Source organism: Variovorax sp. DAIF25 (genome assembly GCF_050711835.1).
Lineage (GTDB): Bacteria > Pseudomonadota > Gammaproteobacteria > Burkholderiales > Burkholderiaceae_C > Variovorax.
Genome location: NZ_CP136637.1, coordinates 566,288 through 622,019 on the forward strand (window position 1 = coordinate 566,288; position 55,732 = coordinate 622,019).

General features: G+C 69.9%; 54 protein-coding genes (2 of these 54 cut by a window edge). 22 read left to right on the forward strand and 32 right to left on the reverse strand.

Features of this window, described 5'->3' with window-relative positions; all coding sequences use genetic code 11:
* The 8 genes in view from R0232_RS36675 to R0232_RS36710 are tightly spaced (at most 31 nt apart) and all read left to right on the forward strand, a layout consistent with a single transcriptional unit that may run on beyond the window.
* Window positions 1-31 carry the end of a PDR/VanB family oxidoreductase gene (locus R0232_RS36675; protein ID WP_431514141.1) on the forward strand. 941 nt of this gene lie to the left of the window's left edge, so only the last 31 of its 972 coding nucleotides appear in the window; its start codon lies beyond the left edge, outside the window; the stop codon is at window positions 29-31.
* Between the two features lie 16 nt (window positions 32-47).
* Complete coding sequence (locus R0232_RS36680; protein WP_431514142.1) at window positions 48-803, forward strand: FadR/GntR family transcriptional regulator; 756 nt, start codon at window positions 48-50, stop codon at window positions 801-803.
* Window positions 804-834: 31 nt separating this feature from the next.
* The gene (locus tag R0232_RS36685; RefSeq protein WP_093349360.1) at window positions 835-1,815 is read left to right on the forward strand and encodes a Bug family tripartite tricarboxylate transporter substrate binding protein; all 981 of its coding nucleotides are present in this window, start codon (window positions 835-837) and stop codon (window positions 1,813-1,815) included.
* Between the two features lie 11 nt (window positions 1,816-1,826).
* On the forward strand, window positions 1,827-3,119 hold the full coding sequence (locus tag R0232_RS36690) for a CaiB/BaiF CoA transferase family protein (protein ID WP_431514143.1): 1,293 nt from the start codon (window positions 1,827-1,829) through the stop codon (window positions 3,117-3,119).
* On the forward strand, window positions 3,116-4,297 hold the full coding sequence (locus tag R0232_RS36695) for a thiolase C-terminal domain-containing protein (protein WP_431514144.1): 1,182 nt from the start codon (window positions 3,116-3,118) through the stop codon (window positions 4,295-4,297). Before R0232_RS36690 ends, R0232_RS36695 begins: the two co-directional genes overlap by 4 nt.
* A complete protein-coding gene (locus R0232_RS36700) occupies window positions 4,294-4,749 on the forward strand; it encodes a Zn-ribbon domain-containing OB-fold protein (protein ID WP_431514145.1) in 456 nt (151 codons plus the stop codon). Before R0232_RS36695 ends, R0232_RS36700 begins: the two co-directional genes overlap by 4 nt.
* Window positions 4,742-6,490, forward strand: coding sequence for an FAD-dependent oxidoreductase (locus R0232_RS36705; protein ID WP_431514146.1), 1,749 nt, complete (start codon window positions 4,742-4,744; stop codon window positions 6,488-6,490). Before R0232_RS36700 ends, R0232_RS36705 begins: the two co-directional genes overlap by 8 nt.
* On the forward strand, window positions 6,487-7,596 hold the full coding sequence (locus R0232_RS36710) for a CaiB/BaiF CoA transferase family protein (protein WP_431514147.1): 1,110 nt from the start codon (window positions 6,487-6,489) through the stop codon (window positions 7,594-7,596). The genes R0232_RS36705 and R0232_RS36710 overlap by 4 nt, the downstream gene beginning before the upstream one ends.
* Before the next feature lie 16 nt (window positions 7,597-7,612).
* On the opposite strand, the gene R0232_RS36715 is transcribed toward R0232_RS36710, so the two are convergent.
* The 3 genes from R0232_RS36715 to R0232_RS36725 are packed head-to-tail and all read right to left on the reverse strand — an operon-like array spanning window position 7,613 to window position 10,457.
* The gene (locus tag R0232_RS36715) at window positions 7,613-8,248 is read right to left on the reverse strand and encodes an aspartate/glutamate racemase family protein (protein ID WP_431514148.1); all 636 of its coding nucleotides are present in this window, start codon (window positions 8,246-8,248) and stop codon (window positions 7,613-7,615) included.
* A complete protein-coding gene (locus tag R0232_RS36720) occupies window positions 8,245-9,150 on the reverse strand; it encodes a polysaccharide deacetylase family protein (RefSeq protein ID WP_431514149.1) in 906 nt (301 codons plus the stop codon). Before R0232_RS36720 ends, R0232_RS36715 begins: the two co-directional genes overlap by 4 nt.
* Window positions 9,147-10,457, reverse strand: a complete 1,311-nt coding sequence (locus tag R0232_RS36725; RefSeq protein ID WP_431514150.1) for an MFS transporter — start codon at window positions 10,455-10,457, stop codon at window positions 9,147-9,149. The genes R0232_RS36720 and R0232_RS36725 overlap by 4 nt, the downstream gene beginning before the upstream one ends.
* A gap of 89 nt (window positions 10,458-10,546) precedes the next feature.
* Here R0232_RS36725 and R0232_RS36730 point away from each other — a divergent pair, with 89 nt between their 5' ends.
* From R0232_RS36730 to R0232_RS36740, 3 genes are all read left to right on the forward strand, one after another.
* Complete coding sequence (locus tag R0232_RS36730; protein ID WP_431514151.1) at window positions 10,547-11,479, forward strand: LysR family transcriptional regulator; 933 nt, start codon at window positions 10,547-10,549, stop codon at window positions 11,477-11,479.
* Window positions 11,480-11,590: 111 nt separating this feature from the next.
* Window positions 11,591-11,863 carry a hypothetical protein gene (locus R0232_RS36735; RefSeq protein WP_431514152.1) on the forward strand — a complete coding sequence of 91 codons (273 nt, stop codon included), beginning with the start codon at window positions 11,591-11,593 and terminating at the stop codon, window positions 11,861-11,863.
* Window positions 11,864-11,903: 40 nt separating this feature from the next.
* Entirely contained in the window at window positions 11,904-12,308 is a 405-nt protein-coding gene (locus R0232_RS36740; RefSeq protein WP_431514153.1) for a hypothetical protein, read from the forward strand.
* A gap of 24 nt (window positions 12,309-12,332) precedes the next feature.
* On the opposite strand, the gene R0232_RS36745 is transcribed toward R0232_RS36740, so the two are convergent.
* The 11 genes from R0232_RS36745 to R0232_RS36795 all read right to left on the reverse strand — a co-directional run bounded on the left by R0232_RS36745 (window position 12,333) and on the right by R0232_RS36795 (window position 23,711).
* Complete coding sequence (locus R0232_RS36745) at window positions 12,333-13,304, reverse strand: tripartite tricarboxylate transporter substrate binding protein (RefSeq protein ID WP_093349327.1); 972 nt, start codon at window positions 13,302-13,304, stop codon at window positions 12,333-12,335.
* A gap of 109 nt (window positions 13,305-13,413) precedes the next feature.
* On the reverse strand, window positions 13,414-14,349 hold the full coding sequence (locus R0232_RS36750) for a LysR substrate-binding domain-containing protein (RefSeq protein ID WP_431514154.1): 936 nt from the start codon (window positions 14,347-14,349) through the stop codon (window positions 13,414-13,416).
* 66 nt (window positions 14,350-14,415) lie between these two features.
* Complete coding sequence (locus R0232_RS36755; RefSeq protein WP_431514155.1) at window positions 14,416-15,627, reverse strand: CaiB/BaiF CoA transferase family protein; 1,212 nt, start codon at window positions 15,625-15,627, stop codon at window positions 14,416-14,418.
* Between the two features lie 46 nt (window positions 15,628-15,673).
* On the reverse strand, window positions 15,674-16,480 hold the full coding sequence (locus tag R0232_RS36760; protein WP_431514156.1) for an enoyl-CoA hydratase-related protein: 807 nt from the start codon (window positions 16,478-16,480) through the stop codon (window positions 15,674-15,676).
* Window positions 16,481-16,585: 105 nt separating this feature from the next.
* Complete coding sequence (locus R0232_RS36765; RefSeq protein ID WP_431514157.1) at window positions 16,586-17,563, reverse strand: branched-chain amino acid ABC transporter permease; 978 nt, start codon at window positions 17,561-17,563, stop codon at window positions 16,586-16,588.
* 10 nt (window positions 17,564-17,573) lie between these two features.
* Window positions 17,574-18,461, reverse strand: coding sequence for a branched-chain amino acid ABC transporter permease (locus R0232_RS36770; protein WP_057595750.1), 888 nt, complete (start codon window positions 18,459-18,461; stop codon window positions 17,574-17,576).
* A 4-nt stretch (window positions 18,462-18,465) separates the two neighbouring features.
* The gene (locus R0232_RS36775) at window positions 18,466-19,173 is read right to left on the reverse strand and encodes an ABC transporter ATP-binding protein (protein WP_431514158.1); all 708 of its coding nucleotides are present in this window, start codon (window positions 19,171-19,173) and stop codon (window positions 18,466-18,468) included.
* Window positions 19,173-19,952: an ABC transporter ATP-binding protein gene (locus tag R0232_RS36780; RefSeq protein WP_431514159.1), complete on the reverse strand. Its 780-nt coding sequence runs from the start codon at window positions 19,950-19,952 to the stop codon at window positions 19,173-19,175. Before R0232_RS36780 ends, R0232_RS36775 begins: the two co-directional genes overlap by 1 nt.
* 81 nt (window positions 19,953-20,033) lie before the next feature.
* A complete protein-coding gene (locus R0232_RS36785) occupies window positions 20,034-21,239 on the reverse strand; it encodes an ABC transporter substrate-binding protein (RefSeq protein ID WP_431514160.1) in 1,206 nt (401 codons plus the stop codon).
* Window positions 21,240-21,346: 107 nt separating this feature from the next.
* Window positions 21,347-22,261 (reverse strand): NAD(P)-dependent oxidoreductase, encoded by a 915-nt coding sequence (locus tag R0232_RS36790; RefSeq protein WP_203207146.1) that lies wholly within the window; start codon window positions 22,259-22,261, stop codon window positions 21,347-21,349.
* Window positions 22,262-22,286: 25 nt separating this feature from the next.
* Entirely contained in the window at window positions 22,287-23,711 is a 1,425-nt protein-coding gene (locus R0232_RS36795) for an aldehyde dehydrogenase family protein (protein WP_431514643.1), read from the reverse strand.
* A 146-nt stretch (window positions 23,712-23,857) separates the two neighbouring features.
* Here R0232_RS36795 and R0232_RS36800 point away from each other — a divergent pair, with 146 nt between their 5' ends.
* Window positions 23,858-24,811, forward strand: coding sequence for a LysR family transcriptional regulator (locus tag R0232_RS36800; protein WP_431514161.1), 954 nt, complete (start codon window positions 23,858-23,860; stop codon window positions 24,809-24,811).
* Between the two features lie 27 nt (window positions 24,812-24,838).
* Here R0232_RS36800 and R0232_RS36805 read toward each other — a convergent pair whose 3' ends face one another.
* From R0232_RS36805 to R0232_RS36825, 5 genes are all read right to left on the reverse strand, one after another.
* A complete protein-coding gene (locus R0232_RS36805; RefSeq protein WP_208513098.1) occupies window positions 24,839-25,237 on the reverse strand; it encodes a cupin domain-containing protein in 399 nt (132 codons plus the stop codon).
* Window positions 25,238-25,277: 40 nt separating this feature from the next.
* Window positions 25,278-26,180, reverse strand: a complete 903-nt coding sequence (locus tag R0232_RS36810) for an ABC transporter permease (protein WP_431514162.1) — start codon at window positions 26,178-26,180, stop codon at window positions 25,278-25,280.
* Window positions 26,170-26,979 (reverse strand): ABC transporter ATP-binding protein, encoded by an 810-nt coding sequence (locus R0232_RS36815; RefSeq protein WP_431514163.1) that lies wholly within the window; start codon window positions 26,977-26,979, stop codon window positions 26,170-26,172. The genes R0232_RS36810 and R0232_RS36815 overlap by 11 nt, the downstream gene beginning before the upstream one ends.
* A complete protein-coding gene (locus R0232_RS36820; RefSeq protein WP_431514164.1) occupies window positions 26,976-28,058 on the reverse strand; it encodes an ABC transporter substrate-binding protein in 1,083 nt (360 codons plus the stop codon). The genes R0232_RS36815 and R0232_RS36820 overlap by 4 nt, the downstream gene beginning before the upstream one ends.
* 137 nt (window positions 28,059-28,195) lie before the next feature.
* Complete coding sequence (locus R0232_RS36825) at window positions 28,196-29,098, reverse strand: LysR substrate-binding domain-containing protein (protein ID WP_431514165.1); 903 nt, start codon at window positions 29,096-29,098, stop codon at window positions 28,196-28,198.
* A gap of 108 nt (window positions 29,099-29,206) precedes the next feature.
* Here R0232_RS36825 and R0232_RS36830 point away from each other — a divergent pair, with 108 nt between their 5' ends.
* On the forward strand, window positions 29,207-29,830 hold the full coding sequence (locus R0232_RS36830) for a helix-turn-helix domain-containing protein (RefSeq protein WP_431514166.1): 624 nt from the start codon (window positions 29,207-29,209) through the stop codon (window positions 29,828-29,830).
* Window positions 29,831-29,859: 29 nt separating this feature from the next.
* On the opposite strand, the gene R0232_RS36835 is transcribed toward R0232_RS36830, so the two are convergent.
* Window positions 29,860-30,648, reverse strand: coding sequence for an SDR family oxidoreductase (locus tag R0232_RS36835; protein ID WP_281078770.1), 789 nt, complete (start codon window positions 30,646-30,648; stop codon window positions 29,860-29,862).
* 196 nt (window positions 30,649-30,844) lie between these two features.
* Here R0232_RS36835 and R0232_RS36840 point away from each other — a divergent pair, with 196 nt between their 5' ends.
* The 7 genes from R0232_RS36840 (at window position 30,845) to R0232_RS36870 (ending at window position 37,547) form a co-directional block, all read left to right on the forward strand.
* Window positions 30,845-31,816, forward strand: coding sequence for a Bug family tripartite tricarboxylate transporter substrate binding protein (locus R0232_RS36840; RefSeq protein ID WP_431514167.1), 972 nt, complete (start codon window positions 30,845-30,847; stop codon window positions 31,814-31,816).
* 32 nt (window positions 31,817-31,848) lie between these two features.
* On the forward strand, window positions 31,849-32,652 hold the full coding sequence (locus tag R0232_RS36845; RefSeq protein WP_431514168.1) for an aldolase: 804 nt from the start codon (window positions 31,849-31,851) through the stop codon (window positions 32,650-32,652).
* The gene (locus R0232_RS36850; RefSeq protein ID WP_431514169.1) at window positions 32,649-33,440 is read left to right on the forward strand and encodes a hydroxypyruvate isomerase family protein; all 792 of its coding nucleotides are present in this window, start codon (window positions 32,649-32,651) and stop codon (window positions 33,438-33,440) included. Before R0232_RS36845 ends, R0232_RS36850 begins: the two co-directional genes overlap by 4 nt.
* A gap of 85 nt (window positions 33,441-33,525) precedes the next feature.
* Window positions 33,526-34,365 (forward strand): isocitrate lyase/PEP mutase family protein, encoded by an 840-nt coding sequence (locus tag R0232_RS36855; protein ID WP_431514170.1) that lies wholly within the window; start codon window positions 33,526-33,528, stop codon window positions 34,363-34,365.
* Between the two features lie 271 nt (window positions 34,366-34,636).
* Entirely contained in the window at window positions 34,637-34,789 is a 153-nt protein-coding gene (gene hemP / locus R0232_RS36860; RefSeq protein WP_431514644.1) for a hemin uptake protein HemP, read from the forward strand.
* 129 nt (window positions 34,790-34,918) lie between these two features.
* Window positions 34,919-35,332, forward strand: a complete 414-nt coding sequence (locus R0232_RS36865; RefSeq protein WP_093352239.1) for a transcriptional repressor — start codon at window positions 34,919-34,921, stop codon at window positions 35,330-35,332.
* A 91-nt stretch (window positions 35,333-35,423) separates the two neighbouring features.
* Window positions 35,424-37,547: a putative bifunctional diguanylate cyclase/phosphodiesterase gene (locus R0232_RS36870; RefSeq protein ID WP_431514171.1), complete on the forward strand. Its 2,124-nt coding sequence runs from the start codon at window positions 35,424-35,426 to the stop codon at window positions 37,545-37,547.
* Window positions 37,548-37,566: 19 nt separating this feature from the next.
* On the opposite strand, the gene R0232_RS36875 is transcribed toward R0232_RS36870, so the two are convergent.
* Window positions 37,567-38,937, reverse strand: a complete 1,371-nt coding sequence (locus R0232_RS36875; protein WP_431514172.1) for an MFS transporter — start codon at window positions 38,935-38,937, stop codon at window positions 37,567-37,569.
* Between the two features lie 112 nt (window positions 38,938-39,049).
* Here R0232_RS36875 and R0232_RS36880 point away from each other — a divergent pair, with 112 nt between their 5' ends.
* A complete protein-coding gene (locus R0232_RS36880; protein ID WP_431514173.1) occupies window positions 39,050-39,919 on the forward strand; it encodes a LysR family transcriptional regulator in 870 nt (289 codons plus the stop codon).
* A 10-nt stretch (window positions 39,920-39,929) separates the two neighbouring features.
* Here the strand turns inward: R0232_RS36880 and R0232_RS36885 are convergent, their stop codons facing one another.
* The 8 genes from R0232_RS36885 to hutU all read right to left on the reverse strand — a co-directional run bounded on the left by R0232_RS36885 (window position 39,930) and on the right by hutU (window position 51,008).
* A complete protein-coding gene (locus R0232_RS36885; protein WP_431514174.1) occupies window positions 39,930-42,476 on the reverse strand; it encodes a PAS domain-containing protein in 2,547 nt (848 codons plus the stop codon).
* Window positions 42,477-42,595: 119 nt separating this feature from the next.
* Window positions 42,596-44,188: a hypothetical protein gene (locus R0232_RS36890; RefSeq protein ID WP_431514175.1), complete on the reverse strand. Its 1,593-nt coding sequence runs from the start codon at window positions 44,186-44,188 to the stop codon at window positions 42,596-42,598.
* A gap of 239 nt (window positions 44,189-44,427) precedes the next feature.
* Window positions 44,428-45,399 (reverse strand): NADPH:quinone oxidoreductase family protein, encoded by a 972-nt coding sequence (locus R0232_RS36895; protein ID WP_431514176.1) that lies wholly within the window; start codon window positions 45,397-45,399, stop codon window positions 44,428-44,430.
* On the reverse strand, window positions 45,396-46,583 hold the full coding sequence (locus R0232_RS36900; RefSeq protein WP_431514177.1) for a CaiB/BaiF CoA transferase family protein: 1,188 nt from the start codon (window positions 46,581-46,583) through the stop codon (window positions 45,396-45,398). Before R0232_RS36900 ends, R0232_RS36895 begins: the two co-directional genes overlap by 4 nt.
* A 19-nt stretch (window positions 46,584-46,602) precedes the next feature.
* On the reverse strand, window positions 46,603-47,397 hold the full coding sequence (locus R0232_RS36905) for an ABC transporter ATP-binding protein (RefSeq protein WP_431514178.1): 795 nt from the start codon (window positions 47,395-47,397) through the stop codon (window positions 46,603-46,605).
* A complete protein-coding gene (locus R0232_RS36910) occupies window positions 47,394-48,287 on the reverse strand; it encodes an ABC transporter permease (protein ID WP_093352263.1) in 894 nt (297 codons plus the stop codon). Before R0232_RS36910 ends, R0232_RS36905 begins: the two co-directional genes overlap by 4 nt.
* A gap of 10 nt (window positions 48,288-48,297) precedes the next feature.
* Complete coding sequence (locus tag R0232_RS36915) at window positions 48,298-49,254, reverse strand: ABC transporter substrate-binding protein (RefSeq protein WP_431514179.1); 957 nt, start codon at window positions 49,252-49,254, stop codon at window positions 48,298-48,300.
* Window positions 49,255-49,271: 17 nt separating this feature from the next.
* A complete protein-coding gene (gene hutU, locus R0232_RS36920) occupies window positions 49,272-51,008 on the reverse strand; it encodes a urocanate hydratase (RefSeq protein WP_431514180.1) in 1,737 nt (578 codons plus the stop codon).
* Between the two features lie 150 nt (window positions 51,009-51,158).
* On the opposite strand from hutU, the gene R0232_RS36925 reads away from it, so the two are divergent.
* Window positions 51,159-52,121: a LysR substrate-binding domain-containing protein gene (locus tag R0232_RS36925; protein WP_431514181.1), complete on the forward strand. Its 963-nt coding sequence runs from the start codon at window positions 51,159-51,161 to the stop codon at window positions 52,119-52,121.
* On the opposite strand, the gene R0232_RS36930 is transcribed toward R0232_RS36925, so the two are convergent.
* The 3 genes from R0232_RS36930 to R0232_RS36940 all read right to left on the reverse strand — a co-directional run.
* Window positions 52,099-54,123 carry a putative bifunctional diguanylate cyclase/phosphodiesterase gene (locus R0232_RS36930; protein WP_431514182.1) on the reverse strand — a complete coding sequence of 675 codons (2,025 nt, stop codon included), beginning with the start codon at window positions 54,121-54,123 and terminating at the stop codon, window positions 52,099-52,101. The two genes, R0232_RS36925 and R0232_RS36930, sit on opposite strands and share 23 nt — an antisense overlap.
* A gap of 160 nt (window positions 54,124-54,283) precedes the next feature.
* Complete coding sequence (locus R0232_RS36935) at window positions 54,284-54,907, reverse strand: nitroreductase family protein (protein ID WP_431514183.1); 624 nt, start codon at window positions 54,905-54,907, stop codon at window positions 54,284-54,286.
* A 105-nt stretch (window positions 54,908-55,012) separates the two neighbouring features.
* On the reverse strand, window positions 55,013-55,732 hold the 3' portion of the coding sequence (locus R0232_RS36940) for an SDR family NAD(P)-dependent oxidoreductase (RefSeq protein WP_431514184.1). It continues 69 nt past the right edge of the window; the window shows 720 of its 789 coding nt (coding positions 70-789); its start codon lies off the right edge, out of view; the stop codon is at window positions 55,013-55,015.

Below are 55,732 nucleotides of genomic sequence, written 5' to 3' on the forward strand. Positions count from 1 at the left end.
GCGCTCCAAGACGCTGGTCCTGGACCTCTGAGGCAAGGGAGCAGTCCATGACGACCCGGCTCGACACCACGGCGGAACCACAGGAGGCCGGCACCGCCAGCGCGGCGGGCGCGGGCGCGGGCAACGGCGCCATCGCCGGCATCCTCGCCTACCTGCGCGACCGGCGGCTGCAACCGGGCGACCGGCTGCCCTCCGAGCGCGACCTCGCCGAGCGCCTCGGCGTCGGCCGCAACGCGGTGCGCGAGGCGCTGGCCACGCTGGTCACGCTGCGCATCGTCGAATCGCGGCCCAACTCGGGCATCTACCTGCGGCACGTCGAGCGCGAAGGCAGCTTCGAGGCGCTGGTGATGCTCACCGACATGGGCGCCGTGCCCACGCCGGTGGAAGTGGCCGAGACGATGGAGGTGCGCGGCCACCTCGAGGTGCTGGCCGTGGGCCTGGCCTGCCAGCGCCGCACCGAGGCCGACCTCGAGCGCATGGAAGCCGTGCTGCAGCGCACCGAGCAGGTGCTGGCCGAGGGCGGCAACATCGCCGCGGCCGACACCGAGTTCCACGTCGCGCTGGTCGATGCCACCCACAACTCGGTGCTGGTGCGCGTGCTGCATGCCTTCTACCGCTTCACCGGCCGGCGCCGCGAGGCGATGTTCGCCGACACGGTGCAGGGCCGCGCCTCGCTGCTCGACCACCGCCGCCTGCTCGGCCACATCCGCGCGCGCGACGCGGCCAAGGCGCAGCTGCTGATCCTGCGCCACATGGACCGCGCGCGCAGCTACTGGTCGAGCGTGCTCGGCGCCACGGATTGACACGACACCCACGAACCCAAGGAGACCCCCGATGACGACCACTTCCCTCCACCGCCGCGCGCTGCTGGGCGCCGCCTGCGCCGCGCTCGCGCTCGGCGCCCTGCCCGCCTGGGCACAGGGCGGCTATCCGAACAAGCCGATCCGCATGATCGTGCCCTACGCGGCCGGCGGCAGCACCGACCAGCTCGCGCGCGCCATCCAGCAGTCGATGAGCGAGACGCTGGGCCAGACCGTGATCGTCGAGAACAAGCCCGGCGCGGGCGGCACCATCGGCACCGACTACGTGGCCAAGGCCGCGCCCGACGGCTACACGCTGGTGTTCGGCAACACCGGCCCGAACGCGGTGGTCTCGCTGATGCGCAAGGTGCCCTACGACGAACTCAAGGACCTGCGCCCGATCTCCACCGTGGCGATCACGCCGATGATCCTGGCCGTGCCCGCCGACAGCCCGGCGAAGACGCTGAAGGACTTCCTCGCCTATGCGAAGAAGAACGGCAACGCGCTCAACGTCGGCTCGGTCGGCAACGGCTCGCTGTCGCACCTGACGGCCGAGTACTTCAACGAGGCCGCGGGCCTGCGCCTGCAGCACATCCCCTACAACGGCGGCGCGCCGATGATGACCGCCTTCGCCGGCGGCCAGCTGCAGGCCGCCTTCGTGACCGGCCTGGACGGCGCCACGCTGGTGAGCTCGGGCCGGGTGCGCTACCTGGCCGTGGGCACGCCCAAGGCCACCGAGACCGTGCCGGGCCTGCAGGCCATCGCCGACGAGGTGCCGGGCTTCCGCAGTTCGGCCTGGTTCGGCGTGCTCGCGCCGAAGGACACGCCCGACGAGATCGTCACGAAGCTGCACGACGCGATCGTGACCGCGGTCGCGCGGCCCGAGGTGCGCAAGATGTTCTCGGCGCGCAACGTCGAGGCGCGCAGCAGCACGCCGCAGGAGCTCGAGAAGCTGATCCGCGACGAGATGGGCCAGTGGGGCCCGGTCGTGCGCAAGGCCAACATCCAGATGTGAGAACCGCCTCCATGCTTGAAAAACTGGAATCCGATTTCCCCGAGCACCAGCCGCGCCCCGCGGGCGCGCCGCAGGCGCTGGCCGGCATCAAGGTGGTGGACTTCACCCACTTCATCGCCGGCCCCTTCGCCACCATGATCCTGGCCGACATGGGCGCCGACGTGATCAAGATCGAGGCGCCCGGGCGCGGCGACGACTTCCGCCAGTACCCGCCGGTGCATCCCGAGCTCGCGCAGGGCGCGCCCTTCCTCTGGTCGAACCGCAACAAGCGCAGCGTGGCGCTGGACCTGAAGACGCCCGAGGGCCTCGAGGTGGCGCGCGCCCTGGTCGCGAGCGCCGACGTCGTGGTCGAGAACTTCTCCACCGGCGTGATGGAACGCTTCGGGCTCGACTACGAGAGCTGCCGCAAGGCCAACCCCGAGCTCGTCTACTGCTCGGTGTCGGCCTACGGTCGCGAGGGCGCCTTCGCCGACCGCCTGGGCTTCGACCCGATCGCGCAGGCCGAGAGCGGCTTCGTCTCGATGAACGGCTATGCCGACCGACAGGGCGTGCGCGCGCTGTCGCCGGTGATGGACATCAGCACCGCGATGATGGCGGCCAACGCGATCCTCGGCGCGCTGGTGGCGCGCGAGCGCACGGGCCGCGGGCAGGCGGTGGAGGTGGCGCTGTTCGACAACGCGGTGCTGATGACCGGCTATGCGACGCTGCAGCACGTGTTCAGCGGCGCCGAGCCGCAGCGCCACGGCAACACCAGCCCCGACACCTGCCCCTCGGGCGTGTTCGAGGCCCAGGACGGCTCGTTCTACATCAACTGCGGCAACAACAAGATCTTCCAGCGCCTGATGACGCAGGTGCTCGAACGGCCCGACGTGGCCGCCGACCCGGCCTATGCCAGCGGCCGCGAGCGCTCGCAGCGGCGCGAGGTGCTGTTCGCGCTGCTCGGCGAGGCCTTCGCGAAGCAGCCCTGGTCGCACTGGCAGTCGCGCATGCGCGCGGCCGGCGTGCCCTGCGGCCAGGTGCGCTCGGTCGGCGAGGCCATCCGCTCGCCCGAGGCGCGCGAGCGCCGGCTGGTGACGCGCATCCCGCATCCGCAGGTGGGTTGGGTGCCGAACATGGCGCTGCCGATCCGCTATTCGCGCACGCCGATCGCCGACCCCGTGGCCGCGCCCACCGTCGGCCAGCACACGCAGGAGGTGCTACGCGAGGCGCTGGGCTACGACGAAGAACGCTTCGCGGCGCTCGCGCGCGCCGGCGCCTTCGGCCCGCCCGCCGAGCGGCACGAACCCGCCGGCACCCCCGCATGACCACGCGCACGCTGCGCGGCCGGGTCGCCGTGGTCGGCATCGGCGAGACCGCCTACTACCGCCACGGCCAGTCGCCCGACGCGGAGTTCAAGCTCGCGCTCAAGGCCATCCTCGCCGCCTGTGCCGATGCGGGCCTGGACCCGCGCGAGATCGACGGCTTCGCCTCGTACAGCGACGACCGCAGCGAGGCCTCGCGGCTGGCGGCCGCGCTGGGCATCCATCGCCTGCGCTCGGCCACCATGCAGTGGGGCGGCGGTGGTGGCGGCTGCGCGGCGGCCGTGGCCAACGGCGCGGCCGCCATCGCGGCCGGGCTGGCCGACTGCGTGGTCGTGTTCCGCGCGCTCGCGCAGGGCCAGCACGGGCGCTTCGGCCAGGTCGGCGGCATCGACACCATCTCCGGCGAGAAGGCCTACCTCATGCCGCACGGCGTGCTCTCTCCGCCGCAACGCTTCGCGATGCGCGTGCGCCGCTTCATGCACGAGCACGGCGTGCGGCAGGAGGCGCTGCGCGCCATCGCGCTCGCCTCCTACCACCATGCGCAGGCCAATCCACGCGCCGTGATGCACGGCAAGCCGCTCGACGCCGCGAAGTACGACGCCTCGCGCTGGATCGCCGAGCCCTTCCACCTGTACGACTGCTGCATGGAGAACGACGGTGCGGCCGCGATCGTGCTGGTGGCGGCCGAGCGCGCGAAGGACTTCGCGCACAAGCCCGCCTACCTGCTCGGCGCGGCCTCGGGTTCGGGCTTTCGCGCCGGCGCCCATCCGCACAACGCGCCGCGCTACGCGAGCGCGGGCTTCGACACCGTGGCGCCCGATCTCTACGCCATGGCCGGCATCGCGCCGGCCGACGTGGGCGTGGTGCAGAGCTACGAGAACTTCACCGGCGGCGTGGCGATGGCGCTGGCCGAGCACGGCTTCTTCCAGCCCGGCGAGGCCAACGACTTCCTCACGCTCGAGAACCTCGTCGCCCCCACGGGCCGGCTGCCGCTCAACACCAGCGGCGGCAACCTCGCCGAGTGCTACATGCACGGCTTCGAGCTGGTGCTCGAGGCGGTGCGCCAGGTGCGCGGCAGCTCGACCAGCCAGGCGGCGCGCAGCGATGTGGCGCTGGTGATCGGCGGCCCGATGGTCACGCCCGCGAGCGACCTGCTGCTGGCATCGGAGAACGTGCTGTGAACGACACGAACGACGAGAAACGCTACCTGCCCGCGGGCCTGCCGATCCCCGTGTCGGAGCCCGATGGATTGTCCGAACCCTATTGGCAAGGCCTGCGCGAGGGCGTGCTGCGCGTGCAGCGCTGCGCGCACTGCGGCACCTGGCAGTTCGGCCCCGAGTGGATCTGCCACCGCTGCCATGCCTTCGATCCCGCCTGGGTCGAAGTCGCGCCGCGCGGCTGCATCTACAGCTGGGAGCGCGTGTGGCATCCGGCGCATGCGGCGCTCAAGGACCATGGCGCCTACCTCGTGGTGCTGGTCGAACTGCCCGGGGCCGGCAACGTGCGCATGGTCGGCAACCTGCTCGGCGATCCGATGCAGGCGATGGAGATCGGCGCCGAGGTCGAGGGCGTGTTCGAACACCATCCGGATGCGCAGCCGCCGTACACGCTGCTGCAGTGGCGGCGTGCCTGAGCCCGCGCGCACCGGCGATCAGGAGGCCGACACCTGCGACCTGCTCGTGATCGGCGCCGGCGCGGGCGGCATGAGCGCCGCGCTCGCGGGCGCGCTGATGGGCCTCGACGTGGTGCTGTGCGAAGCCGGTGAACAGGTCGGCGGCACCACCGCCACCTCGGCCGGCACGCTGTGGGTGCCCGGCAATGCGCAGGGCGCTGCCGCGGGCTTCGCAGACTCGGCCGCCGAGGCCGCGCGTTATCTCGACGCGATCCTCGGCGAGGACGATCCGCGCGGGCTGCGCGCCGCCTACCTCGCGAGCGCCCCCGAGGCGATCGCCTTCCTCGAGGCGCATTCGGAACTGCGCTTCGCCTCGGCCGGCCGCCATCCCGACTACCTCGCGCTACCCGGCGCAGCCGTGGCGGGACGCGCGCTCTCGCCGCTGCCCTTCGACGGCCGGCGGCTGGGCCGCGACTTCGAACGCATCCGCGCGCCGATGCCCGAGTTCATGGTGCTCGGCGGCATGATGGCCAACAAGGCCGACGTGCAGGCCCTGGCCTACCGCTGGCGCAGCGTCGCGAACTTCCGCCATGCCGCGCGGCTGGTGCTGCGCCATGCGCGCGACCGGCTCACGCATGCGCGCGGCACGCGCCTGGTGCTGGGCAATGCGCTCGTCGCGCGGCTGTACTTCAGCCTGCGCCAGGCCGGCGTGCCGGTGCGCTTCGGCATGCGGCTGCGGCAACTCGATATCTCGGCGGGCCGCGTCACGGGTGGCGTGTTCGACCACGAGGGATCGACGCGGCGCATCGCGAGCCGCCTCGGCGTGGTGCTCGCCACCGGCGGTGTCGGCCATCATGCGGCGTTGCGGGCCCAGCTCGCGCCAGTCGGCATGTCGCCGCGCACGTTGCGGCCGCAGTCCTTCGAAGGCAACCGCGGCGAGGGCCTCGATGCCGCGCTGCGGGCCGGCGCGCGGCTCGAACGCCATCGGGGCGACTTCTTCTGGCAGCCGGTTTCGCTGGCACCGCGCGCCGGTGGCGAACCCGGGCTCTTTCCGCACCTGTACCTCGACCGCGCCAAGCCCGGGCTGATCGCGGTCGATGCCGACGGGCGCCGCTTCGTCGACGAGAGCGCCTCGTACCACCACTTCGTCGAGGCCCTGCTCGCGCGCATGCGCCCCGGCGCATCGACACCGCCGGCCTGGCTGGTCTGCGACGCGGCCTTCGTGCGCGCCTACGGCCTCGGCACGGTCCCGCCCGGCACGCGCGCGAGCGCGCTGCGGCGGCACGAGGCGTCGGGCTATCTCGTGCTTGCCCCCGGCATCGACGCACTGGCCACACGGCTGGGCATCGATGCGCGCACGCTGGCAGCCACCATCGCGCGCCACAACCGCCATGCCGAAGCCGGCGAGGACCCGGACTTCGGCAAGGGCAGCACCGAGCTCGGCCGCTTCAACGGCGATGCGGCGCATGCGCCGAACCCCTGTCTCGGCCCGATCGCGCAAGCGCCGTTCTGCGCGCTGGCGGTCTGGCCCGGCGAAGCGGCATCGAGCGCGGGCCTGGCCACCGATGCCGACGGCGCCGTGCTCGACACGGACGGGCAATCCATCGCGGGCCTCTACGCCTGCGGCAACGACATGGCCTCGATCATGCGCGGCGCCTATCCGGGCCCGGGCATCACGCTCGGGCCCGCGATCGTGTTCGGCTGGCGCATCGCGCGGCATGCGGCACGACAGAACCCCCACACACCTTCCTCCCCACGATGAATCCCACCTTCACTCCCCACGAGGCCAGCGGCCCGCTCGCCGGCCTGCGCGTGGTCGAATTCGCCGGCCTCGGGCCCGCGCCCTTCGCCTGCATGCTGCTGTCGGACATGGGCGCCGACGTGATCACCATCGACCGCCCCGCGCGCCGACTTGGCGACCGCAGCGACATCACGGGCCGCGGCCGCACCGTGGTGCTGGCCGACCTCAAGGACCCCGCCTCGCGCGAGGAGGTGCTGGGCCTGCTGGCGCGCACCGACGTGCTGGTCGAGGGCTTCCGGCCCGGCGTGATGGAGCGCCTGGGCCTGGGCCCCGACGAGGCGCTGCGGCGCAATCCGCGGCTGATCTACGGCCGCATGACGGGCTGGGGCCAGCACGGCCCGCTCGCGCAGGCCGCGGGCCACGACATCAACTACATCGCGCTGACCGGCGCGCTGCATGCCATCGGCCCGGCCGGCGGCGCGCCGGTGCCGCCCCTGAACCTCGTGGGCGACTATGGCGGCGGCAGTCTCTACCTCGTCGTCGGCCTCCTGGCCGCGCTGCTCGAAAGCCGGCGCTCGGGTCAGGGCCAGGTGGTCGACGCGGCCATCGTCGACGGCGTGAACTCGCTGATGAGCCTGTTCGCCACCAGCGCGATGCGTGGCACCTTCCACGAGGAACGCGGCACCAACGCGCTCGACGGCGGCGCGCCCTACTACGGCAGCTACGCCACCGGCGACGGCCGCCATGTCTGCATCGGGCCGATCGAGCCGCAGTTCTTCGCCGAGCTGTGCGAGCGCCTGGGTGTCGACCCCGCGCTGCGCGATGCGCAGCACGACCGCGCGCGCTGGCCCGCGCTGCGCGCCGAGTTCGAGCGGCTGTTCCGCACCCGCGGCCGCGACGAATGGACCGCGCTGTTCGACGGCAGCGATGCCTGCGTCGCGCCCGTGCTCGCGCTGAGCGAGGCGCCCGCGCATCCGCACCAAAGTGCGCGCGAGGCCTTCGTCGATGTGGAAGGCGTGCGGCAGCCGGCACCGGCGCCGCGTTTCTCGCGCACGCCGTCGCGGGTCCAGGGGCCGGCGGCGCGCGAGGCGACGCCGGCTGCGCGGGTTCTCGCGCGCTGGAACTGAACGGGCCGTCGGCGCTTCAGCCCTCGCCGAGCCAGTCGAGCAGATCCGCCACCGGATCGATCACCTGCCGCATGCCGGCATCGCGCAGCCCTGCGGCGAGCCCGATACCGACCACGCCAACGACGAAGACCGGCTGCCGTCCGCCGAAGCCCTCGCAGCGCTCGCGCAGCGCATCCAGCGCGATCTCGGGCTGCGCGGCGATGATGGCCGGCGCGAGATCGATCACCTGCCAGCCGTCGATCACGCCCGCATGGCCGGTCGCCTCGAAAGCGGCCTCGTAGAGCGCCGTCATGCCGCGGTCGAAGGTCACGATATCCAGCCGGTGCCCGCGCTTCCGGTGCAGCGCCAGCACGCTGCGCGTGAAGCCATGGGCCGCGTCGCCGAAGCGCTCGCGCACGGTCTCGTAGCCCGTGTCGACCGACGACATCGCCACCACCCGGTCGAAGCCCTCGCTCAGGCCCGGCAGCGCGCACGCCAGCGCCGCCTCGGCCCGCGCGTTGTCGGCGGCGGAACCGATGATCCGTGGCGCCGCCTCGACCTCGGCGGCGGCCCAGCATCCGGACGGCCAGCCGCCACGCGCGATGTGGCGCCGCAGCGTGGCCGTGATCTCGCGGCTCGAGTTCGGATTGAGGAACAGCGTCTTCGCCGTCATGGCGTGGCCGGAAAGCGGTGGCGCCAGAACTGCGCGATGTCGCGCCGACGGCAGAACCAGACATCGGGGAATTCGGAGGCCGCGAGCAGGAACTCGCGCAGCGCCTCCGCGCGCCCGGGCCGCCCGGCCAGGCGCAGGTGCAGGCCGATCGACATCATCGACGCCTGCCGGCGACCTTCGCGCCGCAGGCAGGCGAGCGTGCGCCGCAGGTGGTCGGTGAAGTCGTCGGGCGTGTCGAAGCCCGGCGCCGAGGCGAAGCGCATGTCGTTGCAGTCGAAGCTGTAGGGCAGCACCAGATGCGGCGTGTCGCCGACCCGCGTCCAGTACGGCAGGTCGTCGTTGTAGGCATCCGAGTCGTACTGCAGTCCCTGCTCGACGGCGAGCGCACGCGTGTGCGGGCTGACGCGGCCGGTGTACCAGCCGACCGGGCGCTCGCCGCACAGGCGTTCGAGCACGTCGAGCGAACGAACCATGTGCGCGCGCTCGGTCGCCTCGGGCACCTCGTCGTAGTCGATCCATCGCGCGCCGTGCGAGACCACCTCGTGCCCGGCCTCGACGATCGATCGCGCGGCCTCGGGATGCTTCTCGAGCGCGCCCGACACCGCGAAGTAGGTGGCCGGCACCCGGCATTCGGCGAGCAGGTCGAGGATGCGCCAGTGGCCGGCGCGGCTGCCGTACTCGTAGTGCGACTCCACCACCAGGTTGCGTCGTCCGGCGCGCGCCGTCGCGCCCGACACGTCGCTGTTGAGCACCTCCGAGAAGGTATCGCCCTCGAGCACGCAGTTCTCCGCGCCCTCCTCGTAGTTGACGACCACGCTGAGCGCGACGCGTCGCCCACCCGGCCATTCGAAGTCCGGACGCGCGCGGCCGTAGCCGATGAAGTCGCGCACCGCCTCGCTCATCGCTGCACCTTCGCCTTCGCCACGCAGACCCCGATCAGCAGCAGGCCGAGGGTGCAGTAGATCGAGATCGACAGCGGGCTGTCGAAACGGTCGAGCAGCCAGACGCAGATGCTGGGAGCGAGCGCGCCGCCGAAGACGCCCGCGAGCTGGAAGCCCAGCGATGCACCCGTGCACCGCACCCTGGACTCGAACATGTCGGGGATGAAGGCCGCGAGCGGTGCCCACAGCGAGGCTTGGCAGACCATGCCGATCACCGAGGCGAGCACCACCAGCGAGGGATTGCGCGTCTCCAGCAGCGGAAAGTACGCGAACGACCAGACGATCGAGGCGGCCACGCCGAGCAGCAGCATGGGCTTGCGGCCGAAGCGGTCGGACAGCGCGCCGAACAGCGGGATCGCGGCCACGCCGACCGCCGCGCCCCACAGCACGGCGTTCAAGGCCACCTGCCGCGGCAGGCCGAGCCGGTTCGGCACGTAGATCAACAGCAGCAGCGAGAACACATACCAGATGACGCCCTCGCCGGCCCGCACCCCGATCGCCAGCAGCACCTGGCGCCAGTGCTTGCGCAGCGTCTCGGCCAGCGGCGCCTCGGCCTTGTGGTCGCTCTTCTCGAGGCTCTTGAAGACCGGGGATTCCTCGATCGTGCGGCGGATGAAATAGCCGATGCCCACGAGCAGGATGCTCGCGAGGAAGGGCACGCGCCAGCCCCAGTCCATGAACTGCGCGTCGGTGGTGACCGTGTTCATGAAGCCGAACATCGCATTGGCGATCAGCACGCCGATCGGGCTCGCGACCTGCACCAGGCTGCCGTAGAAGCCGCGGCGGCGCCCGCTGGCATCGAACTCGTTGACCATCAGCGCCGCCCCGCCCCACTCGCCGCCGAGCGCGAGCCCTTGGGCGAAGCGCAGCACCGCCAGCAGCAGCGGCGCGAGCAGCCCGACGTGCTCGTAGGTCGGCAGCAGCCCGATCAGGAAGGTCGACAGGCCCATGACCAGCAAGGTCGAGACCAGCACGAAGCGCCGCCCGAGCTTGTCGCCCAGCGAGCCGAAGATCGCGGCGCCCACCGGTCGCGCGACGAAGGCGATGCCGTACGACAGCAGCGACAGGATGGTCGCGACGAAGGGATCGGTCTGCGGGAAGAACAGCTTCGGAAACACCAGCGCCGCCGCCGTGCCGAATACGAAGTGGTCGTAGAACTCCAGCGTGGTGCCGACCAGGCTCGCGGCGGCGACACGCCGCGGACTGGTCGAGGATGCGGGCCGGTCTTCGGCGCGCGGGGCCGTGTTCGCCGTGGCGGATGTCGTCATGGGGATGCTCCTGATCGATGGACGGCGCCATTGCAGCACCGGCTCAATGCTTGGACAATCAGAATGATCCGAACGATTATTCGCCAAAGATGAACATTACGCTGCGCCAGATCCGCGCCTTCCTCGCGGTGGCCGAGGTCGGCGCCTTCGCGCGCGCGGCCGAGCACATGCATCTGTCGCCCTCCGCGTTGTCCACGCTGGTCAAGGAACTCGAGGAGCAGATCGGCCTGCGGCTGTTCTACCGCAGCACGCGCGTGGTCCAGCTGACCGAGGCGGGCGCCGAGTTCCTGCCACTGGCGCGCAAGGCGCTCGAGGACCTCGAGGCCGCGGTCGCCGGATCGCGCGCGCTGGCCGAGGTCAAGCGCGGCCGGGTCACGGTGGCCGCCTCCATCGTGATCGCCGCCACGCTGCTGCCCTGGGTGATCCAGTCGTTCCAGCAGCGCCATCCGGGTATCCAGTGCATCCTCAAGGACGGCTTCGAGGAGACCATCCGCGACCAGGTGCGCCGCGGCGAGGTCGACCTCGGCGTCGGCACGCTGGTCGAAGGCGAGCCGGGGCTGACGGAGGTCACGCTCTACCAGGACCATCTGGTGGCGCTGGTGCCCGATGGCCATCCGCTCGCGGAGCGCGGCGCCGTCACCTGGCGCGAGCTGGCCAAGCATCCGCTGATCAGCCTGTCCGACCAGAGCCCGTCGCGCGCACTGGCCGACGCGGCCTTCGATTCCGTCGGCCTGCGGCCGGTGCCCGCGCATGTCGCGACCTTCTCCTCCACGCTGATCAGCATGGTGGCCGCGGGCATGGGCGTGGCCGCGCTGCCGGTCAACGTGCGCCAGCTCTCGCGCCGCACCGGCGTGCAGACGCGCATGCTGGTGCGGCCGACGGTCAAGCGGAACATGGGCGTCTATTCGCGCAGCGACGCGGAGCTGACGCCGGCGGCGAACGCCTTCCTGAAGCACATGCAGGCGTTCGTGAAATCGAAGGGGAGCCTGCCGGACGAGGCGGCCGAAGCCGCCGCGCATTGAAGCCGCATCGAGGAGCGAAAGACGTTTCCGCTGTGTCAATCTGTTCCAGGCCGTTGACGCCCGCGCGACCCCGTCGCTACATTCGTTCGACCCCTCCCCGGAGCACACCCATTGCACGACCCCCTCCCCTACGTCCTCGCAGCCATCGCCATCGCGGTCCTCGCGGGCGACCTGGCCGCAACGGTCGTGGTGCTGCGCAGCGATTTCTACTCGGGGCCGCAGCGCGCATGGCAGCTGGCCCTGGTATGGCTCATCCCCATCGTCGGCGCCGCCTGCTGCCTGAGCTTCGCGGCCATCCACAGGCGCGCGATCCCCAAGCCTTCCGCGGCATTCCCCGGCTCCGATACCTACAACCTGCCCGGTGGTGAAGCCAACAGTCTCTGAACTTGTGCGGCGCCTTGCCGGGGCCGCCCTTCTGCTCGCGATGTTCGCCTGCCCGGCAGTGCTGGCGCAGACGCCTTCGCGCGATCTCCCGCCGTCCATCGGGCCCGACCACAGCACATCGCTGACGGTGGAGGACTTCCTGCGCGGCACGCAGGTGCTCGGCGAGGTCGGTCCCGAGCGCGCCGAGCAGAACGCCGACTACGTGGCGGCGATCCGCGGGCTGGCGAACATCGGCGACAACTACCGCACCGACGTGCTCAAGGCCAGGGCCGCGGGCACCACGATCGACAGCTGCCCCGGCAAGTCCGCGAAGATCACCACCGACACGCTGATCCCCTTCCTGCTGCGGCTGCCGCCCGAACAGCGGACGATGCCGATGGAGCAGGCGTTCCGGCTGCACATGCGCGAGCTCTACCCATGCCCCGGGAAAGGCGCAACGCGGTAACCGCAAGCTCGCCCGATCGAGCGCCTACTCGGGCTTGATCCCCTGCTCGCGCACCACGCGCGTGAACTGCACGATCTCCTGCGAGACCAGCTTGTCGAGCGCCTCGGGCGAACCGCCGATCACGCGCCCGGCCTGGGTTTCCATGCGTGCCTTGACCTCGTTGTCGGCCAGGGCCGCGAGCGTGGCCTGGTGCAGCTTGTCCACCACGGCCTGCGGCGTGCCGTGCGGCACGAAGGTGCCGATCCAGGTGTCGGATTCGTAGCCGGGCACCGATTCCGCGATGGTCTGCACCTCGGGCAGCAGCGGCGAGCGCTCCTTCGAGGTCACGGCGATCGCCTTGAGCTTGCCGCTGCGGATGTGCGGCAGCGCGCCGCTCAGGGTGCCGAACACCGCGGGCACCTGGTTGCCCACCACGTCCGCGATCGCGGGTCCCGCGCCGCGGTAGGGAATGTGCTGCAGCGAGAGCTTGGCCATCGACTGCAGCAGGCCGCCCGCGAAGTGGCCCGGCGAGCCGATGCCACCGGTCGCGTACTGGCGGTACCGCGGATCGCGCTGGCCCAGCGCGATCCACTCCTTGAGATTGCTGGCCGGCACCGATGGATGGACCGCGAGCACCTGCGGCAGCGCACCGATCAGCGTGACACCGCGCAGGTCGCGCTCGGTGTTGAAGGGCAGCGAGGGGTACAGGGCCTGGTTGATGCTGTGCGAGGAGACGGTGAACAGCACCGTGTAGCCATCGGGCGCGGCCTTCGCGACGTAGTCGGTGGCGATCGATCCGCCGGCGCCGGGCTTGTTCTCCACGATGACCGTCTGGCCGAGCTTCTCGCTCATCTTGGCGTTGAGCGAGCGCGCGATGGTGTCGGAGCCGCCACCCGGCGCGAAGGTCACGATCAGGCGCACGGGTTGGCGCGCGGGATAGTCGGGCTGCGCGCCCGCCAGCAGGGGCATGGCGATCAGCGCCCAGGATACGAGCCGTGTGGCCCTGAGGATGTTCATGGTGTCTCCGTCGATTCGTGCAGTCGACTGTAGGGACGGCCTCCCGAACTGAACACTACGAAATCCTGCTACCGGTATAGCGCCGACCGATGGCGCCGCACGCACGCGCTCAGCTGCCGGCCACCAGCCGCGCCCCGTCCCAGCGGCGGGAGCGCACCAGCTCGCGCACCACGCTCACGATCAGTGCGTGCACGCAGGCGGCGGCGGGCTGCAACCGGTTCAGGCGCGAATGCGCGAGCGTCGCGCGGCGCACGATCTGCGGCTCGATCGGGGTCTGGCGCAGCAACTGCGCGGCGGCATGCCAGGCCAGCGCCGAATGCGGGATCACGGTGCCCGCGCCGCCCTGCGCGACCATCGCCAGCACGGTGTGGATCGAGCTCGCCTCGGCCTTGATCTGCGGCGTCACGCCCGCCTCGGCGAAAGCGCGGTCGACCAGGTCGCGCAGCGTGGTGACCTGCGTCGTGAGCATCAGCGGCACGCTGGCCACCGTCGGCAGGTCGATGCTGCGGCCCGCGCGCACCAGCGGCTTGCGGCGCGGCTGCACGAAGTACAGCGGCTCGTCCACCAGCGGCACCGCCTCGATGCCGGGCAGCGCCACGTCGTCGACCAGCACGCTGAGCTCGACGCGCTCGTTGATCAGGTGCGCCGCGAGGAAGGTGCTGGGGCTCTCGTAGACCTCGAGCACGATCTGCGGATGGCGCTCCTCGAGCGCGGCGATCAGCGGCCCGACCAGCACCATCGCGATGCTCGACGGCAGCCCGAGCCGCACGCGTCCGCTCAGGCCCGCATCCGACGCCTTCACCACGTTCTTCGTGTCGCCCGCGAGCTTGAGGATCTGCTGCGCATGGCGGTACAGCGCCTGTCCCGCATCGGTCGGCGTGACGCCCTTGACGCTGCGCTGCAGCAGCTGGGTGCCGAACTCTTCCTCGAGCTGGGTCATCTGCTGGCTCAGCGCGGGCTGGACGATGTGGACCAGCGCCGCCGCGCGCGAGAGCGAGCCGCTGTCGACGATCGCGACGAAGTAGCGCAGCTGGCGTATTTCCATGGCGAGAAGGGGTGATGGCCGCCCGGGCGCGAGGGCAGGCCGATGGTGGTAAGGAGGGGGCCGAACTCAGCCGAGCCCGTACTGGCTCACGACACCGTCGGCGAGCCAGGCGTCGATCCGCTCGCGACCATAGCCGAAATCCCGCAGCACTTCGACCGTGTGTTCCCCGAGCAGCGGTGGCGGCAGGCGCACGCTGCCGTCGCGCAAGCCGTCGATGCGCACCGGGTTGCCGACCTGCCGCATGGGCCCGATGACGGGATGGGTGAACTCCTCGACCAGCCCGCAGTGCTGCACCTGCGGATCGGCGAACACGTCGGCGATGTCGTTGATCGGCCCCGCCGGAATGCCCAGCGCGACCATCTGCGCGGTCCAGGCCGCGCGCGGCTGCGTGCGCAGGCGTTCCTCGAGCAGTTCCTTGAGCGCGATGCGGTGCTGCATGCGCGCCGCGTTGTTGACGAAACGCGGATCCGACAGCAGCGCCTCCAGGCCGAGCAGGCGGGCGATCTTCACCCATTGCTCCTGCGTGGCGCCGCCGATGTTCAGCGGCCCGTCCTGCGCCTCGAACACGCCGTACGGCGCGATCACCGGATGCACGTTGCCCACCGGCGCCGGCACCTCGCCGAGCGACAGGTAGCGCTGCCCCTGCACGCTGAGCAAGCCGACCAGGCTCGCGAGCAGCGAGGTCTCGACCTTCTGGCCCTGGCCGCTGGCCTGGCGCTGGATCACCGCCGCCAGGATGCCCATGGCGGTCCACATGCCGGAGGTGAGATCGCCGATCGCCACGCCCACGCGCTGCGGGCCGGACTCGGGCGTGCCCGTGAAGCTCATGAAGCCCGAGAAGCCCTGCGCGATCTGGTCGAAGCCCGGCCAGTGGCCCTTGGGGCCGTCGCTGCCGAAGCCGGTGATGCTGCCGTGGATCAGCCCGGGGTTCAGCGCCATGAGCTCGGCCTGGCCCATGCCCATCTGCGCCATCACGCCGGCGCGGAAGTTCTCCACCAGGATGTCGGCCTTCGCTGCCATCTCGCGCACGATCGCCAGGCCCTCGGGGTGGCGAAAGTCCAGCGCCACGCTCTTCTTGTTGCGGTTGCCCGAGAGGTAGTAGACGCTGGTGTCCTCGGCGAAGGGTCCCCACTGGCGCACCATGTCGCCGTGCGGCGCCGGCTCGATCTTCACGACCTCGGCGCCGAAGTCGCCGAGGATCATCGAGCAGAACGGGCCGGACAGCGCCCGCGAGAGGTCGAGCACGCGGAGGCCCGCGAGGGGCAGCGCTTGGGTCATGAGCAGCTTTCTTGAGAGGCGATCGGCACGGTGCCGGCCAGGGTTGCTAGCGGCCGATGAATTCGGGACGGGTCTTCTCGCGAAAGGCGCGCAGCCCCGTGCGGTAGTCCAGCGTGTCCGCGAACGCGTAGCTCGCCAGGCGTTCTTCCCGCGTCACGGGACTCGGGTCTTCCATCAGGCGGCGCAGCTGCCGCTTGAGCGCGCGAACCGCCAGCGGCGCACTCTGCGCGATGGCGTCCGCGGCCGCCTGGACGCGCCGCTCGACATCCGCATCGTCCACCACGTCGGTCAGCAGGCCCTTGGCCCACGCGGTCTGCGCATCGAGCATGCGGCCCTCGAACAGCAGCTCGGCCGTGAGCGCGGGACCGGCGAGCCGGTAGAGCCACTCCATCTCGCCGAGCGCGAGCGGAAAGCCCAGCAGCCGGATCGGGATGCCGAGGCGGGCGCCGCGGCCCGCGATGCGCAGGTCGCAGACCGAGGCGATCTCCAGGCCGCCACCCGCGCAGGCGCCCTCGATCAGCGCGATCACCGGCACGGGCAGGTCGTGGATGGCGCGCAGGGCACCGGACACGCACTGCTCGTGGAATGCCGTCACCTGCTCGCGCGTGGCGCGCACCTGCTCGAACTCCGAGATGTCGGCGCCGGCCGCGAAGTTGCCCGCCGCACCGCGCAGCACCACGCAGCGCAGCGTGTCGCTTTGCCCCAGGTCGGCGAACACCACCTGCAGCGCCTCCCACATCGCCACCGTCAGCGCGTTGCGCCGGCCGGGGTTCTCGATGGTGACCGTGGCGATGAAGCCCGATTGCGACAGCCCGATGCGGCCAGGGGCGCGAAGGCCTTGTTCTTCATTCATGTGGCACGGATCCTAGGATCCGCACGCGGTGCCGAAAACTACAACGTATTGATACCACCATAGGTTTTTCTGATGGCATCGTCGCTGGGCGCGCGCTCGGGCCGGCTACGGGCGGCGCCGTTCCATGAACGCCACCACCTCGCCCATGATCCCCTTGCGGAAGGCCAGCACGCACACCACGAAGATCAGGCCCGTGACCATGGTCACCGACTCGCCCAGCGTGTTGAACCACTCGATGGTGGTGAGGCGCGCGAGCAGGCTGCCGAACTCGCCGAGCTTGTTCTCCAGCAGCACGACCACGGCCGATCCCACCAGCGGGCCCGACAGGGTGCCGAGTCCGCCCACCAGCGTCATCAGCACGACCTGGCCCGACGCGGTCCAGTGCACGTCGGACAAGGTCGCGAAGCCCAGCACCAGCGTCTTGAGCGAACCCGCGAGGCCCGACAGCGCCGCCGAGATCACGAAGGCCAGCAGCTTGAAGCGGCTGACGTCGTAGCCCAGCGAGAGCGCGCGCGGCTCGTTCTCCTTGATGCCCTTGAGCACCTGGCCGAATGGCGAGTGGACGGTGCGCACGATCAGCAGGAAGGCCAGCACGCATACCGCGAGCGCGACGTAGTACATCGTGAGGTCGTTGCTCAGGTCGAGCAGGCCGAACAGCTTGCCGCGCGGCACGCCCTGCAGGCCGTCCTCGCCGCCTGTGAACCTCGCCTGCAGCGCCACGAAGAACATCATCTGCGCCAAGGCCAGCGTGATCATCGCGAAGTAGATGCCCTGGCGGCGGATCGCCAGTGCGCCGAAGACCCAGCCGAGCAAGGCGCCGGTGAGCGTGCCCGCGAGCAGGCCGAGCTCGGGCGTCAGGCCCCAGGCCTTCATGGCCTGGCCCGCGACATAGGCCGAGCAGCCGAGGAACGCCGCGTGCCCGAAAGACAGCAGGCCGGCGAAACCCAGCAGCAGGTTGAAGGCGGCCGCGAACAGCGCGAAGCACAGGAGCTTCATCACGAACACCGGATAGGCGCCGAGGAAAGGCGCGAGCAGCAGCCCGGCGAGCAGCAGCGGATAGAGGACGAGGGAGAGCTTCTTCATGACCGCGGACTCACTTTTCTTTGCCGAACAGGCCGGCCGGGCGCACCAGCAGCACGATGACCATGATCACGAACACGACCGAGGACGAGGCCTCCGGATAGAACACCTTGGTGAGGCCCTCGATCACGCCCAGGCCCAGGCCGGTGAGGATGGCGCCCATGATCGAGCCCATGCCGCCGATCACGACGACGGCGAACACCACGATGATGAGGTTCTGGCCCATCAGCGGCGAGACCTGCATCACCGGCGCGGCCAGCACGCCGGCGAAGGCGGCCAGGCCGCAGCCGAAGGCATAGGTCAGCGTGATCATCAGCGGCACGTTGACGCCGAAGGCTTCCACCAGCCGCGGGTTCTCGGTGCCCGCGCGCAGGTAGGCGCCCAGCCGCGTCTTCTCGATCGCGTACCAGGTGGCGAAGCACACGGCGAGCGAGGCCACGACCACCCAGGCGCGGTAGTTGGGCAGCACCATGAAGCCCAGGTCGCTGGCGCTGGCCAATGCCGCGGGCGTGTCGTAGCTCAGGCCCGAGACACCGTAGACCGAGCGGAACGCGCCTTCGATCAGCAGCGTGAGGCCCAGGGTGAGCAGCAGGCCGTAGAGGTGGTCGAGCTTGTAGATCCAGCGCAGGAACAGGCGCTCGATCAGCACGCCGAGCAGGCCGACGACCAGCGGCGCCACGGCGAGCATCGCCCAGTAGCCGATGCCGAGGTAGCTCATCGCCATCCAGCTGAACACCGCGCCCACCATGAACAGCGCGCCGTGCGCGAAGTTGATGACGTTGAGCAGCCCGAAGATCACCGCGAGCCCGAGGCTCAGGATCGCGTAGAACGACCCGTTGACCAGGCCCAGCAGCAGTTGGCTCAGCAAGGCCTGCACGGGAAAACCAAAGACAGTCGTCATCGCCTCAGACTCCCAGCAATTCGTTGAGCACCGGCATCCTGGCTTCGAGTTCGGCAGCGCCGAACTTCAGGGCGATGCGGCCGTGCTCCATCACGTAGAAGCGATCGGCCAGCGGCGCCGCGAAGCGGAAGTTCTGCTCCACCATCACGATGGTGTAGCCCTTGGAACGCAAGGTCGTGATCATTCGCGCGAGCGCCTGCACGATCACCGGCGCCAGGCCTTCGGAGATCTCGTCGAGCAACAACAGCTTGGCGCCCGTGCGCAGGATGCGGGCCACCGCGAGCATCTGCTGCTCGCCACCCGACAGCCGCGTGCCCTGGCTGTGGCGGCGCTCCGCCAGGTTCGGGAACATCGCGTAAATCTCGTCGACCGACATGCCCTGCCCCGCGCCCTTGAGCTCGGGCGGCAGCATCAGGTTCTCCTCGCACGACAGGCTCGCGAAGATGCCCCGCTCCTCGGGGCAATAGCCGATGCCCAGGTGCGCGATGCGGTGCGTGGGCATCGCGATCGTCTCCCGGCCATTGACCTCGATGCTGCCCTTGCGCGCGCCCGTCAGGCCCATGATCGCGCGCAGCGTGGTCGTGCGGCCCGCGCCATTGCGGCCCAACAGCGTCACGACCTCGCCCGGCTGCACCACCATGTCGACGCCATGCAGCACATGCGATTCGCCGTACCAGGCCTGCAGGCCCTTGATCTCGAGTGCGGCGGTCATCAGTGGGCTCCCTGCAGTTGGCCGTCCGTGGTGCCCATGTAGGCCTCCATGACCTGCGGGTTCTTCGAGACTTCCGCGTAGGGGCCTTCCGCAAGCACGGCGCCACGCTGCAGCACGGTGATGGTGTCGGCGATGGTCGAGACCACGCTCATGTTGTGCTCGACCATCAGGATGGTGCGGCCCGCCGACACGCGCTTGATCAACTCGGCCACGCGGTGCACGTCCTCGTGGCCCATGCCCTGCGTGGGCTCGTCCAGCAGCATCAGCTCGGGTTCCATCGCGAGCGTGGTCGCGATCTCGAGCGCGCGCTTGCGGCCATAGGGCAGGTTCACGGTCTGCTCTTCGGCGAGTTCTTCGAGGCCCACCTCGGCGAGCAGCTCGCGCGCCCTCGCATTCAAGGGCTCGAGCGACTTCTCGCTCTTCCAGAAGTGGTACGAGGTGCCCAGGCGGCGCTGCAGCCCCAGGCGCACGTTCTCCAGCAGCGTGAGGTGCGGGAACACGGCCGAGATCTGGAACGAGCGGATGATGCCGCGCCGCGCGATCTGCGCGGGGCGCTCGCCCGTGATGTCCTGGCCGTTGAACAGGATCGTACCGCTGGTGGGCTCGAGGAACTTCGTGAGCAGGTTGAAGCAGGTCGTCTTGCCTGCGCCGTTGGGGCCGATGAGCGCGTGGATCGAACCGCGCACGACCGAGAGATCGACCTTGCTGACAGCAGTGAAGCCCTTGAACTCCTTGGTGAGCTGGCGTGTTTCGAGAATGATGTCCGTGCTATACGACATGGAAAAGAGAGTGGGGCAAGGAAAAAAGCCGTGCGGCCGCGCGCCGCGCGAAACGCGGCGGCGGCACGGCTTCGGCGCGGATCAGCTCTTCGGCATCAGGTGGCAGGCACCGGGCTTCGTCGGCGCATAGGCCTGCTCGCCCGGGATCTTCGAGACCACCTTGTAGTAGTCCCACGGCTGCTTCGATTCGCTGCGCTTCTTGACCTGCATCAGGTACATGTCGTGCACCATCGCGCCATCCGCGCGGATGTAGCCCTGCGCGAACATGTCGTCGATCTTGAGCGACTTGAGCGCGGCCATCACCTTGTCGGCGTCGGTGCTCTGCGCCGCTTCCACCGCCTTGAGATAGCTCAGCGTGGCCGAGTAGTCGCCGGCCTGGAAGGTGGTGGGCATCTTCTTGTGCTTCTCGTAGAAGCGGGTCGCGAAGGCGCGCGACTTGCCGTTGAGGTCCCAGTACCAGCCATCGGTCAGGTACATGCCGCTGGTGGTGTCGAGGCCCAGGCTGTGAACGTCGGTGATGAACACCATGAGGCCGGCGAGGCGCATCTTGCTGCTGATGCCGAACTCCTTGGCCGTCTTGATCGAGGTGATGAGGTCGCTGCCGCCGTTGGCGAGGCCGACCACCTGCGCGCCCGATGCCTGCGCCTGCGTCAGGTAGGACGAGAAGTCGCTCGCGTTCAGCGGATGGCGCACGCTGCCCTTGACGGTGCCGCCGCTGGCCTGGACCACGTCGATGCTGGCCTTCTCGAGCGAGTAGCCGAAGGCATAGTCCGCGGTCACGAAGTACCAGCTCTTGCCGCCCTGCTCCACCATGGCCGTCGCCGTGCCGCGCGCCTGGGCCGAGGTGCTGTAGGTGTAGCGCACGAGGTAGGGCTGGCAGGCCTCTTCCGTCAGGCTGTCGGCGCCCGCGCCGGCGGAGATGAAGACCTTCTTCTTTTCCTTCGAAATGTTGCTGATCGCCAGCGACGCCGAGGAGTTGGACCCCGCGATGACCAGCTCGACCTTGTCCTGGTCCCACCACTGGCGCGCCTTGTTGGCCGCGATGTCGGCCTTGTTCTGGTGATCGGCGGACAACACCTCGATCGGCCGGCCCAGCACCTTGCCGCCGAAATCCGCGATGGCCATGCGGACCGCGTCGAGGCCGCCGGCGCCGTCGAAGTCGGAGTACGGCCCTGACATGTCGGTGACGAAGCAGATCTTGAAGCGATCGGGCGCGGCTTGCGCGCTGGCGTTCTGGATCCAGGGCAGTCCCGCGAGGACGGCCAGGGCGATGGCATGCATTCTCATTGTTTGTCTCCTTGGCAGCCGATGCTTCGACTGCGCTTTATGTTGATCGGTAAGCTAGGGATCGAGCCTCTTGCCGGACTCGTTTCGTTCGAAAGCGCTGGCCGTCGTCAGGCGGCCTTCCAGCCCGCGGGCACCCGTGCGCGCTCGATCCTCGCGAGGTCGCAGACCGCATCGGCGATGCCCGAGAAATCGATCTTTCCGTATTCGCTCGCGCGCGCCAGGCTGAACGATTCGAAGACCGCGGCGGCCACCGGCATCGGCACCCTGGCCGCGTGGGCCGCGCCCATCACCAGCGCCATGTCCTTGTGCGCGAGGTCGATCGTGAAGCCCGGCGTGGTGTCGCCCACCAGCACCTTGTTCGGGAAGTTCAGGCGCAACTGCCCGTTGGTCGCCGAGGTGCCGTAGAGCACCTGCAGGGTGCGGGTGATGTCGAGCCCGAAACGCTGCGACAGCGCGAGCGCTTCGGCATTGACCTGGCACAGCGTGACCGCGACGTAGTTGTTGACCAGCTTGGTCCGGCCGCCCGTTCCGACGTCGCCGCAGTGGTAGACGGTCGAGCCCATGACATCGAGCAGCGGCCGCACGCGGGCGAAGTCCTCGTCGGTCGCGCCGACCATGAACAGCGATTCGCCGCGGTCCGCGTGTTCGGCCAGGCGGCCCACGGGCGCGTCGACCACGGACTGCCCGGCCGCGCGCGCCGCCACGGCCAGCCGGTCGGTGGCCAGCGGGTCGATGGTGCTCATGTCGAGCAGGATGTTGCCCTTGCGTGCGTTGGCGAAGATGCCTTCCGCGCCCAGGGCCACCTGCTCCACTTCGGTCGAGCTGGGCAGCATCGTCGCGACGATCGAACACTCGCGCGCGATCTGCGCGATGCTCTGCGCGCTCGCCGCGCCGGCATCGACCAGCTCGTTGACCGCCGCGGCGTTCAGGTCGTGGACCACCAGCGGGTAGCCCTGTTTTCGCAGGTTCAGGGCCATGGACTTGCCCATGCGCCCGAGCCCGATGAAGCCGATTTTTTCCATTCGATGTCTCCGGTGGTTCCTGGTATCAATGCCCGATGTAGGCGGTCTTGGTCAGCGTGTAGAAATCGGCGGCGTAGCTCCCCTGCTCGCGTGGGCCGAAGCTCGAGCCCTTGGTGCCGCCGAAGGGCACGTGGTAGTCGAGGCCCGCGGTCGGCAGGTTGACCATGGCCAACCCGCTCTTCACGTTCAGGCGGAAGTGGGTCGCGTGCTTGTGGGACTGGGTGCAGATCCCGGCCGACAGGCCGTATTCGGTGTCGTTGGCCAGCGCGAGCGCTTCCTCGTAGCCGCGGGCGCGGATCACCGTGGCGAACGGGCCGAACACCTCCTCGCAGTTGATGCGCATGTCGTTGCGGGTGTCGACGAACAGCGTGGGCGCCATGAAGAACCCTGGTGTCGAACGCTCGAGCACGTTGCCGCCTTCGACGAGCCGGGCACCCTCGTCCTTGCCCACCGCGATGTAGCGCTGGATCATGTCGAGCTGGCGCTGGTTGATCACCGGGCCGATGTCGGTGCCGGCCGTCAGGGCGTGGCCCACCTGCACCTCGCGCATTCGTGCACGCAGGGCATCGACGAAGCGGTCGTGGATGCCGTCGGTGACGATCAGCCGGCTGGACGCGGTGCAGCGCTGGCCGGCCGAGAAGAAGGCACCGTTCAGCGCGCACTCCACCGCCTGCGGCAGGTCGGCGTCGTCGAGCACGACGAGCGGGTTCTTCCCGCCCATCTCGAGCTGCACGCGCACCATCTTCGCGACCGCGGCCTGGGCCAGCTTGCGGCCGGTGGCGACGCTGCCCGTGAAGCTCAGCGCGTCGACGCCGTCGACGATGGCCGCGCCCGCGACCGCGCCATGGCCGTTCACCAGGTTGGCGACGCCCGCGGGCAGGCCGTTGCGCTCCAGCACGCGGAAGAGTTCGCTCGCCACCGCGGGCGTCTCTTCGGAAGGCTTGAGCAGCAGCGTGTTGCCGAAGGCCAGCGCTGGCGCGATCTTCCATGCGGCGATGGCGATGGGGAAGTTCCACGGCGTGATCAGGCCCACCACGCCGATCGGCTCGCGGCTGGTCTGCACGCCGATGTTCGGCCGCACCGACGGGAGGTTCTCGCCGCCGTAGCGCACGGCCTCGCCGGCGAAGAAGCCGAAGATCTGGCTGGCCCGCGTGACTTCGCCGATGCCTTCGGCGCGGGTCTTTCCGGCTTCGCGCGACACCAGTTCGCCGATCTGCTCGCGGCGCGCGAAGAGCTCGTGCGCCGTGCGTTGCAGCAGGTCGCTGCGGACCTGCGTGGTCGTTGCCGCCCAGGCCGGCTGGGCGGCGCGCGCGGCCGCCACGGCCTGGCGGACCTGGGCCGCGTCGGCCAGCGCGAACTGGCCCACCACGTCGTGGGTGTCCGACGGGTTGATGCTGGCGATCGATTCCTGGCCGGCGATCCATTCGCCGCCGATGAGGTTCTTCTGAATGTCCATGGTCCTGTCTCCTGGGCTGCCGGGCCACTCGCGGATGCGGATGCCGGTGTGAAGTGGGTGGATCATAAATTTGCATTTCACATGCCGTCGAATTACCATTTCTGATCGATAAATCACTTTTTTTGCTGACAGGAAACGCGATGGATACGCGGCAGATTCGGGCCTTTCTGGCGATCGCGGACACCGGCAGCGTGACGCGCGCCGCCGAGCTTCTTCATGTGGTGCAGCCCGCGATCTCGCGGCAACTCAAGCTGCTGGAGGACGACCTCGGCGCGCTGCTCTTCGAGCGCAGCCGCGGCGGCATGGTGTTGACCGATGCGGGCCGCACGCTCGTGGAGTACTCGCGGCGCGCGCTGCGCGAGCTGGACAACGCGAGGTCGGAGATCCAGCCCTCGGGCCCGTCGATCGCGGGCATCGTCCACGTGGGATTGCTGCCGAGCAGCTGCGAGCTGCTGGCCGCGCCGCTGGTGCTGGCGCTCAAGGAGCGCTACCCCGGCGTGCAGGTGTCGCTGTCGGTGGGCTACACGGACCATCTCGCGCGCTGGCTCGAGACGGGCGAGCTCGACATGGCGCTGCTGTACGACGCCCCGCAACGGCCGAGCGTGAGTCTCGAGCCCTTGCTCAAGGAGGTGCTGTGCCTCACCGCGCCAGCGGCGCACGGCCTCTCGCTGAAGAAACCCGTGAAGGTCCGCGCGCTGGGCCAGGCACCGCTGGTGCTACCGAGCCGGCCGCACAACCTGCGCGGGCTCGTGGAGCATGCGTGCGCGGTCGCCGACGTGCCGTTCAGGATCGCGGCCGAGACGAATGCGCTGTCGGTCCAGCGCGACCTCGTCGTTCAGGGCGTGGGCTTCTCGGTGCTGCCGGCGGTCGCGATCCGCGGCGAGCTCGAACGCGGCCTGCTGTCGGCGGCCCCGATCGCGGCGCCCGAGTTCGCGCGCAGCATCTACCTGGCGCTGCCCACGACGCGCCGCACGTCCACCGCGGGGCAATGCGTGGTCGGCGAACTCAAGCGCTGCATGGAGGCCGCGGTCGACAGCGGCGAGTGGACCGGGGCGAAATGGATTCGCTCATCGGGCGAGCACGGACGGACCTAGTCGCGCCCGCCGTGCGGGGCCTCATGCTCAGAAGCCCTTCGTCTCCCCCGACGCGGCGTGGAAGAAGATGTTCGGCTTGCGATAGACCGCGAACACCACGGCACCGGTCTTCGAGCTGTTGTCGTGGAACGAACCGGGCTTGCGCCAGATGTAGTCCCCCGCCTGCGCCAGGCCGTCGTGGTCTTCCACCGAGCCCGACAGCACCAGGGTCTGCTCGAGCTCCGGGTGCTTGTGGAACGGGATGTAGGCGCCCGGGTCGAGCTTGAGCAGGCAGGTCATCTCGCCCTGCTCGGGGTTCTCGTAGAGGACCTTGATCATGACCTTGTCGAAGCGCGTGGGCTTCCACTCGATGCGCTCGGGCTGGACGTAGATCGATCCCCCGATCGTGGGTTCCTGCTTGTGCGGCTTGCCGGCAATGGTGTTCATGGTGTCTCTCCTTCGAATGAATGAATGGATGGGGCGGCGCTCAGTGCGCGTCGCGGAACTCGGGCGACCACTTCATCGTTCGCTGCTCGACATGGCGAATGGCGGAAACGAGCACGATGCCCAGCACGGACAGCACCGTGATGGTGGCGAACATGTCGGTGGCGTTGAGCGTCGACAGCGAGGTGATGATCAGGTAGCCCATGCCGCGGTCCGAGCCCACGAACTCCGAGATCACGACGCCGATCAGCGAGAACGCGACCGCGTTCGGCAAGGCGGCGAACATCCAGCCCGAGACGAAGGGAATGCGCACGCTCCACAGCAGGTTCGAGCGCGAGGCGCCCAGGGTGCGGCAGAAGTTGATCACGTGCGGCTCGATGCTCTGCCCGCCCTTGAAGGTGTTGAAGAACACCAGGAAGAAGACGATGAACCAGGCCGTCACCACCTTCGACGCCAGCCCGAGGCCGAAGATCATGGTGATCAGCGGCACGAAGGCGATGCGCGGCAGCGAGTTGGCGCCGGTGATGAACGGCGCCAGGATGCGGGCCAGTCTCGGGCTCTGCGACAGCCCCAGCCCGGCGATGAAGCCCGTGACCACCGAGACGACCAGGCCGATGGCCGTGGCCAGCACCGTGGATGCCAGGTGCGGCCAGATGAAGCCTGCCTTGCTCCCGAGCGTCCATTCGTAGATGCGCTGCGCGACCAGCGAAGGCCGGCTGATGAAGAAGGGGTCCATGAAGGTGTTGCTCACGAACCAGGGCACGCGGGTCAGCCCTTCCCACAGCGCGAGGAAGCCCGCGAAGATCGCGCACTGCCAGGCGAGCACGCCGAGGGCCTCCCGGCGCGCGGCCTTGCGCGCGGCGGCCGCGAAGTCCCGGCTGCGCAGAGCCGCCGCATCGTCCTGCGCGCCTTGCAGCGCGCGAGCGGCATCGTGTTCAGGCGACATGTGCCACCCCCTGCCCCTTGGCGCGCCCTTGAGCGGCCTGGAACTCGCGCCCGAGCACGGCCCAGATCGCGCGCACGTGATGGCTGAAGTCGTCCGAGTCGCGGAGCCCGAACACGTCGCGCGGCCGCGGCAAGTCGACACGGTGGTCGAGCACCACCCGGCTGGGCGGCGCCGACAGCACGATCACGCGATCGGACAGGCTCACGGCCTCGTCGAGGTCGTGCGTGACCATCACGACCGTCTGGCCCAGCTTCTGCCAGATGTCCAGCAGTTCCCGGTGCAGCGTCATCTTGGTGTTGCTGTCGAGCGCGCCGAAGGGCTCGTCGAGCAGCAGCACCTCGGGCTCGCAGGCGAGCGTCATCAGCAGCGCGACGCGCTGGCGCATGCCGCCCGACAGCTGGTGCGGCAGCATGTCCTCGCAGCCCGAGAGGTTCGCGAGCTCCAGCAGCCTGCGGACGGTCGCGCGGATCTCGTGGTTCGGCACGCCGCGGAACTTCAGGCCCAGCCCGATGTTGCGGCCCACGGTGTGCCAGGGCAGCACGGTGTCCTTCTGGAAGATGTAGCCCAGCCGGTCGGGAATCGTTCCGTGCCGCACGGCACGCCCGCCGATCTCGATGCGGCCCGCGCTCGGCGCCATGAAGCTGCCCATCATGTTGAGCAGCGTGCTCTTGCCGCAGCCGCTCGGGCCCACGACCGCCACGAACTCGCCCTTGGCCACGCGGAACGAGACGTCGCCGATCGCCCAGGTCTCGCGCGTGGAACTCAGATAAGCCTTGCTCACGTGCTGCAGCTCGATCATGCGAGACCCCGCGCGCGCTTGACGAAGCTCATGTTCACCATCTTCTCGTAGGGCACCTGCTTCATCTCCTGCGGCGTGATCTGCCGCCCGCCCATCACGTCCATCAGGCGCGCGTAGTGTTGCGGCGTGATGAGGTTGTCGCCGCTCCAGATCTTCTTGAACACCGACACCGAGTCGATGGAGAGCTGCCGGCCGTAGCCCGGCAGGTACTCCTCCTCGATCAGCGACACGATGTCGCCCGGCGCCGTCTGGCGGATGAAGTCGGAGGCCTTGACGATGCCCGTGACCAGCGCCTGCACGGCCTCGGGGCGCTTGTCGATGCTGTCCTGCATCACGTAGAGGCCGACGCCCGGCACGTCGCCGCCGAAGGTGGTGTTCCAGCTGGCGTCGTCGGTCACGTCGAACAGCGGAACGCCCCAGCCCTCCTCCTTCGCCTTGTTGAGCATCGAGTAGGTGGCCGTGCAGCAGTCGACCGACCCGCTCTTCACGGCGCCGAGCATGGTCGAGAAATCGCCCAGCGCCCGGACCTGCACCTTGTCCTTGATGCCCGCGCGATCCGCCAGGTACATGGCCATGAGCCAGGTCGCCGACTGGGGCTGGGTCACGCCGATCGAGCGGCCGGCGAGCGACCTGATGTCCTTGAGGCCGCCCTCGTGGAGCTTCTTCGTGGTGAGGATGTTGGCGAACGCGATCCGGTTGTCGAAGCCCGCGACCAGCACCGCCTGCTTGCCCGCGATGGTCAGCGAGACCGGATCGTTCACGCCGGAGGTCGCGGCGAACAATTGCCCCGCCGCGAGCATCTGCTTCGCCCGCGGCCCGCTTTGCGCGTTCAGCGGCCGCACGTCGAGGCCGGCCTGCGCGAAGTAGCCCTTCTTCGCGGCGACATAGGCCATCGCATAGAGCGGATCGATGCTCGCCACGCCGTAGTCCGCGGTGCCCAGCTTCGCCGATTGCGCGAGGGCCGTCCCCGGCATGAGGAACGGCGAGAGCGCGGGCGCGATCGACGCGCCGGCGATGCCGCCGAGAAAACGGCGGCGGCTCCTCGACGAAGGACTGCGGGCATGGCGGGGAGATGGCATCGGGGTGCTCCTGCTGGCGGGTGGACGGGGGCCGTCTGGCGGCATGCCGCGCGACGTGCATTCAGTGTGCGAGGCGGTGCGTTCGCGGGCCAATACTTATGGCGACGGGCGTGATGCCGCGGCGGCATCAGGGCGCATCAGGGCGGCGTGGCGAACTGCGCGGGAAAGCTGCGCCGCGCGGCATCGACGAACCCGCCGACGAGCGGATTGGTGTCGTGCGCCCGCCAGGCGATGGCGATCTCGGCGCGTTCCTCGAGGCCGTTCAGCGGCCGGTATTCGACGCCGTCGGTGTGCAGATGCCGCGCGGCCTCCGGCACGATGGCGACACCCACGCCCGCGCCCACCATGCCCAGCATGGCCTGCGAGTCGCCGACGTCGTGCATCGCGCGGGGTTCGAAACCGGCATCCCGGCAGAAGCGCAAGGTGAGGCCGCCGAAGCTCTTGCCCGGGCCCGCGGGCAGCGAGACGAAGTCTTCGCACGCGAGGTCGCCGACCGCGAGCGACTCGCTGCGGCACAGCGGGTGCCCCTCGGGCAGCGCGACCACGAACCTCTGCCGCTGGATGACATAGCTCGCGATGGCGGCGTCGGGCTTCAGCAGCCGCAGGATCGCGACGTCGATGTCCTCGCGCAGCAGCGGCTCGAACTGCTGCAGCACCTGGAACTCGTTGAGCTTCACGTCGACGTTCGGGAACTCGCTGCGGAAGCCGCGCACGAGCATCGGCAGGAATTCGCTGGCCACCAGGCTGATGAATCCCACCCGCAGGTGCGCGCTGCAGCCGGCGGCCGCGCGTTGCGCGAGTCCCGGCAGTTGTTGCATCAGCCCGAGCACGGTGCGCGCCTGCTTGAGCACGGCGTCTCCCGCGGGCGTCAGCGCGACGTGGCGCTTGTCGCGCTCGACGAGCAGCACGCCGAGCCGGTCCTCGAGCTGCTGGATCTGCCGGCTCAGCGCGGGCTGGGCCACGTGCAGCCGGTCGGCGGCCCGGCGAAAGCTCAATTCGTCGGCGACCGCCACGAAATAGCGCAACTGTCGAACATCCATGTGAAGGCGCTCCGGGATATCGATCGAACAATGCAAGAAGCGCGCCGAACGCGCGGCCGCCCTCCTCGCGCGGACCGGGGGCTGCTTCGTCTATGACAAGATCGGGCCATGGACCTGGAATCGTCGAAACCGCCGTCTGCCGGCGCAGCCCGCCCATCGAAGAAAAGCAAGGGCGACAGCGCGCCGCTATCGCCCGCGGCGCTGGGACTGCGCATCCGCGCGCTGCGCAAGAGCAGGCAACTGACCGTGGAAGCCCTCGGCGAACTGGTCGGCGTGCACAAGACGCACCTGTCGCGCATCGAGCGGGGCCTCAAGGCGCCTTCGCTGACCATGATCTCCAAGCTGGCCAATGCACTGGGCTGCGGCATCGGCCACCTGGTGGGCGAGGTGATCCACGAAGAGGCGATCGTCGTGAGCCGCGGGGAGGAGCTGCATCCGCGCTTCATGGCCGACGAGCAGCATCAGTTCGCGGCCCTGCTGCAGGATGCGCGCTCGAGCAGCTTCGGTGCCTTCATCCTCTACCCCGGCACCTCCGACGGACCGATACAGGCCCAGCACGAAGGCCATGAGCTGCTGTACGTGCTCACGGGCAGCGTGGACATCCATTTCCAGGATCGCGTCGAGCGGCTTCGCGCCGGGGACTGCATCCATTTCCCGGGCTACCTCACGCACCGGATCGTCCGCGTCGGCCGCGCCAAGGCCAGCGCGCTGCTCGTGATGTCCGCCACCTGACCATCTCGCCGTTCGCGGCGGGCTGCGGACTAGCCCCGGCCGATGTACGGCATCTTGGTGGCGAGGAGGGTCTGGAACAGGATGTTCGCCTCCAGCGGCAGGCCGGCCATGTGCAGCACGGCGTCGGCGACGAGGTTCACGTCCATCAGCGGTTCGCTCGCGAGCTGGCCGTTGGCCTGCAGGATGCCGCGCGCGAACTGGTCGGCCATGTCGGTGGCCGCGTTGCCGATGTCGATCTGTCCGCAGGCGATGTCGTAGGCCCGCCCGTCGAGCGAGACGGCCTTGGTCATGCCGCTCACCGCATGCTTGGTCGCCGTGTAGGCGATCGCGTTGGGCCGCGGCGCATGGGCCGCGATCGAGCCGTTGTTGATGATGCGACCGCCCATCGGGCGCTGGTCCTTCATCGTCCGGAATGCCTGCTGCAGGCAGAAGAACATGCCGTTCAGGTTGACGTCCACCACTTCGCGCCACTGCGTTGCACTCAGCGCGTGCCACTCGACCGGCGGCGCGGAGATGCCGGCGTTGTTGAAGAGCACGTCGACGCGGCCCCAGCGTGACCTGACCCGCTCGAACATCTCGCCGACCGCATCGGCGTCCGTCACGTCGGCCGGCACGACGAACGCGCGGTCCGGCGCCGCCGAGCGGGCCGCCACCTCGGCAAGCACCTGTTCGCGGCGCCCCACGAGCGCCACCCTGTAGCCGGCCTTCAGCATGGCGAGCGCCACCGCCTTGCCGATGCCGCTGCCGGCGCCCGTCACCACCGCCACCTTGGGCGGGTTGCCTTCCGTCTCGTTGCGCGATTCGTCCAATGCCGTCAAAGCCGTTCTCCTTCCGTGGGCCAAACCGTCCTCCGACCGGAGGACCTTCGTTGCGGCAAAGAATATCCGTTTTGGTCAACGTGTTGACTAGTAGACACCCTGTGTTTAATACTCGCGCCCAATTCGGCCCGCGCACATCCGCTCGCACGCCGCCCGCATTCGTGAAGGCAATTTCGCCAGCAACCGGAGAGAAGGCATGTTCGACATCGATCGCCGCAGGTTCACCCTGCTTGCCGCAGCAGCGGGCGCGGCCCCCCGACTCGCGTTCGCGCAGAACGCATGGCCGTCCAGGCCGATCCGCATGGTGGTGCCCTTCGGCGCCGGCATGTCGATCGACGCGCTCGCGCGGCTGCTCGGCGACGGGCTCGGCAAGGGGCTGGGGCAGACGGTGATCGTCGACAACAAGCCCGGTGCCGCGGGCCTGATCGGCACGGCCGATGCCGCGCGCAGCGCGCCCGACGGCTACACGCTGCTCGCGGGCGTGACCTCCGTGATGAGCATGAGTCCGCACGTCTACACGAAGATGCCCTACCAGGCATTGCAGGACTTCACGCCCATCGTCAGGACCGCGAACTTCGCGTTCGTGCTGCTGGCCGGAATGGCCCAGCCCTACAAGACCTTGCCCGAGCTGATCCAGCAGGCGAAGGCGAAGCCGACCTCCATCGACTACGCCTCGGTCGGTGTCGGCACCGCGCCGCACATCCTGATGGAGATGTTCGCCAGCCTGGCCGATGTGAAGCTCACGCACATTCCCTACAAGTCGCCGTTCCTGTCGGACCTCATGGGCGGCCAGGTGGCGATCGGCTTCGAGCCGACCACGACCGCGATTCCCCTGATCCGCAGCGGCAAGGTGCGCGCGCTGGCCATCGGCAGCAAGGCCAGGAATCCGCAGCTTCCGGACGTGCCCGCGCTGTCGGAGTTCTTCCCGGGCTTCGAGGGCGACAACTGGCACGGCCTGTTCGCGCCCCGCGGCACGCCCGACACCGTGATCCAGCTCGTGAACACGGAGATGAACCGCGTGCTCCAGGCCAACGAGATCAAGAGCCGGCTGGCCGACCTCGGACTGCAACCGGGTGGCGGTTCGAGCAGCGAGTTCAGGGACTACTTCCGCGCCGACTACGCGCGCTGGGGCGAGGTCATCCGGCAATTCAACATCCGCATCGATTGATCGATGCGCCCTCCCCACTCCCGAAAGAAGCAATGAACCCAGAGACACAACGCTCGGAACAGGACATCAAGGAAGCCTATTACCGCGAACTGCGCGCCAAGGCGCCGGGCATCGCCTACAGCGAGCTCGAGCAGCTGGTCCTGGCCGCGCGCATGCTGGCCGCCGAGGGCCATTGGGCCAACGGAATCGCGGGGCAGATCACCGCGCGCGCCGAAGCGCCGGGCACCTACTACACGCTCAAGTTCGGCATCGGTGCCGACGAGGCCACGCCCGACGGCTTCATGGTGACCAACGACGCGCTGCAGGCGCTCGATGGCCGTTCCCTGCCCAATCCGGCGACTCGCTTCCACACCTGGGTCTATCGCGCCAACCCCGAGGTGAAATGCATCATCCACACCCATCCGCCGGCCGTGCAGACGCTGGCCATGATCGGGCAGCCGCTGATCGTCGCGAACATGGACGCCTGCGTGTTCCACGACAACTGCAGCTACCTGGAGGAGTGGCCCGGCCTTCCCATCGCCGATGAGGAGGGGCGCATCATTTCGCAGGCGCTGGCGGGCCGCAAGGCGCTGCTGCTGGCCCACCACGGACTGCTGACCGCGGGCACGAGCATCGCCGAGGCGGCCACGCTGGCCATCTGGATGGAGCAGCAGGCGGCGAACCAGTTGCGCGCGTCGGCGGCGGGGACCATCCGTCCGGTGCCCGACCACCTGGCGAGCGAAGCGCGCGACTTCCTGCTGAAGCCGCAGGTCATCGACATGGCCTTCCTGTACTTCGCGCGGCGCGTGCTGCGCGACGATCCCGATTGCCTCGCGGCGAATCGGCACCCCGCATGAGATTCGCGGCCAACCTGTCGACGCTGTTCGCCGAGCTGCCGCTGCTGGCGCGCGTCGGGGCGGCCGCGTCCCTCGGCTTCGAGGGGGTCGAGATCTGGTTCCCCTACGAGGTGGACGCGAAGGTGCTGCGCGCGGAGCTGGCGCGCCACGAGGTGCAGTGCGTGACGATGAACACGCAGCCCGGCAACGTCGACCGGGGCGATTGGGGACTGGCTGTCGACGCGACGCGCCGGGCCGAGTTCCTCGCGTCGGTGGAGATCGCCGCCGCCTACGCGGCCGAGATCGGTTGCCCGCGGATCCATGCGATGTCGGGCAGCGTGCCGCCGGGCCTGACCCGCGAGGCATCGTGGGAGGTCTTCGCAAGGAACATCGACGACGCCTGCGTCATCGCCGCGCGCCACGGTCTCAGCCTGATGATCGAGCCGCTCAACGCGATCGACCGACCGAACTTCCTGCTCACGCGGCAGGCCCAGGCCATTGCGCTGATCGAACAGCTGGGCCGCGACAACCTCAAGATCATGCTGGACCTGTTCCACCTGCAGCGCGGCGAAGGAAACCTCATCGAGCGCATGCGCCAGAGCCTGCCGCATGCGGCGCATGTCCAGATCGCGGACGTGCCCGGTCGGCACGAGCCGGGCAGCGGCGAGATCAACTTCGCGATGGTGTTCCGGGCCTTGAAGCAGCTCGGATGGACGGGCTGGATCGGCTGCGAATACTTCCCGAGCGACGGCACCCTGGCCAGCTTCGGGTGGCTGGAAGCGCACGGCATCGAACTGCGGGCGCGCTGAGAACAGCAGTTTTTTCCAAGCCGCGACGGCGCGTCGTTTCTAAGCTGCGGTCACTTCCAACTTCCTCCTCACGGAGCCGGTGACCATGCAACGCAACGACGACACGCCATCCAGGACCGACCTCTTCCATAACCTGCACGCGGGCCCCGCGCCCCTGATCCTCGTGAACGCCTGGGACGCCGCCAGCGCCCGCGTCATCGAGCGCGCGGGCGCGAGCGCCATCGCCACCACCAGCGCGGGCATCGCGTGGTCGCTCGGCTACGCGGACGGCGAACGGATGCCCGCCGACGAACTGATCGCGGCCTGCGCGCGCATCTGCCGCGTGGCGCGCGTGCCGGTCAGCGTGGACCTCGAACGCGGCTACGGCGACGGCTCGCAGGCGGTGCGCGACGTGGCGGCCGCGCTCGTCGACCTGGGCGTGGCCGGCATCAACATCGAGGACGGCACGCGGCCCGGCACGCGCGAGCTGGCGCCGCCCGAAGTGCTGTGCGAGCGCATCGCCGCGATCCGCGCGCTCGATGCGCGCTTCTTCATCAATGCGCGCACCGACACCCACATCGTCCCCTGGGACGACCCGGCGGCGCGCTTCGAGGAAACGCTGCGCCGCGCCGCGCTCTGCGCGGCGGCGGGCGCGGACGGCATCTTCGTGCCCGGCCTGTCGAGCCCCGAGGAGATCGAAGGCCTGTCACGCGCGGTGGCCCTGCCGGTCAACGTGTACGCGGGCTATGCCGGCGCGCCCACGGCCGAGAGCCTCTCGAAGGCCGGCGCACGTCGCATCAGCCTCGGCTGCGGCCCGCTGCAGGCGGCGCTGGGCCTGGTGGGCCGGCTCGCGAGCGAGGCCTTCGCGCGCGGCCGCTTCGATGCGATGGACGAACGCATGCTGTCGGTCGGCGAGCTCAACACGCTCTTTTCACCCGACGCATGAAAATTCAGTTTTCATTAATGAGAATCACTCTCATTCAGTGCTATAGTCGAGCCAAGTCACCAACCAGCTTCATCCCGAAGCGCTCACCGCCACCATGCAAGCTCTCCTCTCTCAAGGAAGCCAACCGTCCCCGTCGGGACTGACCAGCCACCGCCCGACCCTGCGCGTGCGCCGCGCCGCGACGCCGCAGCCCGTCGCCCTGACGGTGGAGGCCTTCGTGCACGAGCCGGTGCTCGCGGACGAAGTCGCCCGCGAAGCCGCCGCGCCGGAGGTGGTTCGTCCATTCGACGACGCCGCGCTGGTGACGGCCAGTCTCGACAGTGCGGCGCTGCTGCGCGGCCAGAAGGTGGTCGAGATCTCGCACAACGGATTCGTGTACAGGCTGCAGGCCACCAAGCTGGGCAAGCTCATCCTGACCAAGTAGTTTCAGTTTCATCGTGGGGCGACTCCGAGACTCAACGGTCTCCAAGGGTCGTTTTTTGCTAGCCATCGGTTCACCGGCCAGCCATGCATTTTTTTCCCACGCCGACGAACATCGACCGGACGCACGCGCATGGATGAGCACGCCGCCGCTCCCGACCTGAAGCAGACCGGGCTCAAGGCCACCCTGCCGCGCCTGAAGGTGCTGGACCTGTTCCGCACCAGCAAGCAGCGGCACATGGCGGCGGAAGACGTCTACCGCCAGCTGCTGGCCGAACAGACCGACCTGGGCCTGGCCACCGTCTACCGCGTGCTGGCCCAGTTCGAGCAGACCGGCCTGCTCAAGAAGAGCCAGCTCGGCAACAACAAGGCCGTGTACGAGCTCAACGACCGCGAGCGCCACCACGGCCACCTGGTGTGCACCAAGACCGGCGACGTGCTCGAGTTCTTCGACCCCGAGATCGAGAACCGCCTCAAGGTCATCGCGGCGGAACTGGGCTTCGAGCTCTCCGACTACGTGGTCACGGCCTTCGGCGCGCGGCGCTAGCCGCCGTCCCTCGCGACGTGAGGCGCCCACGCCCCGGCGGGTCGTACCCCCGCGTCAACCCCTTGTTACAAGCTCGCGAGATACTCGGGCAGTGAACGCCCCGTCTCTCTTTCTCCCTTCCCACCACGACCCGCTGATCGTCGCGGCCTCCCTGCTGATCGCCACCCTGGCTTCCTTCGTCGCGCTCGACCTGTCGCGGCGCATGCGCGGGCCCGGCGGGGATTTCCAGCCGCTGTGGTGGAGCGTCGGCTCGGTGGTGCTGGGCACGGGGATCTGGTCGATGCATTTCGTGGGCATGCTGGGCTTCACGCTGCCGATCGAGCTGGGCTTCTCGGGCTGGTACACCTTCCTGTCATGGGTCGCGGCGGTCGCGGCCTCGGGCGTGGCGCTGTGGGTCGCGAGCCGGCCCAACTACAGCCTCGGGCGGCTGGGCGTGGCCTCGCTGGTCATGGGCGGCGGCATCTGCGGCATGCACTACATCGGCATGGCGGCGCTGCAGATGGCGCCCGGCATCCTGTGGCAGCCGGTGATCGTGGCGCTGTCCGCGCTGGTCGGCATCGGCGCCTCGGCGGTGGCGCTGCTGATCATGCGCAACCTGGGCCGCGTGAGCGCCGCCCGGCGCCCGGCGGTGCAGCTGCTGGCCGCGCTGGTGATGGGCGTGGCGATCTGCGGCATGCACTACACGGGCATGGCGGCCGCCAACTTTGCGCCCGATTCGGTCTGCCTGAGCGCCGGCGAGCTGCACGGCGCGGGGCTGACGGTCATCGTGGTGCTGGCGTCGTGCGTGCTGCTGCTGGGCACGCTGCTCGGCTCGATCCTCGAGGCCCGCATGCAGATGGTCACGCAGCGCCTGGCGCTGTCGCTCGAGGACGCCAACGCCGAACTCACCCACGCCAACCGCGAGCTGCAGCGCCATGCCTTCACCGACGCGCTGACCGGCCTGCCCAACCGCGTGCTGTTCGAGGACCGGCTGGAACACGCGCTGGCGCGCATGGCGCGCGTCAACCAGCCGCTGGTGAAGGAACGCGTGGCGATCCTGTTCGTCGACCTCGACGGCTTCAAGCCGATCAACGACTCCTTCGGCCACGCGGCCGGCGACGAGATCCTGCGTGCCGCGGCCAAGCGGCTGATGGATGTCGCGGGCGACGGCGACACGGTGGCGCGCATCGGCGGCGACGAGTTCCTGCTGCTGCTCGAGGGCGTGAGCGATGCGGCCGAGGCCGCCCAGGTGGCCAACCGCGCGCTGCGCAAGCTGGCCGAGCCCTTCTCGCTGCAGGACAAGCCGCTGCAGATCGCCTGCTCGATCGGCATCGTGGTCTACCCCGGCCAGGGCGAGCCCGACAAGCTCGTGGCCAATGCCGACGCCGCGATGTACATCGCCAAGCGCGCCGGCGGCGCGAACTACGTGATGTTCGAATCGCACATGGGCTCCGACGTGGCGGCGCAGCTGCGGCTGCAGAGCGACCTGCGCCGGGCCGTCGACCTGAACCAGTTCGAGCTGCACTACCAGCCGAAGATGGACGGGCGCGACGGCTCGCTCAGCGGCGTGGAGGCGCTGGTGCGCTGGAACCACCCCGAGCTCGGCCTGATCGGGCCGGCGCAGTTCATCGGCCTGGCCGAGCGCTTCGGCATGATCGTGCGCCTGGGCGACTGGATCCTCGACGAGGCCTGCCGGCAGATCGCCCAGTGGCGCACGCAAGGCCTGTCGATGCCGGTGGCGGTGAACCTGTCGGTCATGCAGCTGCGCGAGGTGGATTTCGTCGAGCGCGTCGAGCGCGCGCTGGCCCGGCATGCGGTGCCGGCCTCGCTGCTGCTGTGCGAGATCACCGAGTCGGTGGCGATGGAGGACATCCGCGCCACGCACCGCACCTTCGAGGGCCTCGCGGCCGTGGGCGTGTTCCTGTCGATCGACGATTTCGGCACCGGCTACTCGAGCCTGAGCCAGTTGCGCCGGCTGCCGGCGCGCCAGGTCAAGATCGACCGCAGCTTCGTGCAGGACCTCGAATCCAAGGAGGATTCGCGCGCCGTGGTCGATGCCGTGATCCGGCTCGCGCATGCGCTGGGCCTGAGCGTGGTGGCCGAGGGGGTCGAGAACGAGATCCAGCGCGACATCCTGCTGACGATGGGCTGCGACGAGCTGCAGGGCTTCCTGTACTCGCGCGCGCTGCCGGCCTCGCAGCTGTTCGACTGGCTCGCGGTGCGCGCCGCGGCCTGAGCGCGGCCCGCCACCGCCTTCATCGGCCGCGCGGCAGCGGCTCGAGCCGCCACCAGCACAGCGCGCAGCCCAGCAGCAGCAGCACGGCGGCGATGCCCGTCGACAGCTGCATGCCGCGCAGGAAGGCCTGCGGCGCGGTGTGGCGCACCAGGTGGCCGAACACCGCGACCCCGAGCAGCCCGCCGACCTGGCGCGAAGCATTCAGCACGCCCGAGGCGACGCCCGCGCGCGAGGCCTCGACCGAGGACAGCGCGAGGTTGGTCATCGTCGGCACGCACAGCGCCGTGCCGCTCGCGGCCAGCAGCATCGGCAGCACCAGCCAGGCATAGGCGCCCTCGATGCGCACCGGCAGCAGCAGCGCATAGCCGCAGGCCGCCAGGCCCAGCCCCATCACCATCAGCCGCCGCGCGCCGATGCGCGTGACGAGCCGGCCCGCGAGCACGCTGGCGCCCATCAGCACCAGCGTCATCGGCAGGAAGGCCAGGCCGGTCTGCTGCGGCGACAGGTGCTGCTGGACCTGGAAGAACAGGCTGAAGACGAAGACCAGCCCGTAGTAGCCGAAGTTGACGACCACGCCGCACAGGGAGGCGATCGCGAAGGCGCGGATGCGCAGCAGGCCCAGCGGCAGCATCGGCGCGGCGCTGCATGCCTCGATCCAGACGAAGGCCCCGCCCGCCGCGAGCGCCAGCAGCAGCCCGCCCGCGACCCAGGCGCTGGTCCAGCCCAGCCGCCCGGTCTCGACCAGCGTCGCCGTCAGCGCGGCGAGCGCGAGCACGGCGGCCAGTTGCCCGGGCCCGTCGAGGCGCCGCGCATGGCCTGGCCCGTCGGCGGGCACGTGGCGCAGGGTCAGGGCCCCGGCCAGCAGGCCGATCGGCAGGTTGATCAGGAAGATGCTGCGCCAGCCTCCATGCGCGACCAGCACGCCGCCGAGCACCGGCCCGGCCGCCATCGCGATGCCGCCGATCGCGCCCCACCAGCCGATCGCGCGGCTGCGCTCGACCGGGTCCGCGAAGGCCCGCTGCAACATCAGCAGCGAGTTGGGCACCAGCAGCGCCGCGCCGACGCCCTGCAGCAGCCGCGCCGCCACCAGCGTGCCGAGCCCGGGCGCCGCGCCGCAGGCGACCGAGGCCACGGTGAACAGCGCGAGGCCGCCGAGGTAGATGCGGCGCGGCCCGAAGCGGTCGCCGAGCGCGCCGCTGCTCAGCAGCAGGGCAGCGAACACCAGCGTGTAGGCATTGACCACCCATTGCAGCCCGGCCACGTCGGTGCGGAACTCGCGCAGCAGCGCATCGAGCGCGACATTGACCACGCTCACGTCGAGCAGCACCACGACGAAGCCCAGCGACGCGGCCACCAGCGTGCCCCGGCGCGAAGACGATCCGGTTCGCATGTTCCACCCTTTGCATCCATGAAGAGGAGGCGATGGTGCGCCGCGGCGTTCTGTGCGTGAATTCCCTAAAATCGCGGACTCACTGCGAGAAAACGCACAGATAAACAACACCATGTTCGACTGGGAGAACCTGCGCCATTTCCTGGCCGTCGGCCGCGCTGGCACGCTGTCGGGTGCCGCGCGCTCGCTGCGCGTCGACCATGCGACGGTGAGCCGCCGGCTGGCGGCGCTCGAGGCCGAGCTGGGATTGCCGCTGGTGGAGCGGCTGCCGCGCGCCTGCCGCCTGACGGCCGCGGGCCTCGAGGTCTTCGAGCAGGCCAAGGCGATGGAGAGCGCCTCCTTCGCCATCGCGCGGCGCAGCCAGGCGCGGCAGGTGTCGCTGCGCGGCAAGGTGACCTTGAGCGCCTCGCCGGTGCTGGCCACGCACTTCCTCGCCGCGCGCATGGCGGACTTCCATGCGGTCTACCCCGACATCCAGCTGTCGGTGCGCTCCGAGGCCCAGCAGGTCTCGCTGAGCCGCGGCGAGGCGGACCTCGCACTGCGCCATGTGCGGCCCAGCGAACCGAACAACATCGCGCGCCGCGTCGGCCGCATTCCCTTCGCGCTCTATGCGGGGCGCGACTACCCCGCCCTCGCGGAGCCCGCGCGCTGGACCTTCATCGCCTACGACGACCGCTTCGCCGACATGCCCCAGCAGCGCTGGCTGCTCGGCAACGCGGGCGAGCGCCCCGTGAGCTGCGAGCTCGGCGACATCAGCAGCCAGCTCGTCGCCGCGCGTGCCGGTGCTGGCGTCGCGGGCCTGCCCTGCTTCCTCGGCGACGCGGAGCCCGCGCTGGTGAAGCTCGAGCCCGGCGGCGCGCCCTTCGAGCATGCGATCTGGCTGGTCACGCACCGCGAGCTCAAGCGCTCGGCCACGGTGCGCGCGGTGATGGACTATCTCGCCCGGGCCTTCGCCGACAGCGAGGCGCTGCGGCTGCCCTGATCGCCGCGTTCTAGGACGCGTCGAGCACCTCGCGCACGCGCACCGCCAGTTCCTCGATCGTGAAGGGCTTGCCGATCAGGTGCACGCCCGCGTCGAGCACGCCGTTGTGCACCACCGCGTTGCGCGTGTAGCCGGTGGTGAACAGCACCTTGAGTTCCGGCCGCCGCCGCAGCGCCTCGTCGGCCAGCTTGCGGCCATTGGTCTCGGGCATCACCACGTCGGTGAACAGCAGCTGGATCTCGGGATGGGCATCGATCAGCTTCAGCGCCGCCACGGCACCGTCGGCCTGCAGCACGCGGTAGCCGAGCTCGGTGAGCGCCGCGACCGTCAGCTGCCGCACCGCGGGCTCGTCCTCCACCACGAGGATCAGCTCCTCGGTGCCGCCCAGCGGCGTGTCCGGGGCGGCCTCGGCCTTCTCGTCCTCGGCGGGCGCGCCGAGCAGGCGCGGCAGGTAGACCTTCACGGCCGTGCCCTCGCCGACCTCCGAATAGATCTTCACGTGGCCGCCCGACTGCTTGACGAAGCCGTAGACCTGGCTCAGGCCCAGCCCCGTGCCGCGGCCCACCTCCTTGGTGGTGAAGAAGGGATCGAAGGCCTTGGCGACCACCTCGGCGGGCATGCCCGAGCCGGTGTCGCTGACGGCGATCATCACGTACTGCCCGGACGAGAGGCCGAGGTGCTCGACCGCATAGCGCTCGTCGAGGTGGGTGTTGGCGGTCTCGATCGTGAGTCGCCCGCCGTCGGGCATGGCGTCGCGCCCGTTGACCGCGAGGTTGAGGATCACGTTCTCGAGCTGGTTGGGGTCGGCATGCGTGCGCCACAGGCCGCCGGCCAGCACGGTCTCGAGCTGGATCGCGCCGCTGAGCGAGCGGCGCAGCAGGTCCGACATGCCCGCCACCAGCCGGTTGGCATCGAGCGACTCGGGGCGCAGCGGCTGCTGGCGCGAGAAGGCGAGCAGCCGTTGCGTCAGCAGCGCGGCGCGCTTCGCGCCGTCGCGCGCGGCCTCGACGTAGCGCCGGGCGCGAACGTCGTCGGCCGCGAGCTGCCGCCCCAGCAGGTCGAGCGAACCGATCACCACCGCGAGCATGTTGTTGAAGTCGTGCGCGATGCCGCCGGTGAGCTGGCCCACTGCCTCCATCTTCTGCGCCTGGCGCAGCGCCTCCTCGGTCTTGAGCCGCTGCGCGACCTCCTCGGCCACGCGGTGCTCGAGCGAGTCGTTGAGTTCGAGCAGCGCGCGCTCGGCGCGGTGGCGCTGGGTCACGTCCTGGAACAGCACCGCGACCTGGCGACGCTCGGGCGGCTCGACGCGGAAGGCTGCCAGCTCGAGGAAGCGGCCGGTTCGCACCAGCTCGCGCTCGAAGCGCACCGGTTCGCCCGTGAGCAGCACGCGGCGGTAGATGTCGACCCAGCCGTCGGCTTCGTCGGGCACCATCTCGCGCACCCGCTGGCCCACCACGTCGGCGATGCCGGCATTGGCCAGGTAGGCCGGGTTGGCCGTGACGTGGACGTAGTCGCTCATCGGGCCGTGCGGGCCGTCGAGGAATTCGATGACGCAGAAGCCCTCGTCGATGGTCTCGAACAGGGTGCGGAACTGCCGATGGCTCTCGCGCAGCGCGAGCTCGGTGGCCTTGCGCTCGCTCAGGTCGAGCATGGCGCCGATCATGCGCAGCGGCCGGCCCTGCGCGTCGCGCAGCACGGTGCCGCGGTCGAACACCTCGGCATGGCTGCCGTCCTTGCGCAGGAAGCGGTACTCCTGCGTCCAGGCCGTTCCGCCGCCGTCGATCACGGCATGGATGCCGGTCTCGACGCGCGCGCGGTCCTCGGGATGGATGTGGTCGAGCCACCAGTCGGCGCTGGTCTCTTCCTCCGTGTGGCCGAACAGCGTGGTCAGCGCCTGGTTCCAGACCACATGGCCGTCGGACAGGCGCCAGTCCCAGACCGCGTCGTTGGTGGCCAGCACCGCGAGCCGGTAGCGCTCCTCGGTCTCCGTGCGCTGGGCCTGGCGCCGCGTCGCCTCGTCCTCCTTGTCGGCCAGCCGGCGCCGGGCCAGCACCTGGGCGGTGGTCTCCCAGACGGTGCACAGCAGGCCGCGCACGGCGCCCTGTTCGTCGCGCAGCGGCGCATAGGAGAAGGTGAACCAAGTCTGTTCCTCCAGCCCCTCGCGGTTCACGACCAGCGGCAGGTCCTCGCGATGGACCGGGCTGCCGGCCAGCGCCGTCTCGACCAGCGGCCCGACCTCGGGCCAGATCTCCGCCCAGACCTCGGCCAGCGGTGCGCCCAGAGCTGCGGGATGCTTGCCGCCGAGGACCCGGGCGTACGGCTCGTTGTAGACCATGCCCAGGGCGTCGCCCCAGGCCAGCCACATCGGCAGGGCCGAATCGAGCATCAGCGACACCGCGTGGCGCAGCGCGCCGGACCAGCCCTGCGGCGGACCGAGCGCCGAGCGCGCCCAGTCGTGCCCGCGCAGGAAGGCGGCGGCGAGCGTGCCGTCGGGCCGGAAATGTCCCTCGTGCTGCAGTGCGGTGCCGGGCCCGCCGTGTGTCTCGCCGTTCTTCATGAGTGCGTCCGCGTGCTGGGCGTATCCCTTGGTGCGCCTGTCCAGGGTCGGTATCGTAGGGGCGCCGCGGGCTGTGCCGCGTCGGCGGGCAGGCCGTCTCGCGACCGGTCCGGGGCGATCTAGGGGCTGGACGTCGGCGGCGGCACCGCCCACGGGTTCGCGGATCCCGGCGGTCTCAGCACGGACGGCGCGGAAGGATCGGAGGACGGCATCGTCATGCTCGGCGGCGAAGCCATCACCGGACGGACCGGTGCCGGCCGGGGCATCACGGGCAGGGGCGACAGGCCCCGAACCTCCGACAGCCCCGCGGTCGCATCGCCCGCCCGCCGCCCGAACTCGCGCTTGATCGCCCGGTCGATCAGCGGATAGGGAAACATCGCGAGCTTGCCCATGAGGCAGTTGATCATCAGGCTGTCGAAGGAACGGCCGAACGATCCCTTCTCGAATTCCCTGGCATGAAGCTCGAGGATGCGGATCGCGTCGTTGCACTTGAGCACGTCGGCCTTGCCCTTGCCGAGCGAGGCGGCCAGCTTCCTTGCCTCCGGCAGCGTGGCGTAGGGCTGCTGCACCAGCGCGGCCGGTGCGATGGCCGGTGCCGTCGGTGCCGGAGGTCGCGCCGGCGCCGCGGCCAGGGGCAACGGCGGCGAAGGTGCAAGCGCGGGGAACGAAGCCGCCGGTGCGCTCGGCGCGCGCGGCAAGGGTGCCAGCGTGCGATGCGGCGCCGGCGCCGGGGCGGGCGGCGTCGAGAGCCTCGACAGCGTCGACGCGAGCCCCATCATGCCCACCAGGCACATCACCACCACCCACGGATTGCTGGCGGACGCCGCGTTGCCCGTGGGCACCGGCCGCGCCTTGGGCCGCGCGGGCGCGAACGCCACGAAGCGCCGCCACGCCGGAATGGCCGCTTCCCATGCGCGCCAGCGCTCGATGTTCGAGGGGTTGGTGACGATGTGCAGCCAGTGGGGGAAGTTGCGTACGGCCTGCTCGGCCAGCGGCAGCGACTTCGCGAGCCGGCGCACGCCCGGCTTGTCCGGCGAGCGCAGCTGCCGGATCGGTTCGCGCAGGCGCTCGCGCGTGGCCTCGGGCAGGCTGTCGTACGCATCCAGCTCCTGGATCGCGTGGTCGACGATGACGCCGGAACGGCCCAGCCTCGAGAGCGACGCCGCTTCCTCGCGCCAGCGGAAGGCACCGACGGCCGGGGCGAACACCTTCTCGTGCCCGGGGCGCCAACCGTTGGCCAGCCACGAGGCCACGCCCAGCTCGAACAGGAACCGTGCATCCACATCCAGCAGCCGTGGGTCCTCGAGCGCGGCATCCAGCGCCGCCCGCGCTTCGTGCCGGTCCAATGTCCCGGCCGCGGCGAGGCGGGCCATGAGGGCATCGAATACGGCGCGGGCGTAGTCGTCGGACCGCTGCATCCGGGACGGCGCGGCGGCGTCGTCGACCGGGCCGCTCGCAGGTGCCGCCAGGGTCGGCGCAGCCTCCTCCGGCGAAGCGGGTGTCGGGTCCGGCGCATCGCGCGCGGCGGCATCGCGGTGCGCGAGCCAGGCCAGCACGAGCTCATAGCGCTCGCGCAGCGCCTGGAACCGCGCGGGCTCCGCGGCGACGTCGATCTGCTTGAGCTGCGCGGCATAGGCGCGGCGTACCGCCTTGCCGTCCGTGTCTTCCGAAAGGCCGAGCGACTGCAGGGCCGCGAGCACCTGCGCGTTCATGGCCGGGCACGCCCGTCAAGGGAACACGGGCACGCCGCGTCCCCGGATCCCTGCGCCTGGCATGCCGCCATCCGGCTGCTGGCGATGCCCCGTTCCTTGCCGACCGTCATCCTCGCCCCTCGTGTTCCGCTTTCGTGGCGAATGTATACGAGCGAGGCGACGGCCGGCGCTCGCGCCGGCTCAAGGCGCTGGAGGATGTGCGCGAGCACCTGGGCTTGCCCAGGCCGCCCAACGTCGAATCAGGAATTGCCGTCGGGCAGGAGCACCAGCTTGCCGAAGGTGCGCCGCTCCTGCAGATCGGCCAACGCGCGAGGCAGCTCGCTGAAAGCGTAGCGGCCGCCCACGTCGGCGTGCAGTTGCTGGTGCCTGAAACCGGCCAGCACGTCGTCCAGCGCCTGCCCGATCAGCGGCAGGTCGCGCTCGTGGCTCCAGTAGATGCCGAGCGCCGACGCGCTCTTGAGCAGGAGACGGTTGGCGCGGATCTCGGGAATGCGTCCGCTCGAGAAACCCACGAGGCACAGGCGCGCGCCATGGGCCAGGCACTTGACGCTGCGGTCCGTGATATCGCCCCCCACGGGATCGATGACCACATCCACGCCCTTGCCGCCGGTGGCCTGCATCACCTGCTCGACCCAGTCGTCCTCTCGGTAGTCGATGCAGACCGAAGCCCCGCGCTCCCTGCAATGCGCGAGCTTGTCCTGGCCGCCCGCGGTGGCGATGACGCGCGCACCGGCCCGAATCGCGAGCTGGGTGGCCGCCAGCCCGACCCCGCCGGCGGCCGCGTGCACCAGCACCGTCTCGCCCGCCTGCAACCGGGCCCGCGCGAACAGGGCGATCCACGCGGTCGGCCAGACCACCGGCAGCACGGCGGCCTCGGCCAGCGGGACTTCCTCGGGCACGCGCACCAGCCACGAGGCCTCGGCCACGGCGAACTGCGCGAAGCCGCCCCACATGACCTTGGTGGCGACCCGGTCGCCGGGGCTGAAGGCGCCACCGCCCGAAACGCTCTCGACGATGCCGCTGATCTCCTGGCCCGGGGTGAAGGGCAGCGGCGGCCGGATCTGGTAGGCGCCGCGCGTCATCAGCACGTCCGAGAAGTTGAGTCCGGCAGCGGCCACCCGCACCAGCACCTGGCCTGGCTTGGGATGCGGCAGCGGCATCTCCATGAGCTCCGGAGGCTGCGTGACGTCCCTGACGATCCACGACTTCATACGGCCCCCCGCGCGCGCAGTTGCGCAAGATCCGCCGGCGCGATGCCGATGCCCTGCAACACCTCGTCGGTGTGCGCGCCCAACAAGGGGTCGGCCTGGACCTTCGCCGGATCCCCCGAAGAGAACACGGCCGGCTGCAGCACGAACGGCCAGGGGCGCTCGGCATCCTGCGCCTGGGCGACCCGCCCTCGATCCTGCCGCGCGGACTGCGCATGGGCCTGCTGCAGATCCCAGACCGGGCCCGCCGGAACGTCGGCCTCCAGGCAGGCCTGCACCACCTCGCCCACGGTCCGCTCGCGCGACCATGCCGTGATCGCCGCCTTCAGCGCCGGCTCGTTGCGCGCGCGCTGCAGGTTGTCGACGAAGCGCGGATCCTCGACCCATTCGGGCTTGCCGATCAACGGCGCGAAGCGGCGGAAGAACCCGTCGTTGCTGACCACGATCACCGCCCAGCCGTCGCGGGCCTCGAAGCAGTCCACCGGCGAGGTCACGGGATGGCGGTTGCCCACGCGCTGCGGCGCCGTGCCGCTGGCGAACAGGCGGCTCGCGCTGGTGAGCTGCAGGGCCAGCATCGCATCGAACATCGACAGGTCGATCTGGCGCCCCTGGCCATCGCGCTCGCGGGCGAACAGCGCCGTCATCAGCGACCAGGCACCGAACAGGCCCGTCACGAGGTCCGCCACCGAGTCGCCCACGCAGGTGGGCTCCTGCCCGGGACGGCCCGTGGTGCTCATGAGCCCGGACATGGCCTGGATGATCAGGTCATAGGCCGGCCGCCCCTTGAATTCGCCCTGCTGCCCGAAGCCCGAGATGCTCAGGTAGACCAGCGAGGGATTGCGCGCCTTCAGCGTCTCGTAGTCCACCCCCAGCCGCTGCGCGACGCCGGGGCGGAAGTTCTCGACCACCGCATCGGCGGTATCGATCAGCGCATACAGCATTTCGCGCGCGCGCTCGTCCTTGAGATTGAGCGTGACGCTCTTCTTGTTGCGGTTCAGCAAGGAGAAGTAGACGCTGCGGCCGTCGACGAAGGGGCCGAAGTGGCGCGAGTCGTCGCCGGTCACGGGCGTCTCGATCTTGATCACCTCGGCCCCCACGTCGGCCAGCAGCGCGGTGCAATAAGGCCCCGACATCACGCGCGACAGGTCGACGATGCGCAGGCCGTTCAGAAGTTGTTGTTGGGTCATGAGTTGGGTCATGAGGAGGTCATCCCAGAAGAAGGCTGTCGTCGCTGAGTTCCTTGCCGCTGCGCCGGGAGAACAGCGCCAGCAGGTCGGGAACATCGAGCCGCTCGCGTTCGCTGCCGGCGATGTCGAAGACGATGCGCCCCTGGTGCAGCATGATGGTCCGGTCGCCGTGATCGAGCGCCTGGCGCATGCTGTGCGTGACCATCAGCACCGTGAGCTTGAGCTCGCGCACGAGATCGTCGGTGAGCTTCATCACGAACTCCGAGGTGCGCGGATCGAGCGCAGCCGTGTGCTCGTCGAGCAGCAGCAGGCTCGACGCGTTGAGCGACGCCATCAGCAGGCTGATCGCCTGGCGCTGCCCGCCCGAGAGCAGGCCCATGCGGTCGTGCAGCCGGTTCTCCAGCCCGAGGCCGAGCCGGGCCAGCGCCGCGCGGATGCGCTCGCGCCGAGGCGCCGTCACCGCGTGACCCAGCCCGCGCGCATGGCCGCGCGCCAGGGCGATGGCCATGTTCTCCTCGATCGTCAGTTCCTCGCAGGTGCCCGCCAGCGGATCCTGGAAGACACGGGCGATGGCCCCGGCGCGACGCGCGACCGGCCAGCCGGCGATGGCTTCGCCGTCGATCGTGACGGCCCCGCCGGTGGGGGTCGTCTCTCCCGCGAGCACATTGAGCAAGGTGGACTTGCCGGCGCCGTTGGAACCGATCACCGTGATGAACTGCTGCTGGGGGATGTCCAGCGACAGGCCGCGCAGCACGTGGTTCTCGAGCGCGGAGCCGGGATTGAAGACCACATCGAGCTTCTCGACCCTGATCATGCTTTTCTCCCGCGCAGCGCACCGGCCAGGCCCACGCCGGGCGCAACCAGTGCCAGGGCCACGAGCGCCGCGGTCACCATGTTCAAGTCGGAGGGCGTGAGCCCGATGCTGTCGACGTCCAGTGCCAGCGCCACCGCGATGCGATAGAGCACGGCGCCCACCAGCGCGGACAAGGTCGCGCGCACGATGGTCGTGTTCCTGATCAGCACCCCGCCGCCGATCACGGCGGCAAAGCCGACGACCACCACGCCGCCGCCCATGTTGACGTCGGCCGAGCCCTGCGTCTGCGCGAAAAGCGCACCGCCGAGGGCGGACAGCCCGTTCGCCATGGCGAGCCCCAGCCAGGTCATGCGGCCGGTGTGGATGCCGTAGGCAGCCGCCATCCGCGGATTGGCGCCGGTCGCCCGCAGGGCCAGGCCGGTTTCGGAGGCGAGGAAGCGGTTGAGCAGCAGGACGATCGCAGCGCACAGCAGGATGAGCACGAGCGGTACCGCATAGGCACTGCCGACGAAGTGCGCGCCCAGCCCCGTGAACACCGTGTCCGTGCCCAGCAAGGGCGTGTTGGGCCGCCCCATGATGCGCATGTTCACTGAATACATCGCGACCGAGGCCAGGATGCCGCTGAGGATGTGCAGGATGCGCAGCCGGACATTGAGGAAGGCCGTGAGCGAGCCCGCGAGCATGCCGGCGACGAAGGCCAGCAAGGTGGCCAGGTAGGGGTTGGCGCCTGCGACGATCGATGCGGCGGCCACGGCACCGCCGAGCGGGAAGCTGCCCTCCACCGTGATGTCGGGGAACTTCAGCAGGCGAAAGGTGATGTAGGTTCCGAGCGCGACGAAGCCGAAGATCAACCCCGTCTCGAGCGCGCCCAGCAAGGCGTAGAAATTCATCCCGCCCTCCTCAGCGATTGACGATGTTGGCCTGGCGGGCCACGTCGTCCGGGATGCGCAGGCCCGCGGCCTGCGCGGCGCGCTGGTTCACGACCGTGCGAAACACCTGCGGCGTTTCCACGTCGATATCGCCGGGCTTCGCGCCCTTGAGGATCTTGACGACCTGGCGGGCCGCTTCCTCGCCGACGGCGTTGTAGTCGAAACCGATCGAGGCCACCGCGCCGCGCTCCACGGTGCGGGTCTCGGCCGTGAACACGGGAATCTTCTGTTCCTGGCCGATGCGCACCGCCGATTCGAGCGCCGCGTACACGGTCGGATCGTTGGGAATCCAGACCACGTCCGTCTTGCCCACGAGCGAACGCATGGCCGAACCGACCTCGTTGGAGGTGGGCGCGTTCGCCTCGACCAGCGTCATGCCGTGCGCCTTGAGCAGCGGCTTGAGCACCTCGATCTGGTAGCGCGAGCCATCGAGCCCGGTGTTGTAGATCACCCCCAGGCGCCTGGCCTGCGGCATGAAGGCCTTGATCAGGCGCAGCTGCCGCTCGATCGGCGCGAGGTCGGAGATGCCGGTGGCGTTGCCGCCCGGACGCTTCAGCGACGGGACCACCTTGGCGCCGAGCGGATCGGTCACCACGGTGAAGACCACGGGCACCGTCCTCGTGGCCGACAAGGCGGCCTGCGCCATCGGCGTGGTGATGGTGACGATCACGTCGGGCGCATCGCCGACGAACTTGCGCAGGATCTGCGTGGCGATGCCCGCGTTGCCCTGGGCCGACAGGTAGTCGAGCCTGAGGTTCTGGCCTTCGACGTAGCCCGCGCCGCGCAGTGCGTCCACGAGCCCGGTCTTGACCTGGATCAGCTGGGGAATGTCGACCATGTTCGCGATCGCCACGTGCCTGGTCTGCGCCGAGGCCATCGACGCGCCGACGACGAGCCCGAGGGCCAGGAAGTACCTTGTCCATTTCATGACGTGCTCCTTCAGAGTCAGGCTGCCAGCGAAGGCAGGTCCAGTTGGCGCTCGCGCGCGGTGCGCGCGGCGATCTCGTAGCCCGCGTCGGCGTGGCGCATCACGCCGGTGGCGGGATCGTTCCAGAGCAGCCGCGCGATGCGCTCGTCGGTGCCTTGCGTGCCATCGGCCACCAGCGCCATGCCCGCGTGGATCGAATAGCCCATGCCCACGCCGCCGCCGTGATGGATGCTGACCCAGTCGGCCCCGCAGGCCGTGTTGAGCAGCGCATTCAGGAGCGGCCAGTCGGCCACGGCGTCGGAGCCGTCGAGCATGCCTTCGGTCTCGCGGTTCGGGCTCGCCACCGAGCCCGAGTCCATGTGATCGCGGCTGATGGCGATCGGCCCGCTGAGCTCGCCGTTGCGCACCATCTCGTTGATCGCGAGCCCGGCGAGATGCCGCTCGCCCAGGCCGAGCCAGCAGATGCGCGCGGGCAGGCCCTGGAACCTGACGCACTCGCGTGCCATCGTGAGCCAGCGGCCCAGCGCCTGGTCCCGCGGGAACAAGGCGCGCAGGCGCTCGTCCGTCTTGTAGATGTCCTGCGGATCGCCCGACAGCGCGACCCAGCGGAAAGGCCCCTTGCCCTCGCAGAACAGCGGCCGCACATAGGCCACCACGAACGACGGAAAGTCGAAGGCCTGCGCCACGCCTTCATCGAGTGCGACCTGGCGGATGTTGTTGCCGTAGTCGAACACCACGGCGCCGCGCGCCTTGAAGTCCAGCATCGCGCGCACATGCAGCGCGATCGATGCGCGCGCCGCCCGCTCGACCGCGCGGGGGTCGCTCGCGCGCGCCGCCTCCCAGCGCGCCACGTCCCAGCCGGCGGGCAGGTAGCCGTGCAGCAGGTCGTGCGCGGCGGTCTGGTCGGTCACCACGTCGGGACACAGGCCGCGGCGAACGATCTCGGGCAGGACCTCGGCGGCATTGCCGCACAGCGCGATCGACAGCCCGCGGCGCTGCGCACGCGCCTCGTCGACGAGTTCGAGCGCATGCGCGAGATCGCGCGCCTGCACGTCGAGGTAGCCGGTGCGCAGGCGCATGTCGATGCGGCTCTGCTGGCACTCCACCACGAGGATCGCGGCGCCCGTCATCCGCCCGGCCAGGGGTTGCGAGCCGCCCATGCCGCCGAGCCCCGCGGTGAGCATCCATCGGCCCTCCATCGAGCCGCCGAAATGCCGGCGCCCGACCTCCGCATAGGTCTCGTAGGTCCCCTGCACCGTGCCCTGGCTGCCGATGTAGAACCAGGAGCCGGCCGTCATCTGGCCGAACATCATCAGGCCCTTGCGCTCGAGCTCGTTGAAGTGGTCCTGCGTGGCCCATTTGGGCACGAGGTTGGAATTGGCGATCAGTACGCGCGGCGCCATCGCATGGGTACGGAACACGCCCACGGGTTTGCCGGACTGCACCAGCAGGGTGTGGTCGTCGTCCAGCCGCTCGAGCGTTTCGACGATGCGATCGAAGGCGTCCCAATTGCGCGCCGCGCGCCCCACGCCGCCATAGACGATCAGTTGCGCGGGATTCTCCGCAACGTCCGGATCGAGGTTGTTCATCAGCATGCGCAACGGCCCTTCCGTGCGCCAGCTGCGGGCTCGAAGTTCGGTCCCGCGGGCGGCGCGAACGACCCGGGGCAACGATGTCTCGTGAGGCAATTTCTTCTCCTGTGCGGTCCATGCCAAGGCGGCCGATTCAGCGTCGCCACCAATTCCATTGCTCATGGATCCGGAGAAAGATGGCGTGCCTGAAAGTGATGAGAATTACGCCTGTTCTCCCTAGAATGCGGCGTGTCCGCGACGATTATGAAAATTGCGTTGCACGGCCGAAAGCGATTTTTCCTCCTTGGTGGATGACCAACGCTCATGCATTGAATGCGAACCCACACGCCCTCCCTTTCGTGCCTGCTGGCGTTCGAGGCCAGTGCCCGGCACCACAGCTTCACCCGCGCGGCCGACGAGTTGTGCGTGACGCAGGGCGCGATCAGCAAGCTCATCAAGGCGCTGGAGGACGAACTCGGCACGCTGCTGTTCGTGCGTGAAGGCAAGCGATTGACGCTCACGCCGGCGGCCGACGCGTACCTGCGGCGCATCCAGCCGCTGCTGCACAAGCTCGAGGCCGCGTCGGTCGAGCTCAAGGCCGGCGGCCGCAGCAGCGGCCGTTTCAACCTCGCGGTGTTGCCCAGCATCGCGGCCCGGTGGCTGATGCCGCGCTATTCCGATTTCTCGGCGCGCCATCCCGACGTCATCCTGAACCTCACCACCCACCTGTCGCCGTTCAACTTCCACATCGAGGACATCGATGCGGCCATTCATTTCGGGGCCAAGGCCTCATGGAGCGGCGCCGAGATGGAGTTCCTGCTGCAGGACGCGGTGGTGCCGATCTGCAGCCCGGATTTCCTGCGCCGCTACGGCCCGTTCGACGAGCCGCGCCGGCTGCTGGACTACACGCTCGTGCACCTGGCCTCGCGCATGGACTCGTGGAATTTCTGGCTCGGCAGCCTGGGCGTGGAGATGGGACACACGCCGCCGGGACCGGTGTTCGAGCACTACCTGATGATCGTGCAGGTGGTCACCGCCAGCCTCGGCATCGGGCTCGCACCCTACTTCCTCGTGGCCGACGACATCGAGCAAGGCCGGCTGGCCGTGCCCTACCCCCACATGGCCAGCGAGGACCTGGCCTACTACCTGGTCTATCCCGGCGAGAAGAAGGACTATCCGCCGCTGCGCGCGTTCAGGGGCTGGCTGGCGCAGGAGCTGGTCGCGACGCAGGGGTCGATCGACGGCTTCCGCGCGAGCTGCCCGCATCCATCGCTCAGGACCTCGACGCCATCGTGACGGGAAGGGAGTCCCGGCGCCGCTGCGCCCACGCCACCACCTGCCCCAACGGCGCCGGCCGCATGAAATAGAAGCCCTGCAGCAGCGGACAGCCGAGCCGCGTGAGCGTCTCGAACTCCTCCTGGCTCTCGACGCCCTCGGCCACCACCTCGATGTCCATCGAGTGCCCCAGCCGCACCACCGCTTCCACCATCAGGCAACTGGCGGGCGAGGAATCGAGGCCGAACACGAAGCTGCGGTCGATCTTCACCTGGTGCACGTGCTCGCCGCGCAGCGAGGCCAGCGAGGAATAGCCGACGCCGAAATCGTCGATCGCGACCGCGACGCCGGACTCGGCCAGCGCGCGCAGCCGGGCGCGCGCGGTCGAGGTGTCGAGCGCGACCTCCTCGGTGATCTCGATCTGCAGGCGGCGCGGCGGCAGGCCGTGCGCCGCGAGCACCTGCGCGGTGATGACATCGACCGGCAACTGCGACATCTCGCGCGGCGACACGTTCATCGCCACCGGCAGTTCGGCGAACGCGCCGCCGATGCCACCGAGTTGCACCAGGCCATGGCAGACCTCCTCGAGGATGTGGCGCAGCAGGCGCTCGGCCAGCCCGGTGCTCGCGGCCGCGAAGATCACTTCGCCGGGCGCGACCCAGCCGTGCTTCGGATGCCGCCAGCGCAGCACGGCCTCGAGGCTGTGCAAGCGCCGCCCGCGGTCGGCGAGGATCGGCTGGTACCAGGCGCAGATGGCGCGCGTCGCCATGGCCTCGACCATGTCGCGCTCGATGTCGCGCCGGCGCAGCAGGCGGCCGTGCAGCACCTCGTCGAAGCGATGGCAGCGGTTGCGTCCGCGCCGCTTGGCCTCGTAGAGCGCTTCGTCGGAGAAGCTCAGCATCTCCTCGGCCGAGCGGTCGGGGCTGGTGCAGATGCCCACGCTCACGCCGAGCTGGCCGCCGTAGTGCGACGTGGCATGGCCGATCGAATCGATGAGCCCCTGCGCCACGTGCTCGGGCGCATCGGCCGCGCCTTGCGGGCGATAGAAGACCGCGAACTCGTCGCCGCCCCAGCGGCCGACCACCGCGTCATGCTGCGCCAGCCGTTGCTGCAGCCACCGGCCGACGTCCTGCAGCACGCGGTCGCCGGTCTTGTGGCCGAAGGCGTCGTTGATGGCCTTGAAGCCGTCGAGGTCCAGCATCAGCGCGGCATGCGGCGTCACGTCCGCCTGCGCGGCCTCGAAGCGCGCGGCCGCCTTCGCGAAGCCCTCGCGGTTGAGCAGGCCGGTCAGCGAATCGTGGTTGGCACGAAAGTCCAGCTCGCGCGTCGCGCGCGTGGACTCGGCATGGGTGCGCTGCAGCTCGGCCGCCATGAACAGCGCCTCGTTCTTCAGCCGGCTGCTGGCGCGGAACGCGCGCTCGCCGCGCCGCGAGGCGTAGACCAGCGTGCACAGGTAGACGAAGACCATCGCCGCGAGCGCGTTGTGATGAAAGCCGCCGGCATGGAGCAGCCACGCGGTGACGGCGGCCAGCGCGGGCGTCACGAAGACGATCGGCACCGGCGCATAGGCCGCGCTGAAGATCACGGAACCGGCGCAGACGCCGCAGACGATGGTCAGGAAGAACAGCGTTTCCGACGGGTTCTCGCTGTCGCAGAACAGCGGCAGCAGCGCCCACACGCAGCCCGACAGCAAAGACGACAAGGTGATGCGGCGAAAGCGCTTCGCGAGTTCGCGCTCGTCCATGCCGGCCACGGCCTGCTCGACCGCGCGCAGCGACCGGCAGACATGGGCCCGGTAGGCATTGGACAGAACGACCAGCAGCAGCCAGGCGGCCGGCCCGGCCCAGTGCACCGAGGCATAGAGCGCGACGCCGGCGGTCACGCAGCCCACGGCCATGCCCGAGGGCACGACGGCACGCACGCTGCGCTGCACCGACAGCAGCTGATCGCTCCTCACCCGCCGCGAGAGTTCGTCGGACGACGGGCCGCTCGAGGGGTCGTGACCTGATGGGAGATCGACCATGGTGGGCAACTGGTGGCGGGAGTCCTCACCCCCTTGAACCATTGCGCACCGGAAGCCGCGCGCCGCCCTTCGTCCTTTTGCCCTTCGGGGCGTCGGCCTGCGCCGACAGGGCGGCTCGGGCCGCGTCGCCAGAGGCACGGCTCGGATCCAGCGCCGCGGCTCAGACCAGCTGCAGCACCTGCGCCAGCGGCCGGCGCGGCTTGCGCGGCCAGTTCTGGGGCGTGGCGTAGCCGATGGCCAGCAGCAGCACCGGGATCTCGTCGGCCGCCAGCGCGAAGGCCTCGGCGACCGCGGGCGCATCGAAGCCGATCATCGGCGCGGAGCCCAGCCCCATCGCCTGCGCCGCAGAGATGAGCGCACCGGCGCCGAAGGTCGCGCTGCGCACCGCCTCGTCGCGCTGGCGCTGCGGCTGCTCGAAGTAGAGGCTCTTGGCCGCGCCTTCCCAGCCCGGGACCATCTCCGCCGGCATGAAGCCGGCCTCGACGGCGCCCGCGAGGCGATCGGGCAGCGTGCGATGGTCGGCGAGCTGGCCGCAGACGATGAAGGTCACGGCGGCTTCGCTGACCTTGGCCTGGTCCCAGGCCAGCGCGCGCAGCCGCGCCTTCTGTTCGGGCGTGCGCACGGCGACGAAGCGCCAGTTCTGCAGGTTGAACGAGGTCGGCGCGGTCGTGGCCAGGCGCACCAGCTCCTGGATGCGCTCGTCGCTGATGCCGCGCGCGGGATCGAACAGGTTGGTGGTGCGGCGCTCTTCGATGGCCTGGATGATCGGGATCGGATGGGACATGGACATCTCCTTGGATGAAGCTTGCAGACGAGCCCCGTCCTCCGCCCGCGCGCGGCGGCGCGGGCGGCTGGAACGGGACGAAGGGAATCGGGAAAGAAGGCGGCGCTAGACGATGCTGTCGACCACGCCGCCATCGACGCGCAGCGCGGCGCCGGTGGTGGCCGAGGCCTGCTCGGAGCTGGCGTAGAGGATCATGTTCGCGACCTCTTCCACGCGCGCGGCGCGGCGGATGATCGACGAGCCGCGGTGCGTGGTGACGAAGTCCGCCGCGACCGCCTCCAGGTCGCGGCCCGAGGCTTCCACCTCGGCCTGCAGCATGTCGGCCACGCCTTCGGACAGCGTGGGTCCGGGCAGCACGGCGTTGACCGTCACGCCGGTGCCGGCCAGCCGCTTCGCGAGGCCGCGCGAGACGGCCAGCTGCGCGGTCTTCGAGAAGCCGTAATGGACCATGTCGGCCGGGATGTTGAGCGCCGACTCCGAGGACACGAACACGATGCGGCCCCAGCCGCGCGCGACCATGCCCGGCGCATAGGCGCGCGCGCAGCGCACGCCCGACATCACGTTGGTCTGGAAGAAGCGCTCCCATTCCGCGTCGGGCGTGTCGAAGAAGTCCTGCGGCCCGAAGACGCCGAGGTTGTTCACCACGATGTCGAACTCGGGATGGCGCGCCTGCAGCGCGGCGCAGGCCTCGGGCGTCGAGAGATCGCCCGCGAAGCCGTGGGCGCGCGATGCGGCGTCGCCCAGCCGCGCCAGCGCGGCCGCCACGCCGGCCTCGCTGCGGCCGTTGATCACGACCTCGGCGCCCGCGGCCAGGAAGCCCCGGGC

Coding starts and splice junctions, on each gene's coding strand:
- R0232_RS36730 (WP_431514151.1), top strand. CDS start 10,547: ATGAACATTACGCTGCGCCAGATCCGCGCCTTCCTCGCGGTGGCCGAG.
- R0232_RS36845 (WP_431514168.1), top strand. CDS start 31,849: ATGAACCCAGAGACACAACGCTCGGAACAGGACATCAAGGAAGCCTAT.
- R0232_RS36895 (WP_431514176.1), bottom strand. CDS start 45,399: ATGAAGTCGTGGATCGTCAGGGACGTCACGCAGCCTCCGGAGCTCATG.
- R0232_RS36755 (WP_431514155.1), bottom strand. CDS start 15,627: ATGACCCAAGCGCTGCCCCTCGCGGGCCTCCGCGTGCTCGACCTCTCG.
- R0232_RS36830 (WP_431514166.1), top strand. CDS start 29,207: ATGGACCTGGAATCGTCGAAACCGCCGTCTGCCGGCGCAGCCCGCCCA.
- R0232_RS36890 (WP_431514175.1), bottom strand. CDS start 44,188: ATGAACGCGCAGGTGCTCGCGGCCCTGCAGTCGCTCGGCCTTTCGGAA.
- R0232_RS36750 (WP_431514154.1), bottom strand. CDS start 14,349: ATGGAAATACGCCAGCTGCGCTACTTCGTCGCGATCGTCGACAGCGGC.
- R0232_RS36800 (WP_431514161.1), top strand. CDS start 23,858: ATGGATACGCGGCAGATTCGGGCCTTTCTGGCGATCGCGGACACCGGC.
- R0232_RS36820 (WP_431514164.1), bottom strand. CDS start 28,058: ATGCCATCTCCCCGCCATGCCCGCAGTCCTTCGTCGAGGAGCCGCCGC.
- R0232_RS36875 (WP_431514172.1), bottom strand. CDS start 38,937: ATGCGAACCGGATCGTCTTCGCGCCGGGGCACGCTGGTGGCCGCGTCG.
- R0232_RS36815 (WP_431514163.1), bottom strand. CDS start 26,979: ATGATCGAGCTGCAGCACGTGAGCAAGGCTTATCTGAGTTCCACGCGC.
- R0232_RS36720 (WP_431514149.1), bottom strand. CDS start 9,150: ATGAGCGAGGCGGTGCGCGACTTCATCGGCTACGGCCGCGCGCGTCCG.
- R0232_RS36715 (WP_431514148.1), bottom strand. CDS start 8,248: ATGACGGCGAAGACGCTGTTCCTCAATCCGAACTCGAGCCGCGAGATC.
- R0232_RS36825 (WP_431514165.1), bottom strand. CDS start 29,098: ATGGATGTTCGACAGTTGCGCTATTTCGTGGCGGTCGCCGACGAATTG.
- R0232_RS36880 (WP_431514173.1), top strand. CDS start 39,050: ATGTTCGACTGGGAGAACCTGCGCCATTTCCTGGCCGTCGGCCGCGCT.
- R0232_RS36760 (WP_431514156.1), bottom strand. CDS start 16,480: ATGAATGAAGAACAAGGCCTTCGCGCCCCTGGCCGCATCGGGCTGTCG.
- R0232_RS36695 (WP_431514144.1), top strand. CDS start 3,116: ATGACCACGCGCACGCTGCGCGGCCGGGTCGCCGTGGTCGGCATCGGC.
- R0232_RS36855 (WP_431514170.1), top strand. CDS start 33,526: ATGCAACGCAACGACGACACGCCATCCAGGACCGACCTCTTCCATAAC.
- R0232_RS36900 (WP_431514177.1), bottom strand. CDS start 46,583: ATGACCCAACAACAACTTCTGAACGGCCTGCGCATCGTCGACCTGTCG.
- R0232_RS36925 (WP_431514181.1), top strand. CDS start 51,159: ATGCGAACCCACACGCCCTCCCTTTCGTGCCTGCTGGCGTTCGAGGCC.
- R0232_RS36785 (WP_431514160.1), bottom strand. CDS start 21,239: ATGAGAATGCATGCCATCGCCCTGGCCGTCCTCGCGGGACTGCCCTGG.
- R0232_RS36745 (WP_093349327.1), bottom strand. CDS start 13,304: ATGAACATCCTCAGGGCCACACGGCTCGTATCCTGGGCGCTGATCGCC.
- R0232_RS36770 (WP_057595750.1), bottom strand. CDS start 18,461: ATGACGACTGTCTTTGGTTTTCCCGTGCAGGCCTTGCTGAGCCAACTG.
- R0232_RS36810 (WP_431514162.1), bottom strand. CDS start 26,180: ATGTCGCCTGAACACGATGCCGCTCGCGCGCTGCAAGGCGCGCAGGAC.
- R0232_RS36690 (WP_431514143.1), top strand. CDS start 1,827: ATGCTTGAAAAACTGGAATCCGATTTCCCCGAGCACCAGCCGCGCCCC.
- R0232_RS36930 (WP_431514182.1), bottom strand. CDS start 54,123: ATGGTCGATCTCCCATCAGGTCACGACCCCTCGAGCGGCCCGTCGTCC.
- R0232_RS36885 (WP_431514174.1), bottom strand. CDS start 42,476: ATGAAGAACGGCGAGACACACGGCGGGCCCGGCACCGCACTGCAGCAC.
- R0232_RS36680 (WP_431514142.1), top strand. CDS start 48: ATGACGACCCGGCTCGACACCACGGCGGAACCACAGGAGGCCGGCACC.
- R0232_RS36850 (WP_431514169.1), top strand. CDS start 32,649: ATGAGATTCGCGGCCAACCTGTCGACGCTGTTCGCCGAGCTGCCGCTG.
- R0232_RS36740 (WP_431514153.1), top strand. CDS start 11,904: ATGTTCGCCTGCCCGGCAGTGCTGGCGCAGACGCCTTCGCGCGATCTC.
- R0232_RS36865 (WP_093352239.1), top strand. CDS start 34,919: ATGGATGAGCACGCCGCCGCTCCCGACCTGAAGCAGACCGGGCTCAAG.
- R0232_RS36935 (WP_431514183.1), bottom strand. CDS start 54,907: ATGTCCCATCCGATCCCGATCATCCAGGCCATCGAAGAGCGCCGCACC.
- R0232_RS36765 (WP_431514157.1), bottom strand. CDS start 17,563: ATGAAGAAGCTCTCCCTCGTCCTCTATCCGCTGCTGCTCGCCGGGCTG.
- hutU (WP_431514180.1), bottom strand. CDS start 51,008: ATGAGCAATGGAATTGGTGGCGACGCTGAATCGGCCGCCTTGGCATGG.
- R0232_RS36775 (WP_431514158.1), bottom strand. CDS start 19,173: ATGACCGCCGCACTCGAGATCAAGGGCCTGCAGGCCTGGTACGGCGAA.
- R0232_RS36915 (WP_431514179.1), bottom strand. CDS start 49,254: ATGAAATGGACAAGGTACTTCCTGGCCCTCGGGCTCGTCGTCGGCGCG.
- R0232_RS36725 (WP_431514150.1), bottom strand. CDS start 10,457: ATGACGACATCCGCCACGGCGAACACGGCCCCGCGCGCCGAAGACCGG.
- R0232_RS36685 (WP_093349360.1), top strand. CDS start 835: ATGACGACCACTTCCCTCCACCGCCGCGCGCTGCTGGGCGCCGCCTGC.
- R0232_RS36840 (WP_431514167.1), top strand. CDS start 30,845: ATGTTCGACATCGATCGCCGCAGGTTCACCCTGCTTGCCGCAGCAGCG.
- R0232_RS36780 (WP_431514159.1), bottom strand. CDS start 19,952: ATGTCGTATAGCACGGACATCATTCTCGAAACACGCCAGCTCACCAAG.
- R0232_RS36710 (WP_431514147.1), top strand. CDS start 6,487: ATGAATCCCACCTTCACTCCCCACGAGGCCAGCGGCCCGCTCGCCGGC.
- R0232_RS36910 (WP_093352263.1), bottom strand. CDS start 48,287: ATGAATTTCTACGCCTTGCTGGGCGCGCTCGAGACGGGGTTGATCTTC.
- R0232_RS36905 (WP_431514178.1), bottom strand. CDS start 47,397: ATGATCAGGGTCGAGAAGCTCGATGTGGTCTTCAATCCCGGCTCCGCG.
- R0232_RS36805 (WP_208513098.1), bottom strand. CDS start 25,237: ATGAACACCATTGCCGGCAAGCCGCACAAGCAGGAACCCACGATCGGG.
- R0232_RS36790 (WP_203207146.1), bottom strand. CDS start 22,261: ATGGAAAAAATCGGCTTCATCGGGCTCGGGCGCATGGGCAAGTCCATG.